The sequence below is a fragment of the Flavobacteriales bacterium genome, from assembly GCA_025210805.1.
Lineage (GTDB): Bacteria > Bacteroidota > Bacteroidia > Flavobacteriales > CAJXXR01 > JAOAQX01.
This window is the reverse complement of the sequence record JAOAQX010000006.1, coordinates 57,672-115,342: the sequence shown is the minus strand read 5'-3', so window position 1 is coordinate 115,342 and position 57,671 is coordinate 57,672. Positions and strand designations below refer to the sequence as shown.

Here is a 57,671-nt window from a genome sequence, read left to right as displayed (position 1 = left end):
AAGTTGCTTCTACAACTCCAGTTCCATCAATATTATATTTAAAGGAGCTTACTAAAGAAGTCTTGAATATTTTTTGCTTCCCTTCCTCCTCTAGTGGAATTTTCACTACCTTTTTGAGTAACCTATCCGTCGTTAATTCGAGCTCTTTATAGATGTTTTTATTCTTTATATTGAATGTGTCAATAAAGTCTTTTAAGGGTATCTTATAGGTTTTAAAATCTTCATCATCGTTAGAAATTCAAGAAACCATTATTGTAAACAATCTTATTTCTGTTATCGAGAAATCCAATCTCGCATTTACTAAATAATGACTCTTTTTTACAATGTTTTTTGTTTTTGACATTTTTTATTTTTGGTATATAAAAACTACATCCTAAAACAATTGTAGTTTTTTGAAGTAGTTTTTCAATATAATTTTCACAAAACCTTATAATTGTAGCTATTAACCCTAGAAATGTAGTTATTCAGGTATTAAAATGTAGTTATCTACCCTAAATATGTAGTTTTTGACCCTATTTTTGTAGTTTTCATTATCTTAAAACCCTTATATCAAGCTACTTTTGCTTACCTGTAAGTATTTAAGCTTTATAAGTATACACAACACTTCAATTCTAACTTAATAAAGGGTTAATAAAGTCTCTATTTTCTTGTTGTTGTGATATTTTTCCCTTTATTTCAAAGATTTTTTAATTTTTATTGGGACTCCTCCGCCCGAAAAACTACAATTTTAGGGTTGCTTTATTAAGCCTTTATTAACTAAACACGAATCACACCAAAAGAAAATAACAGAATAGCAACAGCTACTAAAATGAGAATGGCGTAGAATAATACCTGATAGGTAGAAAGAGCTACTTTTACTTTTAGAAGTTCTCCATACATCCCTACTCTCGAATTTTCTAATTCTACAACCTTTAATTCGTTAACCTTTGATTGTTGTTTATAGATTTCAACATAACCTGTAAACTCCTCTATTTTTCACTCTAAGGTTTTGTTTTGAATTTGTAACTCATAATTTTCTTTTAAGAGCATTTGATTCTCTTCAATACTTTTGGTGCTTTGTTTTGTTTTTTCATCCAATTGAGACTCCTCTTCTTCTTCATTATCATCATCAAGTTTTTTCCCCATTCTATTGGCTAATAACTCCAAATCATTTAATAGAATATAACTCCCCTTTCCATTTTTATTCATTTTAGAATGTAGCTGAATCCCTTCTTTTTTTATCCGCTTATAAAAGGTAGGTGCAGATGTTTTAAGCATAGAGATTGCTTCGGTAACACGTATCATTTTTACCCTAAAAAATAAAAACTTCCATAAAGATATCGCTCTGTTCTTTTCGATACTTTTTTAACCTTTTTAATACTTTATTTTGTTTATTAAACGGTTAATTAAAGCTTAATAAGAAAATGATGCCAACTTAATTAACTATACTTAGAATACTAAGTAATAAGTAATATTCAAGTGGTTTTTAGAGTTAATTTTTCTTTATAAAGCTATTATTAAGGGTTACTTAAATACCATTATTTCTTTATTAAAGATTAATAAATGATTTATAAACACCTAATGTATTTTGCCTATATAAGTCATAGTAGAGGAGTTTTAATCTTTATAAATATTAATTAATCTTTTTTCAAGTATTTATTAACCATTTATTAAGTAGAGGAGTGTTGTATATCTATACTTTACTCTATACTTTGGTTATATACTTAGATAAACAACAAACCCAGTAATGATAAGGGGTATGCAATGACTCGTAACCTAAATAATATAATTAAATATTATTTTTCTTTCTTTAACGAAAAGAGAGGAGTCTTTTCTTTTAAAGAATTCTTAATCAATCATCATTTTATTATAATGTTCTTGATTGAGTGTGTTAAATATGATTTCAAATGAATCAAATAAATCTTGATTGGAGGCGTTATGAATCCTTTGATAATATAAATTATCTAATGGATATACCCCATGACTTGCATCATTAATTTCAGAAATTAAAGCACTTGTAATATTAAAACTTGGAGTCGATGAGTCTATATCTGAGATTGAACTCCAACTATCAGAACCGTGACCAATAAAACTGGCATACGATTCTAGGATTCTTCTCATTGTGTTATAGATTGTAATTTTATGCAATGAGTTATTTTCATTTTTAAGATTTTTTAATGAATCCCATAACATAAAATAATCATTTTTAATAAAGCATTTTTGCCCTTTTGTCTCGATATGGGAATCGTTCCCAAGTTTTGTTATATGATAATGATTCCTTTCTAAGCAAATTGGTCTGAAATCAAGGGAAACCTCTTTGTAGAAATAAACATTATGAGAAAGAATAAATATCTGTTCTAAGTACTGATTTTCTAATTCTCTTTTTTCAGGTCTACTAGAGCCTTTTTGTCTTATTAATTTTTGTATTAAAGTAGAAACAATAAATAGAATTTGATTATCCATACTGGATACAGGGTCATCTATAATTAATATTTTTTTCTTATTGTTTTCGGTTTCAAAATTTCCTTTACAAGTTTCCGAAAAATACAAAAATGCTATAAAATTTTTTTCTCCTTCACTTAGTGATTTGAATACATTATTTGAACCTTCTCTATCTAAATAGTATGTGTTTTCTGAGCCTACTGTTTCTTTAATAGTAAAACCTGTAAACCCACTTAATTCTAGTGTATTATTTATACTTTCTACAGCATCACTTGTATTAATGGTAGTTTGTCTTAATTCGACAATATTTGAATTAAATGTACTAATTTTAGCAATGGTTCTCTCTTTAGAATTATTTATACGTTCTACTAATTTATTTATTTTCAATATTTCATTGTCAGAATCTGCTATTTCAGAAAGACATTCTTTTGCCATATACAACCAAATCTTATCAATTAATTCATTTCTATGACTTTCAATATTATCAACTTCCTGATTATGAGTTATTAAGTTATAATTGATTTTTAAGAATCTAATGTAAAAATTCTTAATTGAGGTTATACTTTTACGTTCATTAGTCTTTAGCAGTTTTTCTTCTATTTCTTTAATGTTATTATTAAAGAATGTTGTTAAATCAGCGTGTAAATTACTTACTGAATTATCTATGTTATAATCAGATGTCAACTCCTGCAACTTGCTAATTAAAGCGGTTTTTAGCTGATTATATTGTGTAAGGATATTTGAAATCTCATTCTTTTTCTCTAAATAGGTTTTGTCGAAATATTGCTCAAGTTTCGATTTAAAAGACTGATCTATAGTTTTCTTTTGACAAAATGGACAAATATCTTCTTTAATTGTTTTTCTTCCTTCATCAACCCAAGAACTTATATTTAGTTCATCTATCAAATTGGCTATATCAACATCATTATTTCCAATTATTATTTCTGAAAGTAGAGTGTTTATTTTACTTTCAATTTTTAGAATTTGAAAAAAATATTCAAAACCTATTTCTTTAGTTATTTTAGTTATTTCGTTTTCAAAGTATCTTTCATATCCTTGAGTTAATTCAGAAATAGTAATGTCATTTTCATTAACTTGAGATAATAAATTTCTTATTTCTTCAACAAATCTTTTTTTACTTCCACTATGCTTTAGTGGAATTTTATGGAAATCCTTAAAAAGAAGTCTTTTTGTAAAACAAAATTGTAATAATTCGTTCTCTTTCGATTTTATTCTTTGTTGATTTTTATCTAATAATTTTACTAAAGTTTCATTTAGGAAAATTTCTTTAGCAGTTTTTTTATCATTAATCAATTGTATTTGTTGTTCAATCTCATCATTTTGCTCGTTCAATGAGAATATTCCTTTTAATTTATCTTTTTCTATGAAATTTCTTGAAATAAATTCTTGGTTATACACTAAAATATCATGTGTGTCTTTATTAAAACCTTCTATTAAACAATTCGAAAATATATCTGATTTATTATCATCTTCTAAACTTTCGTTATAAAATAATCTCCCAATTGTAGATTTACCAGTTCCATTGTAACCAAAGAAGAAGTTTACCTTTTTAAGGTCTAGAATTTCAACTGAATTGTTATACGAAGCAACATTGTCTAGTTTTATTTTTGTTATCATTAGGATTTATGAGAATAGAATTATAAAGATATATCGACCCTAAATATACCAATAATACATAACAAAGGTTGAGCATAAAGAGAAAATTTGTTGCATTTTTCTTACACACAAATATCTTAGACGTTGCAATTTAAAATTCAACCAAAACAAAAAATGAATACATTATTTCGTGCCTACGGAAATTGGAAATTATCCAACCGTTTTAAATGATTTTTTAGAAATGATTTAGGAAAGCATATTTATGTAACTGGGAAAAGTGGAAGTGGTAAAAGTGAGTTTCTAAAGGCTTTCTTTTATCTATTGCAAAAGAGGAGTGCCAAGAAGAAAAATCTTAGTTTAGTGTTTATCGACCCACATGGAGACGTAGCCAAAGAAATAAGAAATTTTTATGCCAATGACGATAATAATAGGGTAGTGTATATAGACCCTTTTTTAGATTCTGAATATACACCTGTAATAAATCCGTTTCAGATAGAGAAAACGGATGAACATAGTATTGATATTACTACCCAGTATTTGGTAGCCGTTTTTAAGGAATTATTACCATCTGCTCAATTCTCTCATAATATGGAAGCGGTGCTTTATCCTTGTATATCAGTTTTACTCAAAAAATGAGATGCTTCTTTGTGAGATTTACAACGTTTTATGAATGATGAAGCCAATAAAGATTTGGTTCAATGGGGAGTTCAAAGTAACAATCCACAAGAATCACAATTCTTTGCAACCGAATTTCATAACAGTATTTACAATATTACCAAAGCCAGTTTACAAACCAAATTGCAAAGTATTCTTAATAAGCCAAGCTTCTATCGTTTGGTAACAGGAGAAAATACGCTTTCCATTCAGAAAGAAATGCAAAAATGAAGCATTCTTATCTTCAACCTTGCTAAAGGTTATTTGGGAACAGAAACTTCTCAAATTTTTGGTCGCTTTGTAGTTGCCATTATTCAAAGTATCGCCCAAAATAGAATTAAGCAACCTAAGAGATTTAGAAAAAAATGTTATTTGTTTATTGATGAAGCTCAAAACTACATCAGTCCTAGTATTGATATCATTTTAAAGGAAGCAAGAAAGTTTGGGGTTTATCTAGTTTTAGCTAATCAGAATGTAACAGATATAGAGCCTAGTAGATTGTTGCAAAGTTTATTGAATAATACGGATATAAAAGTTATTTGAAGGAATGGAAACAAATCGTTATCAATCCTGTCAAAAGAAATTGGAGTAAAATCTCATGAATTAGAAGCCATGAAAAGTTTTGAATTTATGTATAAAATTGGAGATGGAACACCATTAAGATTTAAGGGGACAATGGCACTTAATAAACCTTTTTTAAGGTTAACAAGAGAGGGGGTTAATAAACTTAAAAAACGCATATTGAAGCGTTTTTATAGGAAGATAGAAATTCCGCAAATAAGAAAGAAACATCAAAAAGAAAAGCCAAAATTCCCACTTAATTAAGTACTTTTAAAAATCGAAAACAAAACTTATGCAGTCTTTATCGCCTACAAAAACCAACATTCTTATTGCTCTTGCGAAGTTCAAATTCTTGACCATTTCTCAAATGGTTCAACTAAAGGTTGCTACTCAAAGAACAAACATAAATACCAACTTAACAAAACTTAAAAATGGTAGAGGAGCTTTAATCGGAGAAATTCCTTTTCCTTTTGTGCCAAATCATGGTAGAGCCGAAACCTTGTATTTCCTTAAACCAAAAGCCAAAGAATTATTGGTAGAGGAGTATATATTAGAGGAAGATAAAATAAAAGTTCCTAAAGGTTCTACTACGGTTTTTACTCGTGATTATTTTCATAGAAAATATACTATTGGTTGTATAATAAACCAATACTTACAACTTCAAAAAGAAGGTGGTTCGCTATTGTGGTTTGACTATTATTTTGACAAATTGGTAAAATCTCAAAATGGAACTAGGGCAAAAAACAAAGTCAATTTAAAGAATGGTAATTATATGATTCCCGATGCTATTTTTATGACAGAAACTGCAAAAGGAGAAAAAAGGCTTTGGCTTTTTGAAATGTTTTGCGACAAAGGAATAAAACGCCCTTATGAAACTTTACTTAAACATCGTGAAGCTCTTATTGAAGGTTCGGCAAGTATCAAATACAATTTCGATAAAGCAAACAGGGTGCTTTGTGTTTTTGAACACGAAAGTGTTTTAAAATCTGTTAAAGAAAAATTTGAACAGGATGAAGATTTTGAGGGTTTTAGAGTGTATTTTGTTTTTGAGAATTGGCAAAGTATATAAGTTATGAAACTAAAGAAAAATCAGCATTATGTTTGGAAACATTATTTAAAACCATGGACTAACAATGAACAAATTTGTTGTTTACGAAACAATAAATTTTTATTTACAACAAATAGCAAAAATGTAGCAGTTCGAAAGTTTTTTTATGAGTCTACAAAGTTAACTGATATTGATAATAAATTTATTGAAGGTCACTTAAAACAATATCATCCTTCTGCTTTCCAAAGTTTAAACCGATTAATCTCGATGTATGATAAGACTACAAATTGGGATGAATATTTGCAAAAGTGTGGATTAGAAGATTTTCATGGAATAGTTGAAACCAATTTTATCCCTTTACTAGATAAGATATATAAAGACGATTTATCATTCTTAAAAAATACGGAAGATTTGAATCAATTTAGTTTTTTCATAGGGTGTCAATATATGCGAACCAATAAAATGAAAAAAGCCATTTTAGGAAGCCTTGATTCCTTTAAAAAAACATCAAATGTATCAATGCCAGATTATTATCATAGCTTGAATTTTCAAGGGATTGCTGATGTTATTTTGTTATTTCAATCTGATATCATTGGTAATTGGATTTTTTCAAATGGTTATGTACAAATAATAAATAACTGTACTGATATAAATTTTATTACAGGAGACCAACCTGTAATAAATGTTAAAAGTGATAAAGACGAAAAAGGAATCCCTATGGGATTTGAATTATACTATCCTATATCTCCAAGCAAAGCTCTGTACATTCAAAATAAAGATATAAAAGAGCGAAAAGTGTGTATAACAGAAGAATCGAAAATAAGGTTCTTAAATGATAAAATACATAATCATCATCAAGAACAAATATTTGCGAAACATGAATCCGATTTGGAGCAGTATATGGAATAATTACAACCCAAATCTAGGCTTTTCTTTCTTTTGAGCATCATTATTTTCTTCTCCATGCTTACCATAATAAGACAATGAAGCAGTTTTGATGGTTTCAAAATTATTTGGTACATCCAACAATTCATCCGAAACTTTAAATTGTAAGAATTGATCATTGGAGTTAAACCAAAAATGATAATTAGGTGTAGCTTTTAAGTCCATCATAGGAATATCCGAAATACTACTAACTATTTGTAGGGTTTCTTTGCTGTTCGAGTTTCCAACAAAAAATGCCCCAACGTTACTAAGTGTTGTTTCTTCTATGCTACCAAGTTGTTTGCTATAAGAGCGTGAATAACTTTCTGAATTTTCCTTTATTGACACCTTTTGCTACATTCATCCTTAAAATATTTTATGATATCATTTAAGTCATTATATTTAATTTTATCAAAACCACTGTATCGATAAAAGATATCTTTATTTCCATTATAAAAAAACACAAATTGATCTCCGTTTTCCATAACAATTCTACCTTCTTTATTATAAGAGCCTAACCAGTCTTTTGCCGTTTTAGGCATTGTTGATTTTTCAAGATTGATATTACAATCGCATGGTGTTTCTTGATATGAATAATCGTTTGAATTATCTGTAGCAGGATAGAACCCTTCATCATCTTCAGGATAATATCCTTTCTTGGTAATATACCATGCTGATTTTTTAATAGCCTCTTCCCTATAATAGTATCTTCTTTTTCCTCTTTCTAAAATATTAAATTTACCTGATAAACCACCTTTGTAATAACGAGCTACAATACCATCAGAATATGTATGAGTATATTCTGTATCTAAAAAAACTTTAGACGATTTTGTTGATACAATTTTTGGATATCCATTTTGTTTCAAAAATCGTTCATTTTCTTGTTCTTCTTTCTCTAAAATAGCTTTTTGTTTATCAGAATAGGATATAAATTCACCTAAGTGGTTAATAATAATTTCTTGATTATCTTTATTGATAACAGTAGCTTGTTTATTGTTAAATGGAGAAATAACTTCTTTAAATAGATGCTCCGTGACTCTTCTACCATCCTTATCTACAAAAGCAAAAAATCCATTGTCGAATTTTATTGATTGCCTGTTTTCTGATAATTTACCAAATGAAACATTTATACCCTTAAATAATTTTGCATTATAGAAGTTATTTTTCATTTCAAATTGAGCAAATATAAAATCTCCTAAAGGAATGCCCTCATTATATGTTCCTTGTAAGAGATAGAGTTTATTGTCTATTATCTCCAAACCTTCACCTTTTCCATTAGGTTTTCCATTTACAATACTGCCTGTCCAATACATCTCTTTTAAGGCCTGCACTTTGTTATTGGGATAATAATATCTTAAAATTATTTTTGAATGTGAAATTGAGTTATAATCTTTGTGAGTTAATGCTTTAATAAGATTGTTAAAATGATTTTCTTTAATTTCCTTTTTGGTATGGTCTTGAGCTGATAACAAAAAACTATTTAAAGCTGTAAAAAGGCTCAATAAAAGTATCTTTGAAAATATATTGCTCATGGTTTTTTTCTTAAATATGGAAAAACAATAGGTTATTTTAATTTAAAGGTAATTGGAAGAGAGTAGTTTATTCGAACAGGAACATTTCTTTGTTTTCCTGGTATCATCTTTGGTAATAAGGAGACAATACGTATAGCTTCTTCTTTTAAAACACCGTGATTACCTCTTAGCACTTTTATATTCTCAACATATCCATATTTACTTATTTCAAACTGGATTATAATCCTCTCTTGAAGCTTTAAATCTATTGCCTTTTTTGGGTAAATAATATTTTCCCTAACATGTGACATAATGAATTGATTAAAACATTTATCTCTATCACTTGCATTTTTACATTGGGAAACATAAGGTTTCTCTTCAATAACGGAAAAAGGAATAACTTTCTCCTGAGCTTGAACTTTTAATGAAAATAAACAAGTTATAATACTCACTGAAATTACATAAGCTTTCCTCATCATACGAACTCTTTAAATCCATTCAAAATTAAAGGTTATATCAAAATGTTTATGCACCTATTTAGTAGGTATTCGTGAAAGGTAAGAATCGTTTATTGAAGGTAAGAAGAATTAGTGTGAAGGGAAATCATAAGTTCTAAAAAGAGATATAAATACTACCCTTCATTTGCCAAAATAGCTATTTTTTTGAGGTGTGTTTTACCTATTTTAAGCGGTTTTTCTATAGAATTAACCTCTAAAACAACTTCATTATTTCGTGGCACATATCTAAGCAAGTAATTGATATTGATAATAAATTTTCTGTGAATTTTAACAAAATTAGTGGGTAGTAATGGCTCATAAAATCCCAAGTTTTTGGAACTCAACAAACTTGTACCATCGTTTTTTATAAAATTAGAATAATTATCAGATGCTTCTATATAGGCTATTTTATCATAATCTAAGAAATGAGTATCAGGACTGGTTTTGATTTTTAATTGTTTACTAGTTTCAAGGTGCTTTTGCTCAAATCGTGATAAAGCTTTCTGTAGTTCTAAGGCATTTATTGGCTTTTGTATAAAATACAAAACATCATTATTAACGGCATCTATAGCATAGTTACTGTGTGCTGTAGTAACTATAATAGGTGGTAATTGATGGTATAGCTTTCGTAATTCAGTAACTAAATCAAAACTATTTTCTTCTGCTAATTCTATATCTAAAAAAAGAAGGTGTGGTTTCTTTTCAATGATACAAGAAATACCGTCTTCAATATTCGTAGAGTGTCCAACAAAACAATAATTATTGTGCTTCTTCAAAGCATTTTGTAGATTTTTAAATGCCCCTTTTTCATCTTCAATAATCACATAATTATATCTCATAATTGTAATTTTTAGGAATTTGTATGCTCACTTTTGTTCCTTTTTCTTTTTCACTCTTTACTTCAAATATCGCTTTTTTTGAGTTGTGTGCGTTTAATTGAGTAAACAATTTTTGATAAGCAGAGATACCTATTCCAGTATCATTATTAGATGAATTTACAAATCCTTTTCCTGTATCTTTAATTTGCACGTTTATAGTATTATTTTCTTCAAACAAGCTTATACAAATATCTCCTCCATCTTTTTTCCCTTTTATACCATGTTTTATGGCATTTTGAACCATATTTAAAAGTAACAATTTGGGTAAAGGTATTTTCCCATCTACATGATTATCTATTCTAAAAGTTAATGGCTCAAACAGATTTTGCTGTTTTAATGTTAGCAAATTCTTTGCTTGTTCCAGTTGAACTTTAATATTTTCAGTTGCTTTGTCGTTATCCAATGAACTCTGTGTAATCTGTAAAAGCTTTATTAGATTGTTGTATGTTTTCGGTTCTTTGTCTTGGATATCAGTACTTATTCCACTTAAAATATTTTTTATTTCATGTGGTTCTAGTTGTCCAATAATATTGGAAAGTTCCATTTTGGTAATACCTCTTTTAAAAGAATCTATTTCTTGTTGATGTTTTATTTTATCTATTTTCTCCTTTTGTTTTTTTCGATAGAGGAGGAATAAACTACCTAATGCCACTATGATTAAACCACCTATTGCCGAATAGGTATAATGTCGTTGTTTTTGGATGTTTAATTCTGATTTTTGGTTTTCTATTGTTAATTGTTGGATATCGTTTTCTTTTTGAGCTGTTTGGTATTTGGTTTCAGCATCGCTAATTTTCGTTAAGTATTCTGATTTGTTGATAGAATCCTGTAGGGTTTTATATTTTTCAAATAGTAGTTCGTCCTTTTCTTTGTTAGTAAGTGCTATTCTCAACAGTTTTTCTACGACATCTGCTTCTGAAAATACATCTTTAGACAATTGGAAAATGTGGTATGCTTTTTCATAATAGGTTTTTGCTTGAACGTTATTTTTAGTAGCAACATATACATCTCCTAAAATCATATAGTTTATAGCTATGCCTCTATCATTTTCGTTTTCTTTCTCCAACTCGATAGCTTTGTTTGCATACTTAATAGCTTTTGTATAGCGTCCTTTTCTTTTATTAATATTGGCTGTTTGAGAATACACAAAGGGTAAAGAATGGATGAAGATATCGGTTCTGTCTAAAAGTTTCTGATTGAATGCATCAGCCTTTTCTATTTGGTTGGATTGGATATAGAAATCAGTCACATTGGTTGCAGTTTGAAAGTAGGTTCTTTTGTCTCCAAATTGTTCTACAATATTCAGTCCTTGTAAGTAATACTGTTCTGCTTTTTCAAAGTCTTTTACTTCTTCAAAACTAATAGCCAAATTTGAATACAACACTCCTAATGTTTCATTTTCTTTATCATCTTTTAGCAATTCTATTCCTTTGAACAAGTAATCATTACAGGTTTCGTAATCTCCCAGTCGTCTCAATGGTCCAGCAATTGCAGCGTATGATTTTAATAATGTTGCTGTATTATTGATTTTTTCATTATAGGCTATTGCTTTTTTATAGTGTGCCAAACTACTATCCATAACGCCAGCCTGATAGTAATAGATTCCTAAATTATGATTAATACTACCTATGGACTTAAAATGGTTGGTATTTAGCGTATCGAGTACATTTTGTAAAAGATATACATAAATGCTTTTGAACTTATCTTTGTTTCCCTCTAAGTAGTAAGTTAAAGCAAGGTTTTGATGACTTTCAATATTTTCACCATCAAGATCAAGGCTTTTGAGGTAGTATTTTCTTGCTTCTAAAAAATCATTAGATAACAGTGTTTTCCCTATTCGGTTGTTGAGTTTGATTTTTACAGAATCGATATTGGTTTTAGATAATTCATTTTTTAGGCTATCTATCTCGGTATTTTGAGAAAAAGCAATATAGCCATATAAAAGACTAATAATTAGGAACAAGTATTTCATGTTATCGATTTCTTTAAATTGCAATTTAAAGGAAATCATACATTATCTTTCATCAATATATTAAGAGTTATTAAAAACATACTTGAATCAAGTAAACGACCATAGGAAATTATCTAAAGTCCAAACTTCGGCTTTTCTTTCTTTTGAGCATCATTGTTTTCTTCTTCATGCTTACCATAATAAGACAATGAAGCAGTTTTGATGGTTTCAAAATTATTTGGTACATCCAACAATTCATCCGAAACTTTAAATTGGAAGGATTGATTATTGGAGTTAAACCAAAAATGATAATTAGGTGTAGCTTTTAAATCCATCATAGGAATATCAGAAATACTACTGATTTTTTGTAGGGTTTCTTTACTGTTCGAGTTTCCAACAAAAAATGCCCCAACGTTACTAAGTGTTGTTTCTTCTATGCCACCAAGCTGTTTGCTCATTTGGTTAGATAAAATAAGGCTTAAACGATACTTTCTTGCTTCTGTAAGTATGGTTTCCATACTTTTAGAAATAAAATTGTGGCATTCATCTACGGCTAAGTATATTTGTTTTCTTTCTTTTTCATTTTGCTTGAGTGCAAAATTTTTGATTTGTGAAATAAGTAATTTCCCGAAAGCTTGAGCGTGTTCTTCTCCAAATAGACCTTTATTCAAATTGAAAATGATAATTTTCTTTTCTTTAATAGCTTGAGAAAGATTAATCGTATTTGTGCCTGTTACACAATTATAGAAAACTCGTGAATTTAAGAGCGATTGTATCTTTGTGAAAATGGCACTTTTGGTTTGAGTGTACAAACCATCATTGAAATTCTCAAAAAACAACCTATGATGCTTTGCATTTTTTTTGGCTTCGCTCAATAGTTTTTTATCTCCTTTTATCAATTGTTGTAAATCTGATAAGGAACAATTTCCTTGCTTCAATAAAACAGAAATACAAGGCTCTAAAACGGCTTTCATATTTGTACTTAATTCATTCGGAAGAAGTTCTTCAAATACGGCTGTTAAGTTTTGAGCCAATAAGTCTATTTCTTGTTCACTTTTTCCTTCGCTAAACAAAGGATTGATAATTGGATATTTCTCTTCTTTTGAATGTAAGAACGGATCGAAGTAGAGGAGTCTTTGCGGTTGTTCGTCTTGTACAACTTGTGCAAATTGCTTTGCTAAATCTCCATGAGGGTCAACCAAGATTAAACAGTCTTCTGATTTTCTTGTGATATTGGTAAACAAAAGCTTCAATAGTTCCGATTTTCCACTACCAGTTTTCCCTACAATATAACTATGCCTATTAAGGTTTTCTTTCTTTAATGTTGCATCAATATCGCTTAGTAGAATATCTAACCCATTTAGATTATTGTTTTTAATTTCTTTAGAAAATGTTTGTAAGAAACTTTCAAAGGTTGGTTGCTTATTGGATGTGAAAATAGAAAGTTCAGTTTTGTCTTTTATATTAAAACATCTATATGGAGGAAAATAAGCATAATCCTCAACGTCTATTGAAGAAAATAACTGTGTATATTCTTCAAAAGTTATAAACCGTTGTTGTAATAGCTCATAATATAATTCAGGGATTTTTTCGGATTTAGATAAAAAGACTTCTATCTGTTTTACCCAAGATTGTAAAACCCAATTAAATTTTTCGTTACTTAATTTAACAATTTTCCCTAATTTTATAGGGCTATTTCCCACAATTTCAGATAAGTCTTTTTGGGAGATTACTTTGTATGGATTGAATTCAACTAACATATTACCAAATATAGCATGATTTATTTTAACATTATCGTTTATCTACTACTCATTATTTTAGTCATAAAGCAATTTTTATTGAAAGAGAAGAACAATAATTTGGCACTTGAAAATGAAGATTTGATTAATGAGATTAATTCGTACAGTATAGATAATAAAAAGTTGAAAAGACGTATAAAAATCATGGAAAAGAAACATGAACAAAATATATCTGAGAAAACTGAGGAGTTAAGGAATAGCTTACAAGACAAGGAACAGGAATATCGGAAATTGAAAGATATAAGTACCCAAAATGAACAAGCTGTACGAAATTTGGATTTAAAGCTTCTTACATCAAACACAGAAAATGAAGAATACCAAAAAACTATTCAGAATTTAGAAAAAAGCATAAAGGAAAAAAATACTCTTTTAGAAAGTAAAGCACTAGAAGATTTAGAAAAGAAGTATCAACGTAGTTTATCGACCATAAGAAATTTAAAAACTAAATTTTTAACTGAAAAAGATGAACTAATACTTGGTAACAATATGGAAGTAGGATTATTGATAGATAAAAACTCTAAAGAAATTGCCAAACTAAATCGAATCCACAAAAAGGAACTTAATAGGTTAGAAAAAGAGCATTTAGAAGAAGTTGAAGCAATTAAAAGTAAAGTAATATCTAAAACACGTTCTTTAGATTATCGAGCTAAGAAGGAACGAAAAGACCAAGAGGATATAGTAAAAAGAGAATTGGATCTTTTAGTGAAAAATACTAAAAGTGAATTGACTCGAAAAAAGAATTTAGCGGATAGACAGATTAAAAGGAGAAAAAATGAGTTAGAGCAAGAAAATGCAGAACGAATTGCTGAAGAATTAGAGCGATTAGGGGCAAATTATGTACTCAATGAATTACCGTTTGATATATCTGTAAATAGTAAAGAAGCAACCAAGGATAAATTTCTTTTAAGAAGGGAAAGAGATAAAATTAACAAAGAAAAAGAGGAGCTAAAATCTAATCAAGAAAAACTTGAGAAAGAAAAGCAGTCTATCCTACTCAAACAACAAGCTCAAGAAATTGAGAATAAAAAATCTGAAATCTATTTAGAGGTTCAAAATAAGCTTCATCAAAATAAAGAAATATTGCATAAAACAGAAAAGAAAGAGCTGGAAATGCAGTATAAAATAGACAAAAATGAATTAGAACTTCAAAATAAAATGGATAAGGATAAACTTGAACAAGAATTACATCAAGTAAAATTCTTACATCAAATAGATTCTAAACAATTCAAAGGTATTATTGATATACTTAACCAAGAGAACAAAAACAAAACTGTTTTACATTCTATAGATAAAGAACGTCTTCAAATACAGATTGACCATGAAAAAATGAATCAAAAAGCACTTAAACAGGGTATTGAAAATAAAGAAACGCTACATTTAGTTGAAAAAGAGCGTTTGAGATTAGCGTTTGATGAACAACAAGGACAAATTACCAGTATCCGTGAAAAATATGATGCTACCATTGAATTTATGGAAAACAAGATGCAATTATTAAAATTAATTGAAACCAATAGAGGAACATTGCATAAGCAACAAATAGAAAATCTTCAACATATAAACAAGCAAGAACGGTTGGTTGCTCAAGAAGTATTGGCAAAAGAACAAACCCAACAACTTGTTTATAATGCTCAAAAAGAAAAAGAAATTGCAGGTATGGTACACAAGCAAACCGACAATTTAAGACGAATTACCAAACAAGTGACAGATTTACAAAATGATAAGGTTCTCCTTAATCAGGAAGTTCAGTTCCATAAGGAAAATGAAAGTAAATTGAAATATTTGGAGCAAATGATAAAAGTTTATGGAGAGGTTAAGAAGGAAAGATTAAATATTGTTGAAGCCAATGTAAAACAGTTAGAATCATTCCTTAGTAAAGAATATTTCGAACAAAAAAAATGGATTTTAGACGATATTTCTCGTGAAAGAAAATTAGGGCATCATGATGAACTTGGTTATTAAGCTCTATGTTTACTGGATTTTCCAAATATTTGTTGATTTACAGCGATCACAACATTTTTTATATCTGATAAAATAAATAATTGTCATTATTATAGCTAGTAAAAGAATTAAAGGCTGTCGAAATCCAAGTCATAGAATCCAAACTTTTGCAGACCCTCATGCTTTATTTTTGGTTTTTCATTCATGCTTACAATCATCACATTTGTAATATCATTGTTGGGCATAAGTATTTTTAACTTTCTGGACAATAGAGTTATCTCATTTTCTTAAACAATTTTGGCATGTTCATTCAATAACAAGAATTTCTCACTTACATTCTTTGCAAATTAGCATAATGACATTTTCCAAATAAACTTTTGTAGACCTTAAATAGGTGATTGATAAATTCAAGAAAAAAAGCACTACTCAATTGGGTAGTGCTTATTGGAGATTAATCAAATTTCAATTTTGGAAGATTATCGACGATTTCAACGGTTTGAACACTTAGATTAATTATACTAAGTAATAAGTTGAGGATGTATTTAGGATTTCCAACTTCATCAGCCCAATCATTTGGATTGTTTGTAATACCTGATTTTTTGTCTGTTTTCACTTGATAACGTTCCATTATCCATTCTATAGCAGACTTACCGTTTACTTTATATTCATAGGCTTTTTCAGGAATATTAGTAATGGTTATTTTACTATTGAAATTAATGATTGATTTATCGTTAACACTTTTCTTTTTACCATCAATATCTATTTTTTTCTTCCCAAATCGCATTTTTTCAACTTTAAAGAACTTGAATTCCATTCCTACAATTTTCACATCTTCAAAAGCTTTAATTTCTTCGTAATTTAGATGTAAATCTGCTAAGGATCTACCTGCTTTACTAAATGCCCAAAAATCTTTGGGCTTATCGACTAATGGTATTCTTGGTAACATTTTCTTTAAATCATTGGCAAATGTTGCTCTGTACTCAGAACTGTGTAAAATACCATATACATAATAAAATATATCTTCTTTGCTTACTGATTTACCATACTGCTTTATAGCTCTTTTTAAAATAAAATCACTAACACCATCTTTTCTTATGAATTCATCTTCTGTATTAGCATCAAACAAAGTGTTTTGCTTGTTTTCATTTTTTTCATAGTAATACAATGGAAATGTTTGATTACCACCATTTCCCATTTTAGATAAGCAAACATCTGGTATTACATTTGTTATTATAAATGAAAATCCTAAACTACCCTTTCCCGTTATACTAATTACTACATTTTTTGTATCATGATTACTAGGAAAAAATGAATTGTTTAAACCTGGACTTTCTATTAAATTTCTATCATTGTATAGTGTAATTTTATTAAATGGTCTGTATAAAGAAGTTGTTAATACATTTTCTTTAAATTGATGAGGTTTATTTTTCTTTACATCATTTCTTAAAGCTCTAGACCAGCTAATTTTATTAGGATTATTATCTAAAAAAACTCTTACATCAGAAACTTCATTGTCTTTTTGATTGTGGAATAAAAATCTCTGATTGTTGTAAAACTCAATCAAAGATTTCATATTGTGAAGAACCCTTTTTCTTGAAAAGTTGTAAATCCAATAATCTCTTGATGTAGATATTCCTACAGCATAAGTATTAAAGAAAGATTGAGTTTTAGTATCGAATTTCTTTTCAGGTTCAATAGGAATAAAAGTGTCAAAGATGGTATTTCTTTGGTTTATCCAATCTCCCTCTATATTAGGTTTTAAAGTTTTTATAGGTAAATTATCAACACTCTTAAAATCTGCTATAATTTGCAGTTTTTCTTTTTGGCTTAAATAATCTCCAATATCATGATAATAAATAGTTGCTTTTTCTGAATGGTTTGGTTGTTTAATTAATAAGGTAATAGATATAGGTGTTCTACTACCACTACCAAATATTTTACCACCTTCTTTTCTACTTAATTCACCAGAAGTTCTTTGGTTTCCTCTTAGATTAAATACATATATAGAGCTAAATTCTTCTTCTATAGTTTTTCTAAAACCATCAGTGCTATTTCCATCTAACCAAGCACCATTACTCACAAAAGCAATAACCCCACCATGCTCTTTGCTTAATCTATCTGTACTCCATCTAAAGGCTTTTATATAAGCATCATATAAAGATTTACTTAACCCAGCATCACTAGCTTTTGCATAGGTGTTTTCTATTCTACTATTTAATTTGGTGTACTCCTGATTTTGAGCATTATCATTAGCGGATTTTTGCCCAATTGAGTAAGGTGGATTCCCCATTATTACCTGTATAGGTGCATCTTTTTGTTTTTGTACTCTTTCTGAATTCTGAGGAAACATTTCCGAAAAAAGCTTTTCACTTTTTTGAGTTTCTGCTAATTGAAAAGTGTCTGTAAGTACGATACCATCAAAAGGAGTAAATTTTTCTTTACCTATTCCATCATTTGGGTCTTCTGTTGCATCATGATAGGCATTTTCTATATTAACAGCAGCTATATAGTAAGCCAATAATACTATTTCATTAGCATGTAATTCTTTAGTATATTTTCTAAATAAGTCTTTTTGCTTGATTAATCCGCTTTGTAAAAGCCTTGTTATAAAAGTCCCTGTTCCTGTAAATGGGTCTAAAATATGTACATTTTCATCAGATACAGTTCTGTTAAATTCTTTTTTTAATACATCATTTACAGAATGAATAATAAAATCAACAACCTCTACTGGTGTATAAACAATTCCTAATTGTTCCACCATTTTAGGAAAAGCAGTTTTAAAGAATTTATCATATAGCTCAATTATAATTTTTTGTTTTCCTTCCGCATTATCAATCCCTGAAGCTCTCTTTTTTACTGACTTATAAAATTTATCTAATGCTTGAGTATCTTTTTCTATTCTTGAGTTTTCTAAAATATTCATCATAGACTGCATAGCTTTCGAAACGGCGTTGTTTTCTACGAAGGAATAACCCTCAAATAAAGCTTCAAAAACAGGTTTGGTGATTATATGTTGAGAGAGCATTTCTATTGCTTGATCTTTCGAAATACTAGGGTTTATATTTTTTTGCAGACCTAATAAAAAATTATTAAACGCTTTTTGGTGCTGAGAATCTTCTTCTACTAAATGAGTAATTCTCGCAATTTGATTTTCTGCAATAATGGCTACATCTTTAGCCCATTTTTCCCAATAAACCCTATCACCAACTTTTTTAACCATTTTAGCGTACATTACTCCTTGTAGTTCCTCAAACTGTAATGCTAATTGCTTGCTCATTTGCCCGTATTCCTCAGCAGGTTCATTAACGCCATCTCCCGAAAAGTCTTCCTTTCCATGAGAAGCACCACCAACCAATATTTGATTAGGTTTCTTTTTGTTTAAATCAATTTTATTAATTGTTGCATTGAATCTATCATCGTGGGCTCTAAGTGCGTTTAAAACACTCCAAACGACTTTAAATCTATCATTATTATCTAAAGCTTTCGAAGCTTCTACATTTGTAGGAACAACAACTGGGATTATGATATATCCATATTTTTTACCTTTTGCTTTACGCATTACTCTTCCTACAGACTGAACAACGTCTACTTGAGAATTTCTTGCAGATAAAAACAATACAGCATCTAAGGAAGGAACATCAACTCCTTCACTTAAACATCTTACGTTAGTCAGTACTCTACATTCGTTTGCATCAGCAGAAGTAGATTTCAACCAGTTTAATAATTCATCTCTTTCTGGGGCAGACATACTTCCATCTATATGATTTGATGAAACAGAAACCATTTTTTCTTTTGCTTTTTGTTCTAAATCATCTAAGTAAATATCCGTAGTATCATTAAAGTTATTAGTTATTTTTTTTGAAACACTAATATTTTGACAAAAAGCAACGGCTCTTTTCATTGGTTCAGGGTCGCTATTTTTAATAAGTCCTTCATCTCCTAAAACCTGTTTTGAAAGAGCGTTAACACAACCGATTAATTTCGAAGCATCATCAGCCGTAATTTCTTCTTCTGAATTAGCTATCATTCTTTGGATTGATGCAGGAACATCAGTATCATTTAATGTTAAAATAAGAACTTTATAATCTGTCAACATTCCTTTTTCAACTGCTTCACCAAAGCCTATTCTAAACATTTCTTGTCCATATAGACTTTCATCATCCATAGAGCAAAGAATAGCATCATTTTGAGTTGCTTTAGATTTCGAATCATCGCTAAATAGTCTAGGTGTAGCCGTCATATAAAGTCTTTTCTTAGACTTTATAAAATCATTATCATGAACTTTTACAAAAGCCGAAGAATCTTCTTTGCTTATTGAAACTCCTGTTGTTCTGTGGGCTTCATCACAAATAATTAAATCAAATTCAGATTTATTAGGGTTTATTTTACTTAATTCATTTTGAGCTTTTGCAATTACTTCAATAGATTGATAAGTTGAAAAAACAACTGTCATACCGCTCTTTTTTCTTAAATCTATGGCTTGAAATTGTCTCACAATATTTTTGACATCTGTAGAGGCTGGAAGAGCTAAGTCAATAGCACTTGAATCTCCAAAATCTGCATTGGCTTGTTGTCTTGTAATTTTACTATCAGAGCAAATACATATAGGATTTATTGGTTCTTTTGAATTTGCAGACCATTCTCTTAAAGTTTGCCCTAACAACGCAATAGATGGGACTAAGAATAATACTAAACCCTTGTCTTTAGTTTCATTTTCTGCAATACGTAAGGAAGTAAACGTTTTACCAGTTCCACAAGCCATTATAAGCTTCCCTCTATTGTGCTTGCTAAAATGCTTTTCAGTATTGTTTAAAGCTTCTTTTTGATGTTCGTATAATTCTTTTTTGCTTGTTCTTGCCAGTTCTCCTGTAATTCCAGATTCTAATTTCTCCCAATCTACAGGTGCATTTTGTAAATCTGTTAAATTAATTCTTGTTACAGGAGGATTTTGATTTCTGATTGCTTCCTGTGCATTTGCTCCCCATTTATTAGTTGTAGATATCCATAACCTTTGAGAAAAACCAATTGTATTAGAATGAGAATCTTTAAATTCTCTACTTGAAGTAGATAAGAATGAATCTACGGATTTTTTATCAATAGTTGAATTTTCTTGATAACACTTACATTGTATAGCCCAGTAATCACCTTCATAGGTAAGAGCTACTAAATCTATACCCGTATCTTTCCCTCCAAATTCATCTTTATTAGGGAACTCATTCCATAACCAAACGTATTGAAAAAGACTTGTGTATGTTGGGTCTGTTTGCAAATATGCTTGCATTAATCTTTCAAACCTGTCTCCTTTATCTCTTTCTGAAAATGAAATTTCACGATACTCCTCCAGTGTTTGGTCAAATGTTTTTTTCATTGTGTGATATAGATTATAGAGCTACAAATATAGTTTTTTAACTACTGATTTATATGATATGTAAATTACAAATCAAGAAAACATTAAATGCCATTTACATAGTTGTAGTAATTAATAAAACTTAACTCTAATCAAAATACCTTTACCTATGAGCAATTGGGTTTTAAAACAACAAGAAACCGAAGGGACGTACCAGTTTTCGGGTACGTTTTTGGTTACCAGTAGGGTAAACCGAACTATTCCTGTAGATACCATAGCATCTATGTATCTCAAAATTCAAGAATTGGTAAAAGAAAAAGGCGGTTTAGATTATTTGCAAGTCTTTGTAAATACCGAAACCGAACAAAAGCTTTTCTTTATCGACCAACTAAACAAAGAAATGATTGAAAGCGGTAATTACAGAACCGAAGACAATCATTGTACACTCATGTATTCAAGTGAGTATTAATCGTACTGCAAAGGGTTTCCTTTGCGGTTTTCAGTTTGAATCTAAAAATAGAATGAATATAGTAATTCTGATTTTTTATTTCGAGTGACAAAATGGATAACAATAACGAAGAAGAATACATTAAAGATTTTGATAATTGGAGTATTTTAAAACAAGAAATTCATCATTCAGAACGTGAAAGAATTTATTTTAAACCAAGGGAAATATATAATGCCCATTTAGGGGTAAACATTGGTTCAGAAGCCGATGGAAAAGATGAAGTTTTCCTAAGACCCGTTTTGGTTATCAAAAAAATTGGAAATTTGTTTTTTGTTGTGCCAATGACTACGAAAGGGAAAGAAGATAGCCCTTTTTATTATTCACTCCCGTATTCCTATTTTGATAAAGACTCTAGCTTAATGCTTTCTCAAGCAAGAATAGTAGATAGAAAAAGACTTATTAGAAAAATATGAGTAGTCGAAGAGGAAGAGTTTTTAAAAATCAAAAAAAGGCTTAAAACATTATTGTTCTAAACCTTTTGCTTATTCTCTCCAACAAAGTTGGAGGAGTTCCCGAAGGACATTTGTACTCTTAGTATATGGATAGAAATTTTAAATGCAAATGTTTTTGTGTAAACAAATTTTCATTCTCAATTTTAAGTTAACTTCAATATTTCCATAGCTTTTAATACTTTAGAATCATCTGCCCTACCTGCGTAGTTGTCAATGGTACTAAAGTTTTCATGGTCTAATAAGTGACTAACCGTGTTTCTATCTGCTCCTTCATTTAGTGCCAATGTAGCACTAGAATATCTTGCGGAATAATAAGAGAAATGCCCATCAAACCCCATTCTTGTTGCTACTCTTTTACAAGCATTTCGGATAAAATTTGCGTAATAATTTACTCTTTTGTTTATGCTTTCTTCATTTTCATCATATCCCACCAAGATATCAAAAACATAATCATCTTTTTTACCTTTTAGACCACTTGTTCCAAACTTTTGAATAATATTTAAAGCTTCATCAATAAGAGGTTTTCCATTTTTTAATCCAGTTCCTGTTTTATTCCTGTCGTAGTACCAACGGTCATTTTTAATATGCTTGTATTTCATTCTAGCAATATCAATGAGATTTACACCAAAACAGTAGAATGAAAAGAACCAAATAGCCATATACTTTCTTTCTTTTTCGGTCATATTATCAAAGTTTTTAAGCTTTATCAATTGCTCTCTATCCAAGTCTTTTATTCTTTTCGTCTTCTTGAGTTTGAGCTTCTTCAAATGTGAAAAATCATAACCGTATGGATTGGTATATGGATTCTTAAAAGGGTTTCTATTAAAGTCTGCCAATTTCTTTTGTACGGCTTTGTTAAATACAGACCTAAGATGAACCATATAATTGTGACACTTTGTTCCTTTACTGATATGATATTCTTCAAACTTTCTTAACCAATCTTCTGTAAAATCTTCGAAGGGCAAATCTTTAGGTGCAACTTTGAGAACTGCACTTGCCGTATGTTTATAATAGTTTGCTGAATGTATTTGTCCTGTTTTGATAAATCCTTTACTTACTTCCATACAAAAAGCCGAAACACCTCTTTTTTCAATAGGCTTCTCTTCAAATAATTCTAAAAACACTTTATAGTCAAAAGGCTTATCCTCAAAATGCTTTTCATATATTTTGATAGCTTTCTTTTGGATATCTTCTAATTTCTTATTGAGTTCTCGTCTTCCATGAACTCCTTTTTTGAACTCATGGTTGGTAAAATCCCATTGTTCTATTAGAGCATTTAAGCCTGTACGCTTTCTTCTTACTTTTCTGTTAAATGTTACTTGCAAAACAATTGGATATCTTCCGTCTTTTTGTTTTACAGAATCAATTTTTTGCAACCTAGTGACAAACATTGTAGCCATTTGATGATAATTTACGAATTAATAAAAATGTTAATTCGTTGATTATCATAATTTTAAAATATTAAAAATCAAGGTCAAAGGGATTCAAAATCCAGTTCTTTCGGGAGTGCGGGTTCGATTCCCGCCCAAGGTACTAAACGGGAATTGATTCCAAAATCAGTTTCCGTTTTTTTTATTTCCGTATGTAACTCCTTGTTTTTCCCACATATAAGTAAAATGAAATCATTAAACTTTGGGGTTCGGAATTTTCCATTTCCAAAATATAAATGTTCTTTAAAGTACGAACCCAATAGCTTTTCTTTAATAGCTCTTGGTGCAGAATCATATGATTTATAGAGGTTTCCTAGAAAAGATAATCCAAAATCAATTAATGAAGTTAAACCATCAGTATTAGAGTCAAGGTTCTTTAAACTTGATTTAAACTCTTGTAATTCTCTAGTTATTTTGCTTGATGATAAATCATATGCATCTTTAGTGATGTCGTCATCAATGTACTTATCTGTTAATTTAGTAAGTTTTTCTTCTAATTTCTTGATTTCCTTTTTGACTTCTTTTTTCGACTTTTTAGCCTGATCAAGAGCATTTTCATACTCGGTCTTTAGAACTTCTTTGTAAAGCTCTATAACGCCCTTAGAGGGTCTAATCAACCTTAATAAGTCTTTGAATCTATCATGAACATATTCGGCTCTATAACTTTGGTGTAAGCAATTATTTTTACACGAATAATAATCATAATACTTTTTGTTCTTTTTCTTTCCATTTGAGCTAGTAGAGCCATAAAATGGACTATCACACTTTGTGCAATAAACAAATCCACTTAAAGGAAATTTCTCGTTTTTTGGTCTTGTCGTTTTAACCTTATTATTTCTACCATTTTTTATATCTTGAACTTTATAAAAAACATCTGTAGGAACTATTGGTTGATGTACTGCATCAATAATATCATTTTCAGAAACATCATAATTACTTAAATCTAATTTTCCTATATAAAGAATATTTGACAAAAGTTTACTTAAGGTTGATTTTGATAGTTTCAATCCCTTGGATTTGTATTTTGCAATAATTTCTTTTTGCAGGTATTCTCCAGTTGAGAAATCAATAAATAATTGTTTGATTAGTTTGGCATCCTCATTAGGAACTAAACCTATTTTCCCGTTTGCATACGGATTATCACTAACTAATTTTTGTTTAGAATAACCTTTTGGTGGTGTATAAGTATAACGTCCTTGTCTTAAAGCAGTCTCTATACCTAATTTTGTTCTTTCTCCAATCTTGTTTCTTTCATATTCAGCGAAGCCCATTTTAAAATTAGTCATTAATTTACTGCTTGGGGAATTGATAGAATCATTCCACTCTTCTGTGAAATTTACTTCTACTCCAATCTTCTCAAGCTGTTCAATTTCTGTTAACCCTTTTGCTACATGCCTACTGAATCGGTCAATATTTGTAGCGATTAATAAATTTATTTCAGGCTTATTTTCTTTAATGTATTTGAGAGCTTTTTGATATCCATTTCTATTAAAATCTTTAGCTGATTCTTGATCAGAAAATATTTCTTTTAATAGAATGTTATTATTAGCACAATAGGATTCTATTCTTTCCTTTTGTGATGCTAGTGAAGTACCTTCTTCTCTCTGTCTATTTGTACTAACCCTTATGTATGCTACTGCTATTCTTTCCTTCTTCATATTTCTGAGATTTTAACTCCTCAAATCCTTTTATAGTATTTTTAGCTTCATTGGTAAGAAATTGAAGAATTTGTTCAGTTTCATCATCAGTGTAGTTGTTCCCATCAAATTCAACAAGTATTTCTTTAGCCTTGGTTTTTGATATTTTTCTTACCCCCATATTAGCAACCTTTTATAAAAGTATCTGTATTATCATCAATACCGATTTGAATTTTAGAGAACTCCCAATTTCGTATAATCTTTAGTAGAGGTTTGTTCTTAACAAGAGAACTCGGTTCTTCGATGTATCGAACATCTGAATCATTGACAAATATTTTCATATAAATAAATGATCCTGTTCTTAAAAAGAAAAGCAGTTTTAGCTTTTCAATATCAGAGTATACATCCTTAATTTTATAATCAAAATACAAGGTGTTTTTAGGAAAACAATACGCTAATATCTGTGTGAATGGTATATGAATATGTGAACCGTTTGGCAGTTGTTTTTGATAGGTTACTTTAGATTCAAACTTAGTATAACCATCCTTTTGTACCATTAGTATTTTTTCGTCACCAATTATGGAATGTATTATACAATACTTAAACAAATAGAAATCGTTGATAACAATGTTAAATAAGACTTCTCTAACTCTTTTAATTATTTTTAATGGTAAACCATATTCTCTAAGTTCAATGAGTACTTCCATCCAAATACTTTCAACCTTATTAAATCTGTTGTTTTTGGCTGAGTCATTTTTATCAATTTGAACTACACCTTTTTCTATCCAATTATTAATTACTCTAGAAGAAACGTTATCGCTTCCCTTAGATTTTAAATTAAGACTCTTATTGATTATTTTATTCTTAGATAAATTTAGAATATTGATATTCGTACTATCCAATACATCTACAATTGCATTGTTTTGAATGGATGGAGTTAATTCTTTGAGCTTGTTTATATCCAACATGGTTTTCTATATTTACTTTGATAAAGCAAATATAGAAATAAAATACATTGAAGAATAGTTTTTAGTATATTGTTTTACATTAAAGTAAAGTATTTAGTCGTAAAATAGTCGAATATTTTACCATTCATCCTAAAAATATCTACTGTTAAAACAGGAAAAAGGTTAGAATGAAAATTTCATCGAAAAGTATATTTTAAACTTTTTAATAACATGAAATTTGGCTGAAGGAAACTAAACATTGAAATCACCTTTTTCATAATTAAAGGATAAATATTCATCAAATGTCATACTCTCATTAGAGGAAAGATCCATAACCTTTATTGTCGTTTTATACCCTTGTGAAGGTTTATCAGTTGGAATATCATGAATAAACAAAGGATAAAGTTCTAATGTTGGTGACATACCCCTGGATTTTTCAAAATCAAATGATTTCGAAAGTGGTAGAAATATTTGAATATTTAAATTTCCAAAACCTACAATTAGAGTTAATTCAGGGTAGAAATGATTGTTTTCAAAGTTATTTTTTGTTTCATAAAGCAATACATTTGGCTTTTCCCAACGCTTATTTATCATAGCTACTGTAAATAATGAAGAAAAATATACCGCTTCATCTGTTTTTCCCATTAGCCAGTCAAAAAGTAAATCATATTTTTCCAACTTTTCGACAGGCAAAAATGATAAAGCAATTTTAACTAGAGCCTTGTACACATATAATGGTTTTAAGGGAGGATTTCTAAAATTAAAAGTAACAGACTTTTCATCTTTATTAATTTTATAATCATCATGCGATTTATTTCCTAATTGAATAAATACTTTTCCTTTACTATCTAGATTTAATTTGGTTCTAGTTTCTTCATCTCTATCAGTTGTCCTAGACTGAAACTTAGGTACTCTTTTTTTTCCTTTGACACTAAATAATGACAAATATGGCAAGAAAAACTTAGACAAATGGCTTTCATATCTACTTGCTATTTCGTTGCACCTATCACACTCATCATAAATAATGTAATTATTTCTGCCTAAAAGCTCTGGACATGCATGAGCAGTTTTTTTGAACTCCGTATTATTCTCATCCTTTTTACAAAATCTACACATCCTAACTTTAGGTTTAATAGAATTTAGAGAATTTGAACTTCCTATTAAGTGATATTTTTCAAAAAATGAATTTATATTTTGGTCTTCTTTGCTCATTCGATATTACTTTTTCTATGTTTAATTATTCGTAAAATCATGATTAAAAGCATTTATCGATAAATAGGTCATAAAATTTTGTAGCAAATCTGTAGAATAAGGAGATTTATAATTTTTTACCCTCTGAATTTTAAAGTCAAAAATTTTACTTTGGTTATCCTAAACACCTTTTTGACCTATACAAAAATCTCTAACGCAATATAGTTTCTTTATATATAGTTCTAACTTTTTTAACTTACTACTATACAGAAAGTAATAAATACACACAACCACTTATTCATCAAGTTATTATATTAATAGTGAAACATTAAAGATACAAATAGGAGACAAACTTTAGTTAATTAAAGATAGAATAACAGAAAAATGTCTTTCAAATCAAAAGTTCCAAAAGACAAGATTAATAAATATTTATTAAACAATATCCAATATTACTCATTGTTTAACATTGTGTTCTATTCCTCCTCCCAACCATTCTCCAGTAAATAACCAAATTTCATAAAAAAATAACCATTCGCTTGCCCAAGGAATTATGGTATCAACTAATAATGTTCTTTTAGACCATTCTTTATTATTTGGATAAAAAAGACATAACTTCTGCTTAGTTGTTGAATATGTATGTGGTAATTGCTTTTCATCTTTATATAGTCTTAATTTTTTAGGTTCTTTAACAAAAATTTCTACAGTATTGTTATCATTCAATATTACTTCAACTGTATATTCTCGGCTAAGCGCCGTAGGTTTTAAATTACCTTTCCACGATAATTTGAACCTACTGCGTTTAGTTTTACTTTCTGGAAAAGCCTTTAACAAAGTCTTTTCTTGGACAATTAAAGAGATTTTTTTTATTTCCCTATTGTCTCTCATTACCATAAAAGTTATGATTTTTAATCTCCTTTGTATTTTCAGCAGATACTGTAGAATTAATTATACCAGATCCTAAAGCCATTTTCAACTTTCCACCCTCTCGTTTTTCTCTTGTATTATTTCCAATAGAAACCAAAGATCGACTAACAATATCTTTACCAAATCCTTTGCTTAAATGCTCATTTATCCATTGAATATCATCGTTTGCACTAACTAATTCTTTAAAGTATTTTTTTGCATTACGTAGCCATTCAAAAAACACTTTTTGTCTAATTGGAAATTTCTCCCATTTATCAGCAAAATTCTCTCTAGAATCAACTGGGTTCTCAATTACAGCAATAGTTTTACCTTGTTTATTTTCATATTTTATATGGTTTTCCATGCCATTTAATATATTTATTAATGCATCTAATAGGTTGTCTTCATTTCCATATGCTTTTGCTGAAAGCGTTGTAATGATTATGGAAATAGGCTTATCATCATTATCATCACAAGTTGTATCTCTATGCCGCTTTAAAAGCTGTACAGCTCTTTGTAGAGGTGTCTTCACTTCATAATCAGGAACATCATCTATATTTGCATTCATACTCTTAGCGAAAAGTTTTTTACTTTCATTAAGCATTAGCAACATCTGATCTTTGAACCATTTTTGATATCCTCGTGGATTAGATTTTACCCAATCATCATTAACTCTATAAAAACCATGATGCTCTTTATCTGTAATACTAATGGCGGTATCTCCATAATTATTAACACTTTCGAATATCAATCTACTGTAACTATCAGGAATTGCAGGTAAAATATCTAGATGTAGTTGAGTAGCTTCAGCATATTCAATAGTCCAACATCTTTTCCCTCCATTTTTATCTTTAAGTTTATCTTTATATATGCCAGACTTAAGTCGATCACCTATTAACTCTTTATAATAGTATTGAGAATGCAATAGAGCATTTCCTTTTTTCAGTTCACAAACCAAATCAATATCATATTCTTCTTTATCTGACAATGGTTTAATTACCGTACCTAAACTAAATGATCCTTGTGGATACATATCTGGCTCTAATAAAGCTATCGTATCATCGTTTTTAAGATACTTTGCAATTGCTTCATATTTTGCAACAGCATCTTTATACTGCGTAGTTGTTAAATCTAATACTTCTGTAAGTTGCTTAAGTCTTTCATTTAATTCTTGAGCATTTAAAAAATTTGAGTAATTGTTTATCATTCTATTCTCTGTTTATAGTTATTGCTTTCTTAAAGCCATTTCGTTCATCATAAATTTCCAATGTTAAATCAGCCTTTGGCATCCAAACTCTACCAAATTCTACACATGCAGAATTAGGCATACATGGAAAAACCTTTAACGTAGAATCGTGTCCATGTTCAAGTTTTATTTTATTAAGAATAAACCTTATCTTTAATCTAAACTCCAATAGGATATCTGGATGTATTAAAAAATTATTACTAGGACTATCGATTGTAAGTGTCCAAATAGATACGTTTTCTTTAAATAAGGTTGTTATTCTGTCGTTGCTTATATCAGCACTTAAGGATATATTTAATACAGGAATTCCTCCTTTATTGATAGGCTCTTTAATTGTATATTGAGAAAAATCACCTTTGTTATTCTGCCATCCCCATGTATCTGGTTCACGATGTTTCTGGTATACATCAACTGTATATATATCTGGTATTAACGTTCCAAATTTTATAAGTAAAGGTTGAGGTGCAAAAGCAAAAAGTGAAAAATGATTTCTCTCTGAAGACGTGAGTTTTTTAAGTACTTTTTGCTCAAAATCTTTAATAAGATTCTTTTCCTCTACAATCCAATGAATTTCTTCATTATCTTCTAATGTTGAATTCTTCATTCCTATCTCAATAGGTTCTGAAAGAAGATATAAATCCTTTTTTGATAATTCTTCTTTAATTTCTTCTAAGGAAATTTTTGGTAAAAATCTCCCTACCTTAGACATGAAACAAATTACTTCGGTTTTTACATTTCCTTTTATCGAAGTTAAATTAAGTATTCTATTTTCATGCTCCCGTTTATATCGTTGAAGAATTTCTACGGTATATTTTTTTTCCTCTTCATTATCTATTAAACGATGGTGAGTAGGACATAATAACATTAAATTCCATAACTCATTTTTCTGCTCTTCTGTATAGTTATCAGTATACCTATGTGTTTTTTTGTTGACATCTATAATATGTGCAATATTAGATTTATTTAATTCAGCATAGGTTAATTCATCTTTTAATAAATTATCGTTGCATCCCTTAAATTGACATCTTCCCGCCGACTTTGTCCATAAATGTAATTTGGTTATACTTGATATTGCTTTTCTTCTTGCCCTCATTATAATCGTATTTGTATCGTTAATTTCATTTCACAAATAATCATTCTACTATAATTTAATTGCATTCACTTAATTACCTTTGAAATCCAACTCAAACCTTTAATCAATAAATTCAGTTATTAACTCGAATAAGGAATAAAACGTACTAATTCTTCTTGAATTCTTTCTGTATGCATTTTCACAAATCCGTCAATAAGATTATCTAAACTAAAGTTTCCTGCACTTCCTTTACGAATAACTTCATTGTTATAAAACACAGCAAGTTCAAGTTGATCAGTAGATGTTTTTTTAAACTCATAATAAAAATCTCCATTTTCTTCCCGTACTTTTAAACCTGTTAATTCTATAATAGGTACTGACTCTAAGATTTTGAGTATTTCTTCAGTACATCCATTTGATGCAATTATTAATATTAGTTGCCATTGCCAAATAAGAAGTCTATTAAATCTTCTTATCGCTATTTGATTAAGCTCAAACCCCTTATCATCAGTACTCCAAATAGTCTCAATTAGTATCTTTATGGATTTTGTAAAAAAATCCTTTTTATTTTCAATCCCAGAATTATCCATATTTTGAAAACCATATTCATTTAAAATAGAATATACATCAGCTTGATAATCGGCGACTTCCAACACTTTTGAAAATCGCTCAATACCTTCATGCTTACCATCTCCCATATTATGTTTTTTTGCATGCAGTATTCCACTAAAGAAAAGTTGTCTAAAGGCTTGTTTAATTTTTATATCCACTTCTTCTACAACTGTATTCTTTTTTAACCTTTTTAATAGAGCCGTTAGAAAATAATCTCCTATATGCCACTCCCGATTCAATCGTTGGAATCCCCCATTTACATTCTTTACATCCTTTTTACATACATCTTCTTCTATACCTGTTTTACTAATAGCAGGAAGTTCACTCCAAAAACTAGACTTCATAAGTCCATTTTCATAATAAATAACATCATTTGGCCAATTTCTTCCATTTGAATCTCTTTTATTTTTATTTGAAAATCTAATGATATCTCCTCTTAAAGTATCATGAGCAAGTTCTCTAAGCCTAGTTGAATTTGTTCTTTCTTTACTTGTCAAGATTTGCACATGTTCAATTTTCTTTTTTATTAAAAGAGCTTTTTTATGACGAGGCTTTTTATTTTTATCGAATTGATATGTTTGAATATGAAGATGATTATTCTTTGAAATTTTAGTACCAATCAAAAAAGCTAAACCACATGGCACAGCGGCGAATAAATTAATTTCATTTAAATCACTTTTATTCTCAGATAGTTTTGTGAATATATCTTCTATTAATTCTCCTATTTCCTCCATCTTTTTGATGGATTCAATAGCGTGTAGACCTGTTTTTTCTAATCGTATATCAACTTCAGTAGAATTGGGTAAAATATCGTTTGTATCTGCTGTATCAATTTCATAAGAAACACTTAGTCTTATCAAAGCTGTCCTTATTCCTTTTTGATCTATGCTAGGAATATTAGAGCAATTTATTTTATTGTCTTCAATATTTTCCTCACTTTCTAAATTTTGAAACCATATTCCTTTATGTCTATTGTAGTTATAAACTTCTATGGATCTGTCTTCATCAAACAAGCTTCCAAAATCAATAGCTAATGGAATATGTGCTAGACCAAAATATACAATTTGATATGAGCTATATTGATTCAAAATTGGTTTAATTTTTTCTCTATATTGATTTCTATGATCAAATGCTAATTGAGAAAAGTTTAAATCATAACCTTCTCCTAAATCAATTATTTCTGAATATTTTAATCGAATTTTTTCTTGTGGAATCCTTACCCATTCATTAGGTAAAGCATCTAAACATTTCTGTTCATCAATTTTAGCAAAACCCTCATGAAAAATTAATATTAGTCCATTTGGTATTTCTTTCATAGCCATACGTGTTAATATTTTCTCTTAATATATTTCTCTTTTTTTTACTAGTCTCCAAATATATCTACCATAGGTATTTAATTGACAAAACCCTCTAGAATATAAAGCCGTTTCAAGTAATGATTTACTTGTATCACCTTCTAACATACTAGCATTTTCAAAAGATTGTAACTTCATAAAAGTTTCAAAATCTATATCAAATTCAGTCTTCTTTCTATCTAGAATGTCTCGGTTAATTCGTATTCTATGGTTTTCCTTAGGAAAGATGGTATTTAATTCTTCTACTAAGTCTCTTCCTATAATAGGTGTACATTTTCGGATTGGAGTAATTCTATCAATAAAGGATTTGTATACTGGTCGTTGCTGTATTGGAGATAGCATTTTATCAGCGCATCCGTATAATCCTGCAATAGATACATAACCAAAAATATCCTTTGCAGCTCCCTTTAAACCTTCTTCAATAATTGATGTAAATATTCCTCGACCTAGAAATTCTTCGGCTAAATCTTCCTTTTTTGTTGCTGCTAAAAATGATACACCTTGTCTTAATGTTGCAAAATTTCCTTTTCCTGATTCTATATTAAACATCTGACCTGCATGACAACAATCTAAGATTACCGTGACCTCTCTAATATCAGATTCATTTATCAGTATACTTAACCACTCCATTGATACACCATAATCATCTCTCGATGTATCTACTCCACATATATACCCTCCTTCATTATCAATGTATCCATGTCCTGAAAAATAAAATACAAGGTGTGCATATTCTTTATTTAAATGTTCAGCTAAGAGCCTTTTCATACTTTGGTTGGTAACATTGATATGTTTATCTAGAGTAAAATTATGACTCCCGTCATCATTCTTCCTCAGTAATTTTTTTATTGCATTACAATCGTTTTCACATCCTCTAAGCTTACTTACATTAGAGTAATTATCGTTACCTATAATTAAAGCTACTCTATCATTCATCATTGTGTTTCTCTTCTAATATTCACAGCAAGAATACAGCATATATACACGATATAAAAACCTGACAATCAATCATAGGGTAAATACATTTTTTACTACCTATATAATTAGGGAAAACCCTATTTTATAATTTTATGCAAAAAAAAGAGATGTCTTTCACTTGACACCTCTTTATCATTATAATTGTATTTTTTAATCTTTATCCATAGTAAATCCATTTTCCACTGCAAAACGAACTAAGCCTAAACCACCTTTAACATTTAGTTTTTTTGCTAGATTCTTTTTATAAGTTTCAATTGTCTTTGATGATACACACATTCTATCTGCCAATTCTTTGGCTGTGAATTCTAACGTTAGTAATTGTAATAATTTTACTTCATCATTTCGCAGTGATTTTTTAATATACTCTATATCAACATATTTTTCATCATGATTTTTCATTAGACTTCTTGCTCCAACTTGAGCAACTTCTTCCTGTAAATAGTCTCTTCCATCTCTCAAATTTCGAAGAGCCTCAATCACATTTTTACCAATTGTATTTTTAAGTATATACCCTTTAGCTCCAGCACTAAGCATCTCTCGAATATGTTTTAAATCATCATACATTGTAAGTACTAGTACCTTTATTTCAGGGAAATTAATTGATATATATTTTAGCACTTCTAAACCATTCATTTTTGGCATTCCAATATCAAGAATAAGAATGTCAATTGTTTTGTTTTCCATTTTTTTAATAGCATCTTCACCATTCAAAGCATAGCCAATACATTCAAATTCATCTGAGTATATTTTTAATTTAGACATTAATGCTTCAATAAACAATGGATAATCTTCTGCTATAAAAATTTTTGTCTTACTATCTTTCATTGTATATAGGTATTGAAATAGAAACTGTTGTCCCATGTTTAATTCGAGAATATATTTCGATTTCTCCGTTAATTTGTTTTATTCGTTCTTGTGCGTTTATTAAACCAACACCTTTGTTAGAGCTATCTTTTTCCATATCAAATCCAACTCCATCATCATTCAAGGCAATATTTATACTATCATCGTGATAAAATAATTCTATACTAACATCTTTAGCCTTAGCATGTCTCACTATGTTATCTATGAGTAAAATTATAGTTGATAATAAATTCTTTTTCACCTCTAGATTAACATCGTAAGGCTCTCCAATTCTATGAAAATCAATATGTATCTTTCCGCTATTATTAATAAATTGACAATGTTTTTCAATAGAATCTGCTAAACTTTCTCTCAATCGGTCATGTCCTATTAAATTGTGTGCAATGGTTCTAACATCACCACATGATTCTTCAACCAAGTCTATAAGCTTATTCATTTCACTTTGTTTCTCTTCATTTTTTTCCTGTTCTGTCAAAGAATCAAGATTAATTTGAATAACAGCTAGTTTACTAGCAAGTTGATCATGAAGATCTTTTCCTATACTTTTCCTAATTTCATCATCTATCTTTAACCTATCCTCAAAAAACTTCATATCCGCTTCATAGGTCATTTGACTTATCTGATTTTTAAACAATTGCTCTTGTTGTATTTTCTCAAGTTCAATTTGACTTGCTTTGGTCTTATTCCTATAATTCTTTATTAATAGCCAAATCCCCAGAATTAATATAATTACAAGAGCTATAAGACCTCTAATTAACATTTGATCCATTTTATCTTCAAGCATATAACTATTATTTTCAGCCTCTTTACGTTTATATTTTTCTAAAGCAGCTTTTTTTTCTTGTCTTGATACTTCTAAAAGTGCTGATAACTCCCTGACATTATTAATACTTTCATATAAACTATCTTTTGTTGACAATGAAATTTTATTGAATTTATAAGCCTTTTTATAATCTCCTAATTGATGATAATAACTTGATTTTAATTGATGAAAATCTATCAATAAGCTTAAATTACTCTCATTATTAAGGTCTATTTCTAATTTTTGTATTAACTCAAACACAGCTTCCAATTGATTTAATTTAAGCATAGAATGAGCTAATTCAATCCCGCTTTCTATTCCAAGAATTGATTTACCAAAAGTATAAGCATTATCATAAGCCTTTTTATAATATATTATAGCTTTTCTTTTATCTGTATCTGAATAAAGCTCTGCTAAGTCAAAATATATAGTTGATAAATTGTTATCTAACCCAACTTCAGAACTTTTATTACTCGCATCCTTTAACATCTTTTCAGCTTTACTATAATTTCCCTCCAAAATATATAATGAAGCCATATTAATCTGAAGATCTATTAACCCATTCACATCATCTATTTGTTCATAATAAAATTGAGCTTTATTATATAGATTCAATGCTAGAGCATTTTGCCCTAAGTCTTGATGAATATTTCCTTTATTTTGTAATATTATAGCTGTGAGTAATGAATCTTGAATTTTCTCTGATAAAGCAAATGCTGTATCAATGTATGCTAAGGCTTTTTTATAATTTCCACTTCGATATAAAGACATTGAGTATCCACTCAATAACTTTAAACGTTCATTATTTGAGTTTTTACTTGTATCTAAATAATGTATGCCATTTTCAAAATTAAAAATAGCAGAATCATATTTCTCTTGCTGATGATATAATAATCCTATTTGATTATAAGCACCTCCTACAAGTTGTTTGTTATTTATCTTTTTACGAATTTCTAAGCTCTTGATATAATGATGTAATGCCTTAGAGTATTCCTCCTTTCTTTTATAATAATTACCAATATCTGAAAGACTATATGCTTCAATTTTTTGATCAGAGCAATCCCTCGCATAATTAAGAGCTTCTGTAGCAAAATATAATGATGAGTCTGGATTTACATTTCTTAAACTCCATGCCTTTTCGGATGCTCTTGTGGCTTTTTCCTTAATAGTAAGGTTAGAAAGCTTTGACACCTTCTTCTGCGCAGCAAGAGGATATACTGTAGAAATCAAAATTATTAACAAAAAAAACCTCATAAAATATATTATAATACTAGAATAGTTTACTTCATTCTATCAAGCTCGAAATTAATAAAATTAAATATTTTACCTAGAAACGTATACTGCTTCCTCCTTAAATATAAAGTTAGTATTTTCAACTTACAAAAGTTGAAAGCAGTATACAGTTAATTAACTATTGAATTTAACAGGTCGAGATTCTGCTTGAGCATCTTTAACTTTAACTTTTTTTCTTCTCTTTTCATCATCTCCATCCATTAATATCATTTCTATTTCACCTTGAATTGGATCAATTTCAATTTCCTTTAAATCTATTTTTATAATAGTTGGGTTATCTTTAAATTCATTAATGTTTACAATTGAAGTATACACTAAATTTTGCACTGTAACCTCCCCGTTATTTTCCAAATAAACCTGAGGGTGTTTATTTTCATCTGCATTATTCAACAAAATAGTCATACCATAATGCTTTGGATTTGTTTTTTCTTGATATGTTAAGAAAAAATCTGTAGTAGTCTGTGACATAAAACTTTATTTTAAATTAATAATACCACAAAATTAGATTAGAATTAAACTTAATTCAAGTCCTATTTATCCTAAATATTTAATCTATTATTAAAGGGTTTTCCCTATAAAAAATTGGTTAATATCACCCTGTAAAGGCTATATAGTTAATTCAACAAGAATAATCAATACCCATTATAACACCCAATATCACTCATCTTATTATTAATGAAATCCATTAAATCAACCTCTTTTGATGCACTCATACCGCTTTTATGTTTTCTTTCCTGCATATCAGCAGCTGTATTAAATTCTACTTGGAGTTTTTTACAATCTTTTTCTATAATGAGTTTATAAACTCTAGTTTTTACCATTGGATCATATAGATTCCAAAAATCACCGTCTCCCATGATTTCATTCATCTTTTTACGCTCTGCTATTTCTTGTAATTCCTGTTTACGTTTAACTCTTTGATTTTCTACAATTTTTAAATCCATTATCTGTGAGATATCAGGTACAACATCATCACCATATAAAGTTCGTACCGTATTGTTGTACTTAATTATTGATTGAATGTTAAATATAGTTCCTAAGCTATCTATTTCAAACATGATTAGATAATCATCCATATAACCTTTCTCTTTATCATAGATTAAAAATTCTTGAGCTTTTGTAAAATCAATTTTGGGATTGAAATAATAGCGTTTAAAACTTACTCCTTCCATTTTTTGATCTTTAAACTCTCCATCCTGTTGTGGATAAACTAAAGACTGGTTATTACCTCCAAACAGGTTACTTACCTCAACCAAGTCAATCACATTTTTCATGTGTTTATCTTGAGGATTTGATTTGATGTACTGTGTTATTATAGATTTAGGTGTTTTACTCTTTCTCTGCTCGTGTATACCTGTAGAAATACCGATAAGCATTAACATCATAAAGTAAGTAATGTAACGAACACCATTCTTGTTCCAAAGCGGAACTTTGTCTTTAATAATTTCAACTAGTGGAGGTAAAATCATTGCTCCTAGTAACCCTGATATCAAACCTTGTAATACTTGTCCTTGCATAAACATACCAAGACAACTTAAAATTAGAGCAATGCTAATAAAATACTTTAAACCTTTTTTCATGTGACTTATTTTCTTTTGCTTTTCAGTCCCAAAAAAGCTTGTGTATTTTGATATGAAATAAAATAGCGTGGGTACTGTAGCTTACCGTAACTGAGGTATCGCCAAACACCCACACCACAAATAAACCAAGCCCACGCCATAGCGTGAGCGGTAGTCCATTTAGTCTTGTGGTGTTTTAAAATTTGGCGAATTTTCAGTTACAAGATTAAATAGCTAACGCTATCTTATATTTTTACTATGTTTTTAGTTTTTTTCTTCCGTATAATTTTTCTGTTTAGTGCAAATCTAATTAATTAGGTGTGATATTCTAAATTTTGGCTTTGATATCTGTCAAACAATCTTTTTACAGCCATTGCAGTGAATTGTTTACCTCTACGAGTAAGAAAACTATTCTCATTTAGGGTATTGGCAATAGCCTGAAATGTTTTCCCTTCTTTACGTAAAGATTGAATGAATATAGAGGCTCTTTTATTAGCTTTATTATCTACTGCGTTTTGTCTCCTTGTAATAATACTTTTTTGACGGGACAAATCGGTCAAGTTTTGAGGATTACCCAATTTAGCACCTTTACGTTTTAATTCTCCTAAAGCTACTTTTGTTCTTTGTGATATTCTTTCTCTTTCTTCTTGAGCAAGTACAGCCATGATACCTATAGTGACTTTAGAAGCATCAGGCATATCTGCACATACAAAATCGACGTTGCTGTCCCGTAAAGTGTATATAAAGCCCACATTCCTCGATAACCTATCTAATTTAGCAATTAACAGAATAGCGTTATGCTCTTTACAGTAATCAATTGCCTTATGTAGTTGAGGTCTATTGTTCTTTTTACCACTTTCTATTTCTTGAAATTCTTCTATCAGCTCATCATCATCTTTTAGGTAATTTTTTACTGCTGATTTTTGAGCCTTTAAACCCAATCCTGAATTTCCTTGTTTCTGTGTAGAAACTCTATAATACCCTACGTATTTCTTCATATATCGTTTATTAAACGTTGGTTTAACAAAAGTTATTCTGTTTTATGTGTAATTAATAGCTTCTTTTAATAAGCTATAGAATGTATTAATTCTAAAACTTTATACCGCAAAAAATACATTTGATCTATTTTTCCCCTTATACATTTCTACAATTTCTCTAATAACAAAATATGATAACTAAAATGATTATATAAACAGGCATTTATTATAAGTTAATGCTCCATTGAAAACTAAAAGAATACCTTTTCGTTACCCTAATTGGCTTTTTTTTGCATGTTTTAGTCACTTTTTGTTTAAAAATGGTACTAATCACTAGCTATTAAAGACCAAAACGGTATGTTTTATCTAAATTAGTATGTTCACTAGACTGTGTAATTGCATCATTATTTACTTTTTTCTGATTTACTAGTCTAGTACTTTTTTGCATTGTAAATGTGCATAGCAGATTTATCTAGCTGTTTTAGTTACCTACTTCTATAATGTAGTTTGTATTATCAGTACATGTATTTATTGTTCCTTTTTTCAGTTTCTTTCCCTTTCCTCCCTTTCCCTTTATAATCCCATATTTACTATTCATATTTTTTCCTAGTTTTTTAAGCGTTTACGTTTGATGAATAAATCAGATTTAATAAGATCAGCAGAAATGTATACATACTCATTCCTCCCTCTTTTTCTGATATATGGTTTATTATCAGGATATGATTTTAAATAATTTAACAAATCGGATTTAGATTTAATAAACTCCAATTTTTCAGCTTGATATTTAACTGAAATATAATTATGCTCTCTAGCACTTTTTTTCATGTTAAATGCAGTTGTTGTACTAATGTTTAAGTATGCAGCTAAATATGATATTGGCATAGGATAAAACCCACGAGGAAAAGAAATATTATGATTCATACTGGTACCTCCCATGGATGATACCGACCTTTTATTCTTTTTATCTGAGTATTTCTTTACACGTATTACATAATCGATTAAAGCTGCATTACAAAACACTTTGAAATTAGAGAAGTCATCTTCTTCGAAAACTACCCCTGACATAGTGGTCAATCTTAGTTTTCTATGAAGTTGATTATAGCTGATTATTCTATATGATTTTCTTTTTGAGTTAACTGTAATCCATCCTTTAGATATCATCCAATCAAGAGCCGATTTAATCCACTTTGAAGATTTATTTAAATCTGTTGCCCATACTTTAATATTGTCATTAGAATACTGCACATGACCACTGGCTATATATTTAAAATATACAAACAGTGACAGGTGGTTAATCTTTCGATTTTTACGACAGTATTCTATTAAACCAATTGGTATGTTAGCGTAGATCGGCTTCATTGTTTATATCTCTTTAATTTTTTACTGGATATAAACCTGCTCGTTCTAGAATAGGTTTTAAGTCATATAGTTTCTTTAAATCTACATAGACTTGGTTCGTAATTAGTTTGCGGAAGGGTACCAAAATTAAAACCTCATTTAGATTTTCTAGATGAGGTTTTTTTGTTTTATAAAGAAACTAGAAATATAGATTTTTAGATATAGAAAACCACTTACCGTTGCGCCTATTCCTAGAAGAACAAAGAGTACTGTGAAAAAAATGATATGCATCTTTTTAAGACCAATAACCCCCAATGCCCCCACAAGTAGTCCCAGGATTAGGTATAGTGCCGCTCTTTTTATCAGCGTAGAGCGGAGTTCAATCTTCGCCTGGTCATAAATTTTTTGCGCCTCCGATTTAGTGATGCCAAAATGTTTACAATGTTTTTTTAGGACCGCCCATTTTATTTTAAGTTCTAAAATATCGTGTTTTAAAGACTCTTTCAGATAATCTGAGATATTGTTTAGGTACATTTCATGTGGCTTCAAAACCATAGAATCAATATCTTTTCCCCTAATAAATAGATTTTCAGCTTGATGATGGTTTATATTAGGATTCTCGGGATATAGTATAAGAAATGTAAGAGCATTTTTTACAAGGGTTATTGTCTCATCTTTTGTGAATTTTTCTTCTTGAATATTTAGTTTTTTTATAAAAGAATGGATCGAATAAGTGCCCATAAATTCCCAATTTATATTTTCATCTGTTTTAGAGTTGTAAAAAATATTTATTGAGTTTTCGTTATCTAAAGTTAACTCAATCTGATAGTTAAGGAATTTGGTTTCTGAGATAATACTTTTGAAGTACAGAATTAAATCTTCTTGCAAATGATTCTTTAATATATGCCTTTTCAACTGTTTAATACATTGCTCATATTCTGGCTTATGAAAAACGAAAGACTTATTTGGGACTAACCAGTTTGTTGTTTTTTTATGATTATTATTGAATGTAGTATCTTCTTTTTCTGGTGTCCCAAATCTTTTCCATAGAACTAAAGTCTCTGTTTTTTCTACTTCAATATTCAGCCACACCTGTGGGAGATTGTCGTCAAGAGGGGAGATTAGTAGTGGGAAATGTTCGTTTTTTTCGGAATCAATTTGAGTACACAATATTTGTGCTGTTTGGAGGTCTTTATAATAATAGTTGAAACTGAATAATTCATACTCAAACTCATATATTTCAGGGTATAAAGAATATAATAAATCTTCTAAGTTTTGACCATCAATGCTTATAGTTGCTGAGTGGAGACTCTCGTTTTTAATTATTTTTATCTTATTCAAAATGCTCGTTGTTTTAAAAGTGCAGTCATATAGGTTTAGTTTTCAGTTAAAAAGGAATATCATTTTTAATTCTATAGATGGCTTCATTTATTAAATTACTAAAGGTACCTGTAAATGATTTTTTTAATAAAGGATCGCTATCCTCTGAATCCCATGAAGCATTAAAAATATACACATCTGGGTCTTCATTTTGCTCATCTAAGAAGAAGATACTGTACTGACTATCTAATCGATCGAATACAAAAAAAGGTCGCTCTAATTTATTTCCCCAAGTTTCCATATCCTCCTCGCAATCTTCAAAAAGGTCGTCAAAATCTTCATCTACAACGCCTGTATTCCCCATTATTCCTGCTAAAAATAAATACTCTCTAAAGGCTTTAGGAAATTTATTTCCATTATTGTACTTGGTTTCTAGTTCTTGTATTTGAGATAAATTAATTCCTTTTCTTCTTCCAATACTAGGTGCCAAATTAGGATTATCTCTCAACTGTTGCATATACTTTATTTCCATAACTTATTTCTTTTTATTTTGTTTGTATCTTTTTTTCGCTAATTTCTATGCTTCAAGGTAGAACTTGCCTCAAAAACAAAAACCACCTCTTCGGAGGTGGTTAATTACTTATTCGCCCAAGAAATCTTTCCAAGCATAGAGTATTTCTATGAGTTCTTTCAGTGGTATTTCTGTGCTTTCTAGGCTTTTTACATCGGATGTAAAATATGCCGTTTCTGCATCGCAAGAAAATGTACCGCTTCCTTCACCTATATCCCAACCTCCATATTCGTATATGTCTAAAGCTTCATCGAAAGTCTTCTTTTTACTATAAACTAGCTCTAATAACTCTATAATTTCTGCTGTGCTGTATTTGGTGTCGTCTATGAAGTAGCCCAACAATATATGTTCATCTTTTTCTGGTATTGCCCAGCCAACTTTAGAGTCAAAATTTATTTTTATCATGATTTTTTAGTTTATTGGTTCAAAATTTAAGTAGGCGTTATTAATTTTCCCATCTGGATTCGAGAAGAACTCTACTTGGTATCCTTCTTTAGACTTACCTACATATTTACGACCATTGTTTTTATGTTTAATTACATTCTCACTGGCTTCTTGAGTAATTTGTTTTATTTTTTCTAGGCTCCATTCTTTTGGCCAAAGGGTAGAAGATTTTGGTTTTTTTGTGACAATTACCGTTTTACTGAGCGGTTTAGATTAATTTTTAAAGAGTTATTCTTGTGCTTGTATTTCTAGATACTTTTCTAAGGTTAAACCGTCTACTAACATACCTGGAAAAGCTTCCATTATGGCCTTTGTAAATGGTATCAGTAAAGAGCTTATTGAAGCATGAGATAATTTATAATCCATTTGACTTATAGCTCCAAGATTATCATCACCTAAAGTTTCCCGAAAATCTTCACGATTAGGTAAATCTATACTGATATATTCATATTTCCCTTTTTCTCTAATAAGATATTCATAATCACTTTCTTTTTTTGCTTCTAAGTTTAAATCATCACATACTTGTAATAATTTTTTTTCGAATACTTTTTTGGTTATATATTCTTTATTCAAAAATATATCTGTTAAGTCTGCCATGTTAATGTAATTTTTATCGGCTAAATCGTCTAGTTTTTTATGGAGGGCTTTAAGGTTTTCTGGTTTGGCTACAATCTCCTCGGCACTTTTCTTTAAGGCACTCCTTAAAGCTACGGTAATTTCTATATTTCAAGGTAGAACTTGCTTCAAAAACAAAAACCACCTCCGAAGAGGTGGTTAATTACTTATTCGTCCAAAAAATCCTTCCAAGCATAGAGGATTTCTATGAGTTCTTTCAGTGGTATTTCTGTGCTTTCTAGGCTTTTTACATCGGATGTAAAATATGCCGTTTCTGCATCGCAAGAAAATGTACCGCTGCCAGAACCTATATCCCAACCTCCATATTCGTATATGTCTAAAGCTTCATCGAAAGTCTTCTTTTTACTATAAACTAGCTCTAATAACTCTATAATTTCTGCTGTGCTGTATTTGGTGTCGGAGACAAAGTATCCTAAAAGCGCATCTTTATCTTCTATTCCCATAGCCCATCCTACTTGAGCATCAAATTTTAATCTATTTTTCATTGTAATTTTAATTTAAAAGTTTTCAAAATTTAAGTAGGCGTTATTAATTTTCCCATCTGGGCTCGAGAAGAACTCTACTTGGTATCCTTCTTTAGATTTACCTACATATTTACTCCTATCGTGTTTAATTACATTCTCACTGGCTTCTTAGTAATTCGTTTTACTTTTTCTAGGCTCCATTCTTTTGGCCAAAGGGTAGATTTTTTCTTTTTACAATATTCACCATATTCCTTTATATAGAATTGAAATTCTACGATATCAACCTTTTCGCGTGTATGAAGGGTTTTGGTTGTCTTTTTCAGTACTTTCACATTATCAGTTTTAAAAATTTCATGCATATGTACACCTTTAGCTTCCGCCTTTACCTGCCAAGGTGGTAATATTTCATCTTTGTTTTTACCTCCTTTGCTTAATACATATTCATATACTTCTTTTACCTTGGTTTTATCTTGATTGTGTATAATCTTTATTTTTATGTCTCCATACAATAAATGGTCATGAAATTTTACGCTAAAGCCTTTAAATTTAAATATATTTTTTAATTCCGTCAACTCCTCCAAATTCTTCTTCACCAACACCTCTTCACTAAAGTCATCCACCACTTTGGCTAGTTCATCGGGGCCTTTTTGCAGTTTTTTTGTAGCGGCTTCTAGATAGCTTATATATATTTATACTAAATTTTTTATCTAACTAATAATTAGTCAAGTATATATCTATTGAATGTGTAAGCCATTAAGGAATTTCAATTCCCATGATCTGATCCTATATTATCCCCATGTACCATCTACCTCTATATAGCCGTGGTGGTATGAATAGTATAAAATTTCATATGTATCTGCATCTATATAACAGCTACCAATATGTCCTTCTACACATTCTATAATATTTCCTTGTTGGTCTCGTTCTACATAATCAGGGAATTCAAATATTACTCTATATAAGTTTCGTATCACCCCTGTTCTGTCCTCTTTCCTATCTTTATCCCAGCAATCAAAACCATAATCTTTATCGAAATCTAAGTTAATGGTTTTCATGTGTTTTTTTACCATTTTTATTATTTCTTCTTTTGTCATCATTCTGTTATTTTTATGTTTGTTAAATCTATTCCGTCTTTTTTTGCTTGATTAATAAGGGGAAGAATATTTTTTTATAAGCGTGTTCTAATTGCTTAGCATTAAATTTATGCTTTTGTTTTAGAATTTCTTTATATACATACATTTCTCGTTTGTAAGTGCGTATTAATTGTTCTTCTGGACTTCCTCCTAATAATTTATGCCCTTTTTTGTATTCTTTTTCACCTATTTTCATAAACTCCTCTAAGTGTTTGTATTCGTGTAGTATTTCATATTCTGTTAAACCTTTTTGTAAATATATTTTTCGACTAAAAGGACTGAATCCTGCCTGTTTTCCGCCTAGAATTTTATTGCCTTTAGGTAAAATTATCAACTCTGCGGTATTATTACTAATCTTAGCAATTTTATCTTTCCAAAGCTTAACTTCTTTTCTCCTCAAGGTTTTACCACCTAACATACCTTTTTTTCTTACGGGTAGATCATCCCATGTAGCTAGAGCATCCAAATTCTTCTTCACCAGAACCTCCTCACTAAAGTCATCCACCACTTTGGCTAGTTCATCGGGGCCTTTCTGAAGTTTTTTTGTAGCGGTATCTAGATAGCTTATAAGATCCTCTACTTTTTGGGCAGAAAACTGAGCGGCTTTTTTAGCTCCTTTACCTACCGCTGTAGCCACAGAAGTCATTTCTGCAAGGATGTTGGCGGCGGTGAGTGATCCGCCTGTAAACACAATACTTATAATGGCCTCCAGGACAAGTCCAGCCATTTGTCCTCCTAAATAGGCTATTTGAGCATGGTTTACATTTGCTAAAATTTGTTCTATTTTCTTCCAGCACTTTTGGAAAAAGGTGGAAAAATCGAAATGGATGAAAGCCCAAATAAATCTATCCATTTTTTCGGATAATGGGGGCATTCTCCTCGGCACTTTTCTTTATGGCACTCCTTAAAGCTAGGGTAATTTCTATATTTCAAGGTAGAGATTTGTCTCAAAAACAAAAACCTCCTCCGAAGAGGTGGTTTGTACTAAGTTGTAATTATCTCGGTTTATAGTATCTTCTTTGATATAATACACTGTTTTCTCCTACATAAGTTTTAATTTCTTGGATGTCATCTTTTGTAAGTGAAGAATTAAATTCTATATGTTTTTCTTTCAACTGAAATAACTCTTTAAATACTGGAATATGGTCAAGTAGAGATTTAAATTCAGCATATACTTCCATAAAAATTTCAGGCTCCATAAAATCTTCATAAATAAGATATTTTTCTACATCATCTGTTAATATTTTGGGGTTTAGCCACGATAATAGGTTTCTTATCCTAGTAAAAGTAATTTCATAACCCAAATTATCATAAGCGTTTTTTATATACTTATCTGTTTCTGAACATTCTCTTTTATCATCAAAGTAAATCATGTCTGATAATAATTGCTTAATTACTGGTTTCATTTTATAACTTTCTTACTCGTTCATACTTGCCATTTTTATTTAACTTTATTTCCCAACGCCCTGTATAATATGCGAATTGTATGGCTTCTCCTTTCTTATCATCTATGGTAATAATCCATTCTGTGTACATACCATAATATTCATCGCCTACCGCTTCGGGGTCATTGTATTTATAACCTCCTAGCCAATTATCATATTTATATTCGTCGTCTTTTTTAAAAAAAATTGCAGTGATAGGATATTTATCGCTATGATCTAGCTTTAAGTCATCGTGTACTTGTGCAATAATCTGCTTTGCCTGTGTTCTGTTAAGTTCATATTTTTTTAAAAAAGAATAGCATTTTTAATTCTTTGGTTTAATCCATTTTCTCCACATCGCTGAGTTTATGATGATCCAAAACGACAAAACCATCGAGATTGTATTCAAAAGCAGGAGAGAACTTGACCTCCAATTCTATTGCCGAAAAATGGTAAGTTCCTATTTGATAGACAATCTGTCCGTAGGATTCTTCATGATATTGAGCAAGGATATATAATTCGGCATTGAGATTGGCAATTTCTTGATTAGAAAGTGTATATAGTGGGCTTTTTTCATCTATCTCATGAACAACAGTCCATACGGTGGGTAGATACATGATTTTTTCTCTTTCGAGCTGTAGTCTATAAAAATTCCTTTGAAACAGTCCTTTATCGTCTTTTTTATTAATAGAAATCGTGACATTTACTTCGGGTTCTATCATTACTGTTTTTCTGCTATTCATGAGTCTAAACATCAGAGCTCTACCTTCTTTATGAGGGCGTAGAATCATATTTTTACTAAAGTTGATAGCCGCTTTAGGTTTAGAAAAACGAGCATAGAGTAATCCTGTGATAAAAGCAAAACTGAGAAGCCCGAAGAAAGCTTCGAAACTCGCAATTATATTTGCTAATTTTCCAGAGGGAAAGCTGGCACCATAACCCAGAGTGGTAAGTGTTTGGGTGCTAAAGAAAAAAGCATTGAGAAAATCTGTCCATTCATTTCCAGATACTTGTGTGATGTGTTCTATGCCCACGAACCAATAAAGACCACCAAAAATGATATTTAGAATTAAATATCCAAGAATCATTAAAAGAAAAAACTTTCCCCAAGACATTTCTATAAAAAAAGTGTATAAATCATCTAGTCCAAAAGAGCGGTTTATATGCTGAACATTTGAACGTCCGTTTTTACCAATAATACTTTTAACTTTTTCGTGGGACTGAAACCCAAAACCAGGATCTTTTGTGTTTTTTGCACTCATTTTTGTGGATGTTTAAAGCAATCAATAATATGATCATTCACCATGCCTGTGGCTTGTATAAATGCATAAACAATAGTAGAACCCACAAATTTAAATCCACGTTTTTTCAAATCCTTAGATAAGGAATCGGATAATGGAGTAGTTGCAGGAACAGATTCTTGATTCTCATGAGAGTTATAGAGCGTTTCCCCTTTTGAAAATGCCCAATAATAGGAAGAAAAGCTACCGAATTCCTTTTGAATACTCATAAAAGCATCTGCATTGCTTATTGCCGATTTAATTTTCAATCTATTTCTAATAATTCCTTTGTTTTGCATTAACTCTTCAATTTTTTGATTGGAGTATTTTGAGATCTTTTTATAATCAAAATCATCAAAAGCTCGTCTAAAGTTTTCTCTTTTTCTAAGAATAGTTATCCAACTAAGACCTGCCTGAAAAGACTCCAACAGAAGAAATTCAAAAAGCTTTTGGTCTTCTTTTACAGGAACACCCCATTCTTCATCATGATACTGAATATATAGCGGATCATTTCCAGCCCATTTGCATCGTTTTTCCATTTTTTTGTTCAATTGAATATAAAACAATTATACCATTTTTTGTTGAATTGACAGAGGAGATTTACATTTTACCCCAATAGGGAATGAGATACAAGATTCCTTGATTTTTTTTTAGGAAAACCTTAACTTGCAATTTCAAATTTTATCCCATTTATGGAACGTTTTTCAACTCATTTTCGGGTGATGTATGCAGATACAGATCAAATGCAAGTGATGCATCATTCTGCCTATGTTAAATACCTAGAAGTAGCTCGTACAGAACTGATGCGAGATGCAGGTTTGCCTTATGTAGAGATGGAATCTATGGGGATTATGTCGCCTATTTTGGATCTCTATATCAAATACCTCCGTCCTGCTTTATATGATCGTGTTTTGGAAGTAAAAACGTGGATTTCACAAGTAAAAGGAAGTAGGATTACTTTTTCTTATGAAATATATGAGGATCAGCAATTGCTCACTACTGCTTATACTACTTTAGTATTTTTAGATGCAAAAACAAAAAGACCCTCAGCCATTCAAGAATCCTTTTTAGAAAAAATAAAAAACTATATAACATGAAGAAAAATTCTTTAAAACAACTGCTGGTACTGGCTATGCTTACCTGTGGTTTTTCTCTACCTTCTTTTGCCGATGAAGGAATGTGGATACCACTTTTGCTAGAAAAGCTCAATGAGGCCGAAATGCAAGATATGGGGATGGAATTGTCTGCCGAAGATATTTATTCTATCAATAAATCGAGCCTAAAAGATGCCATTGTGCACTTTAATGGTGGTTGTACTTCCGAGATCATTTCTAAAGAAGGATTACTACTCACCAATCATCACTGTGGTTATGGACAAATCCAAAATCATAGCTCTGTAGAACACGATTATCTTAAGGATGGTTTCTGGGCAAAAACTCGTGCCGATGAATTGCCAAACGATCATCTATCGGCTACTTTTATTAAAAAAATTGAAGATGTTTCTCAAGCTGCTCTAGAAGGAGTTACCGATGGAATGGATGAAGCAAAACGAAACCAAATTATCCGTGAAAACATCAAAAAAATAAAGGCAAAAGCTACTGAAGGAACTTCTTTTGGAGCGACCATAAAACCTTTTTATAAAGGAAATCAATATTATTTATTTCTCACAGAAACATTTACTGATATAAGATTAGTAGGAGCTCCACCAAGTTCTATAGGAAAATATGGTGCAGATACAGACAACTGGATGTGGCCACGCCATACAGGTGATTTTTCTATTTTTAGAATATACGCCAATAAAGACAATAAACCTGCTGATTTCAGTAAAGACAATGTTCCTTATAAACCTGCCCATAGTCTTCCAGTTTCTATAAAAGGATTGAAAGAAGGTGATTTTACGATGGTTTTTGGTTTCCCAGGACGTACAGATGAGTATTTGCCCTCTTATGAGATTGAGCAAGTTTTGAATATTTTGAATCCTGCAAAAATAGAAATTAGAAAAACGGCATTAGAAATTATTGATAATAAAATGCGTTCTTCTCAAAAAATAAAAATTCAATACGCCGCTAAACAATCGAGTATTTCAAACGGGTATAAAAAATGGATTGGAGAAAGTAAAGGAATGAAAGCCGTGGGAGCCTTGGATAAAAAAATGGCTTATGAAAAAGACTTTTTGATCCAAGTGAAAGGAGGGAAAGAGTTTAATAAATACCGAAATGTTCTATCGGATCTAAAGAAATTGTATGATCAAAAAGCACCGCTCATTTTGTCAAGACGATATTTTATAGAGACGAATATTGTAACCGTTTCTTCTCAAAATAAATTATGGAGCAAATACCGCCAAATAGAAGGATATAATAAGCTAGAGGATAAAGACAAAAAGAAAGAAAAGGCTCAAAAACTTGCTGATTCTTGGCTCTCTGATAAAAAATACTGGAAAGATCTTGATAACGGTACCGATAGAGAAGTTCTTGCTGCTGTACTTTCATTAAATGTAAAGAATCTGAAAGAAGGACAGTACCCTGCTTATTTTAAGGAATTGTATGATAAACATGATGGAAACCTTAAAGAAGGTCTTAGAAAAGCGTATGCAAAATCTTATTTTATGAATGAGGAAAAGTTTAGAAAAGCCTTGGAGAAGAATCCTGTAAAAGCGATTAAAAAATTCCAAAAAGACCCACTTTATCTTATTGCAAAAGCGGGTGGCGATTTTTACCTCAATGAAATAGGACCAAAATATAATGCAGTTCAAAGAGAAATAGACAAGTTGATGCGTACGTATATGAAAGCTCAAATGGAGGTGTTCTCAGGAAAAAGATTTTATCCAGATGCCAATGGAACGATGCGTGTTTCTTACGGAAAAGTAGAAGGAGTTTCCCCAAAAGATGCCGTAACCTATGCTCCATATACCTATATGGAAGGTTTGATGGCAAAATATGTTCCTGGAGACTATGAGTTTGATCTTCCAACAAGACTGATTGAGCTATATGAGAACAAAGACTATGGAGTATATGCCGATAAAAATGGTAAAATGCCTGTGTGTTTTATCGCCAGTAATCATACCACTGGAGGAAACTCAGGTTCTCCTGCCATCAATGGAAAGGGAGAATTGGTAGGTCTGAATTTCGATAGAATTTGGGAAGGAACTATGAGCGACCTCAATTATGATGTTACCCGTTGTAGAAACATCATGGTTGATACCCGTTATATCCTTTTTATCATCGATAAATTTGCTGGTGCATCTCATCTAATAGATGAAATGGAAATCATTCGTTGATTTTTGCCCAAAAGGTATTTTCTTTTTAAAAAACCAAGAATGGAAATTTTCTGTTCTTGGTTTTTTTATATTGATTATTCATATCGTAAATGGTATCATACGTTATTCTTGATGCAATTTTACTTCTCTGTCAGTTCGAGTGAATTTTCTGGAGAGAAACGGAAGAAAATTTTTATCGAGAATTTTTTGACAATCATACGTTATTCTTGATGCAATTTTTGATTCCATTGCATTGCATCAAAAACCACTCGAACTGACATAAGTCGTATAATTTTTATCACTCTTTAGCTCGAGTGAATTTTCTGAAGTGTAAAGAAAGAAAATTCTTATTGCGAAGCGAATATTGGTTTTAGTACAAATTAAAATGGATAAAATCCCCCTTTGAATAGCTTGTCCCGGTTTTTCGGGAGGGAAAGGGGGATGTTCTGCAACAAATTTCTCTGATAAAGAGACTAAATTCTATGGGTAGATTAACACCGTAATCGGTATAATGCCATAAACAGTATTAGATATAGTTTTCTTAAATGTGTTCTATACTTAAATCAAAAAACACTCATTCAGGCTTTATTTTTTTCTACAAATAAGACTTTGTGAAGAAAGCTGAAATGAAGCCTCTAAAAACTTAGCTCAAAACTCTTTGATAATGATTATCTTTGCCACAAACTAAGACTGTTGCATCACTTTTTTAATTATGAAATGATTGTAGAATAGAGATTTACCTCAATGCTTTTTAGCGGTAGGGAATATTTTTTTTGGAAAGGTTATTGTATCATTCTAGAAACAAAAAAAACATTCATTTTTCAGTTTTATGAAAAGTCTTGTAGCAATTTTAAACTATTAGTTCGGTAATGAAGAAAATTATTGCGTTATTAAGCGTTCTCTTTTTGTTTTTCTATACAGCTCACGCTCAATTTGCACTACCAGAAGAAAAATATATCTGTGAAGGGCAGAATAGTACACAAGTTTCTATGGGTTTTAATACCTCTGAGCTTGCTTTTTTGAACTTGGTGGGTAACGCCACTTTTGATAGCTTGAGTTTAGGAGATGATGATTTCAGTTCTTTGATCAACCTAGGATTTAATTTTAAATTTTATGGAGTAAACTATTCAAGTGTGGTCATCAGTTCAAATAATTTTATCACGTTTAATGCTTCAAAAGCCAATACTTACAGTGCTTATACTACGAATAACACTCTCGGCCCAAGCTCAAACTCAGATCTCAAAAATGCGATTCATGCGCCTTTTCAGGATATTAATCCGCTCAATGGAGGGAAACTCGAGTATGCTACCATAGGAACTGCTCCAAACCGAGCCTTTGTTGTGAGATGGTTAGAGGTGCCGATGTTTAACTGTTCGAACTTAACATTTTGTTCTGCCATTGTATTAAAAGAAGGTTCAAATGTTATAGAAACCCATTTGATCAACAAACCCGTTTGTAGTACTTGGTATAATGGATTAGCTATTCATGGAGTGGTTAACAGTTCGGGTAGTAAAACGACCATTGTTTATGATAACGATGAAAATGTAAGCCGTGATCATGGTAGTGTTTGGACCGCTTCTATTGAGGGAACTCGTTTTATCCCTAATAACACAAACTCAGACTATATTTATACTTCTACGAAGTTTATGCCCATCGTTTCTGCAAACAATATTGAATGGAAAGATAACCTTGGGAATATTTATACAGGAAATTTTAGTACAACGGTTAATCTCAACCCAAATACCACTTATATAACGGCAACTTCAGATTTATGTTCTGAAGCACTTAGCGATACAACATTCTTTATTCAAACCTCGTTAAATCAGTTTGTAGATGGAATCTCTACGAGTGTAGGTTCTTTTTGCCCAGGAGATTCTGTGGCATTGTCTTTAGCATTAAGTTCAGATGTAGGTCTGTCATCAGTAACTTGGAGTACAGGGTCAAATGATAGTTTGATTTATGCAAAAACGCCTGGTCTTTACTCGGTAACGGCTCAGTCTAATGATGGGTGTAGCTTTAGTAAAACTTTTTCTGTAACAGAAAGACCAAAACCTGTTGTTTCTATAGCGGATACGTTGTTTTTATGTCCAGGGGAAACACTTTCTGTAGATATTAGTTTTAATAATTCTCAAACGGCTTATTCTTGGGAAAATGGGACAACAAATGCCGTGAGAACCATAAATTCACCTGGGAATTATTCCTTTATCAATACTTTGAATGGTTGTGAATTTAGAGATACGTTTACTGTTGCTCCTTCTGTTGCTCCTTCTTTTTCTTTAGGAAGTGATACCAGTATTTGTCTTGGAAATAATTTAATACTCAATCCCGATTTTCAAACTACAGAAGGCTATCTGTGGAATACAGGAGATACCACCGAAACACTTTCTATCTCAAGTCCTGGGAATTACTGGGTGCAAATTACTAAGCAAGGATGTTCTAGCAGAGACAGTATCGCAATTACGCCCAAAGTTCCTCCAATGGTCAATTTGCCAGATACGGTATATTTCTGTACAGGATCTTCAGTTGATTTGGATGCCACATCGGCATCGGGAGCTAGTTATTTATGGAATAATTCTAGTACCGATTCCATTATCAATGTAAACCAATCTGGAACTTATATTGTACAAGTAAATTTAGATGCTTGTCCTGTTTTTGATACTGCCGTAGTCATTGAGCAAGCTTTTCCGATAACTAATTTAGGTCCCGATCAAGATTTGTGTCAAGGAATGAACACCACTTTGATGGTGCAAGAAGGAAATGCAAACTATCTGTGGAATAATAACCAAACCACACAAGCCATTCAAGTGAATACTACGGGGATTTATTCTGTAGCGGTTACAAAAAACGGTTGTACCTCCTATGATACTATTTCAGTAGATTTTGGAAATTATGCAACCGTTAATCTGCCCGATACCGTTAATCTTTGTACAGGAGATACCACCATTTTAAATGCTTTTTATCCAAATGCGACTTATTTATGGAATACTTCCAATACAGATTCTGCCATTAGCATTTCTCAATCAGGAACCTATACAGTGGCTGTAAATTTAGATGGTTGTATAAAATATGATACTACCGTGGTCAATGTTCATGGATATCCTGTTACAAATTTAGGTCCAGACCTTTCAGTTTGTCAAGGAACAGCGGTGAATTTAACAGTACAAGAGAATAATGCCACCTATCTTTGGAACAATAACCAAACTACACAGTCTATTAATATTACAAGTTCTGGAATCTATTCTGTAGCGGTAACCAAAAACGGTTGTATTTCCAGAGATACTGTTCAAGTGGTAATCAAGCCTTATCCTATCGTAAATCTACCAGATACTGTAAATTTATGTGCAGGTGATAGCACGGTTCTTAATGCGACATATTCAAACTCAACCTATTCTTGGAATAACTCAAGTATTTCACCTACTCTCACAGTGAATCAAGCAGGTATTTATATTGTAGAGGTTAATTTAAATGGTTGTATTATTTCAGATACTACAGTGGTACAGGTTTTTACGCCGCCTGTGACAAATCTTGGACCCGATATTACGATCTGTCAAGGAAACACCGTGACATTAACCGTACAAGATCCTAATGCAACCTATCTTTGGAATACCAATCAAACCACCCAAAGTATTGCCGTAACAAGTTCTGGAACATATAGTGTAGAAGCAGATATTATGGGTTGTAAGACTTATGATACGGTAGTGGTAAACTTTACACCAGCACCAATAGTGAACTTACCCGACACCGTTCATCTCTGTTCAGGTGATAGCACAATATTGAATGTATTTAATCCAAATGCAACGTATTCTTGGAACAATTCTAGTACCGATTCTGCCATTATGGTCAATCAATCTGGAACGTATATCGTTACAGTAAGTTCAAACTCTTGTGATGTTTCAGATACTACTGTTGTGGAGGTTCATCAATATCCAATAATTAATTTTGGACCAGATATCGAAGCTTGCCAAGGAGACCTCGTGAACTTAACAGTACAAGACTCAAATATTAGTTATTTGTGGAACACCAATCAGAATACCCAAAGTATTTCTGTGACTACCTCAGGTAATTACTCGGTAATAGCCAATAGATTTGGATGTTTGTCTTATGATACCATCAATGTGCTTTTTAAACCAAATCCAACTCTTTTATTGCCAGATACGGTTCACTTGTGTACAGGAGATAGTACAATTTTGAATGTATTTAATACAAATGCAAGTTATTCTTGGAATACTTCAAGTACCGATTCTGCAATTATGGTGAATCAGTCTGGAACTTATATTGTACAAGTAGATTTAGGTGGATGTGTACGCTCAGATACTTCGGTTGTTTTGGTACACAATTATCCTATTATTAATTTAGGACCCGACCAAAGTGCCTGTCAGGGAACACCGATCACGCTTTCTGTTCAAGAAAACAATGCAAATTATCTTTGGAATAATAACCAAACTACCCAAAATATTCAGGTAAATACCGCAGGAACTTACACAGTAGAAGTGACCAAATTTGGTTGTACATCTTATGACACTATTGCCGTGAATTATCTTCCGTATCCAAGTATTAATTTACCAGATTCAATCAATTTATGTATTGGAAATGATACCATTTTAGATGCATATTTCCCTGGAGCTACTTATCTGTGGAATAATAATAGTACCGATTCTGCCATTACGGTGAACCAAACAGGAACCTATATTGTGCAAGCCAATTTAAATGGTTGTATCGTTTCGGACACGACCAAAGTAGTGGTACATCCTTATCCAGAAATTGACCTTCAAAAGAATTATAATATTTGTGAAGGAGACACCATAGAGCTAGATGTATTTGTTCACCCAGAAGCTACCTATCTCTGGAGCGATAATGATACTTCATCCGTTAAGAAAGTATGGGATTCTCAGCAACTGAGTTTAACCATTAATCTTTTTGGGTGCGAAAGCACAGGAATTACCGCAACAACCCTTAGAGAAAAACCAAAAGAAGCTTTATTTGATCAAGGAATTTGTAAAGGAGAATCTGTTTTCTTAAATGCCTCTCAAAGTATTGTAGAAACCTATCTATGGAGTACAGGAGACACCAGTTCTAATATTACTATTACTGAGCAAGGATGGTATTGGGTAGAAATGAAAACGGCTTATTGTAGCATGAGAGACAGTATGTACCTTACTGTTGCCGATGCACCAACATTTTATCTCCCAACAGATACGATGATGTGCTTAAACAGTCAAATCTTCCTTGATATTACCTTGGAAGGAGCTACTTATGAGTGGAGTACAGGGTCTGATTTGTCTACTCAGTTACTTACAAAACCAGGAGAGTACACCGTAAAAGTGACCAATGCTTGTGGCGAAAAGAATCATAGAATTATTGTTTTTGAACAAGATTGTGCTTGTCCAGTTTATCTTCCAAACACGGTAGTTTTAGGAGAAAATATCGAAAATGCTGAATTTAGAGCAAAGACCGAATGCGATTTAAGTTCTTTTGAATTACTCATTTTTGATCGTTGGGGAGGAATTGTTTTTAAATCCAATGATATTAATAAAGTATTTAATCCTTATGATGCTGGAATTACGGAAACAACAACTTTTGTTTATACGCTGAGGTACAAAACAGAAAATGATAAGGAAGAATTCAAGAAAGGAACTTTTGTTGTTTTTTAAACAAAAAAAAATATTTGTAATAAAAATTTCATTTCTATACGGAGGAATAAGATTAAATTCGCATAGGAAGGTTTATCAAAAATAGGGAAGCTTCGGCTTCCTTTTTTTGATGGTAGAGATCCTATTTATGGTGTTATACCGATTACTTGCTAAAATTACCCACTTATTTCACTGCGTTCATAACTGGCTTTTAGCAATGTATCGACATTATACCTATGAGTAAATTAACACCATAAATGGTATTATTTACTCACTGTTTAAGCCCCCTTTGAAGGGGGGAAGGGGGATGTTACACAAAGTAAACACCTCCTAAAAAAGAAACTAAAGAAATGTTATTCGATTACGAAACAAGATGCAACATCTCTCTTACCTCCTTCAAAGGGGGATCTGAATTACAGAGTTCGTCCCGACTTTTCGGGAGGGCTTAAACAGTGAGTAAATGAACAACGTAATCGGTATTAATTTATGCATAGGTATAATCAGTATGATCTTTTTAAAATAAGAACAATATGCGAACAATAGTTCAGTTTGGAGCAGGAAAAAGTGCGATATATATTTTTAAATATCTATTATCTAAAGCGGAGGAATTAGATATTCAGCTTAAAGTATTCGATCGTGTGATCGATCATTTAGCAGAATATGATAAGCATGATCGTTTTGAAGCCATAGCGGGTGATATTTTTGATGATGAAACAAGAAGGCAACTTATTGAGGAATCAACAGCGGTAATTTCTATGCTTCCTGCACGTTTTCACATGATTGTAGCAAAAGATTGTATCACACATAGTAAAAGCCTTTTTACCGCTTCCTATCTTTCTGACGAAATCTTACAATACGATGAAATTGCTAAGAAAAAAGATATTCTATTTTTAAATGAAATAGGTTTAGATCCAGGAATTGATCACATGTCGGCCAAATTAGTCATCGATGATATTCAGGAAAAAGGAGGGAAATTCAGTTCTTTTAAATCCTATTGTGGTGGTCTTGTAGCTGACGAATGTGATAATGATTGGCAATATAAATTTAGCTGGAACCCAAGAAATGTAATTCTTGCTGGGCAAGGAACGGCTAAGTTTTTAATGAAAGGTCAATACAAATATATTCCTTATAGTCATTTATTTACGAGAAAGGATGATTTACAAATTCCGGGCTTTGGGTCTTTTGAGGCTTATGCAAATAGAG

Annotated in this window: 51 protein-coding genes (2 of these 51 cut by a window edge); 13 read left to right on the top strand and 38 right to left on the bottom strand. The window is 30.6% G+C overall.

Features of this window, described 5'->3' with window-relative positions; all coding sequences use genetic code 11:
* The 4 genes from N4A45_03340 to N4A45_03325 all read right to left on the bottom strand — a co-directional run.
* On the bottom strand, positions 1–238 hold the 5' portion of the coding sequence (locus N4A45_03340; GenBank protein ID MCT4664253.1) for a replication initiation protein. It extends 299 nt beyond the left edge of the window; the window shows 238 of its 537 coding nt (coding positions 1–238); its start codon is at positions 236–238; the stop codon falls past the left edge of the window.
* A 518-nt stretch (positions 239–756) separates the two neighbouring features.
* The gene (locus tag N4A45_03335; protein ID MCT4664252.1) at positions 757–879 is read right to left on the bottom strand and encodes a hypothetical protein; all 123 of its coding nucleotides are present in this window, start codon (positions 877–879) and stop codon (positions 757–759) included.
* A gap of 96 nt (positions 880–975) precedes the next feature.
* Positions 976–1,284 (bottom strand): hypothetical protein, encoded by a 309-nt coding sequence (locus N4A45_03330; GenBank protein MCT4664251.1) that lies wholly within the window; start codon positions 1,282–1,284, stop codon positions 976–978.
* Positions 1,285–1,827: 543 nt separating this feature from the next.
* A complete protein-coding gene (locus N4A45_03325; GenBank protein ID MCT4664250.1) occupies positions 1,828–4,059 on the bottom strand; it encodes an AAA family ATPase in 2,232 nt (743 codons plus the stop codon).
* A gap of 237 nt (positions 4,060–4,296) precedes the next feature.
* Between N4A45_03325 and N4A45_03320 the strand changes: the two genes are divergently transcribed.
* The 6 genes from N4A45_03320 to N4A45_03295 all read left to right on the top strand — a co-directional run bounded on the left by N4A45_03320 (position 4,297) and on the right by N4A45_03295 (position 7,210).
* Positions 4,297–4,674, top strand: coding sequence for an ATP-binding protein (locus N4A45_03320; protein ID MCT4664249.1), 378 nt, complete (start codon positions 4,297–4,299; stop codon positions 4,672–4,674).
* Between the two features lie 30 nt (positions 4,675–4,704).
* Positions 4,705–4,923, top strand: coding sequence for a hypothetical protein (locus N4A45_03315; GenBank protein ID MCT4664248.1), 219 nt, complete (start codon positions 4,705–4,707; stop codon positions 4,921–4,923).
* A gap of 33 nt (positions 4,924–4,956) precedes the next feature.
* Complete coding sequence (locus N4A45_03310) at positions 4,957–5,235, top strand: type IV secretory system conjugative DNA transfer family protein (protein ID MCT4664247.1); 279 nt, start codon at positions 4,957–4,959, stop codon at positions 5,233–5,235.
* A 69-nt stretch (positions 5,236–5,304) separates the two neighbouring features.
* The gene (locus tag N4A45_03305) at positions 5,305–5,517 is read left to right on the top strand and encodes a hypothetical protein (protein MCT4664246.1); all 213 of its coding nucleotides are present in this window, start codon (positions 5,305–5,307) and stop codon (positions 5,515–5,517) included.
* 28 nt (positions 5,518–5,545) lie between these two features.
* Positions 5,546–6,322: a hypothetical protein gene (locus N4A45_03300; GenBank protein ID MCT4664245.1), complete on the top strand. Its 777-nt coding sequence runs from the start codon at positions 5,546–5,548 to the stop codon at positions 6,320–6,322.
* 3 nt (positions 6,323–6,325) lie between these two features.
* The gene (locus N4A45_03295; GenBank protein ID MCT4664244.1) at positions 6,326–7,210 is read left to right on the top strand and encodes a DUF4238 domain-containing protein; all 885 of its coding nucleotides are present in this window, start codon (positions 6,326–6,328) and stop codon (positions 7,208–7,210) included.
* On the opposite strand, the gene N4A45_03290 is transcribed toward N4A45_03295, so the two are convergent.
* From N4A45_03290 to N4A45_03265, 6 genes are all read right to left on the bottom strand, one after another.
* On the bottom strand, positions 7,211–7,573 hold the full coding sequence (locus N4A45_03290; protein MCT4664243.1) for a hypothetical protein: 363 nt from the start codon (positions 7,571–7,573) through the stop codon (positions 7,211–7,213).
* On the bottom strand, positions 7,564–8,757 hold the full coding sequence (locus N4A45_03285) for a hypothetical protein (protein ID MCT4664242.1): 1,194 nt from the start codon (positions 8,755–8,757) through the stop codon (positions 7,564–7,566). Before N4A45_03285 ends, N4A45_03290 begins: the two co-directional genes overlap by 10 nt.
* Before the next feature lie 32 nt (positions 8,758–8,789).
* Positions 8,790–9,215 carry an energy transducer TonB gene (locus N4A45_03280; GenBank protein MCT4664241.1) on the bottom strand — a complete coding sequence of 142 codons (426 nt, stop codon included), beginning with the start codon at positions 9,213–9,215 and terminating at the stop codon, positions 8,790–8,792.
* A gap of 152 nt (positions 9,216–9,367) precedes the next feature.
* Positions 9,368–10,072 (bottom strand): LytTR family DNA-binding domain-containing protein, encoded by a 705-nt coding sequence (locus N4A45_03275; protein MCT4664240.1) that lies wholly within the window; start codon positions 10,070–10,072, stop codon positions 9,368–9,370.
* Entirely contained in the window at positions 10,062–12,083 is a 2,022-nt protein-coding gene (locus N4A45_03270) for a tetratricopeptide repeat protein (GenBank protein ID MCT4664239.1), read from the bottom strand. Before N4A45_03270 ends, N4A45_03275 begins: the two co-directional genes overlap by 11 nt.
* Before the next feature lie 113 nt (positions 12,084–12,196).
* On the bottom strand, positions 12,197–13,822 hold the full coding sequence (locus N4A45_03265) for an ATP-binding protein (GenBank protein ID MCT4664238.1): 1,626 nt from the start codon (positions 13,820–13,822) through the stop codon (positions 12,197–12,199).
* A 15-nt stretch (positions 13,823–13,837) separates the two neighbouring features.
* Between N4A45_03265 and N4A45_03260 the strand changes: the two genes are divergently transcribed.
* The gene (locus tag N4A45_03260) at positions 13,838–15,820 is read left to right on the top strand and encodes a hypothetical protein (protein ID MCT4664237.1); all 1,983 of its coding nucleotides are present in this window, start codon (positions 13,838–13,840) and stop codon (positions 15,818–15,820) included.
* Between the two features lie 430 nt (positions 15,821–16,250).
* Here the strand turns inward: N4A45_03260 and N4A45_03255 are convergent, their stop codons facing one another.
* Positions 16,251–21,167 (bottom strand): DEAD/DEAH box helicase family protein, encoded by a 4,917-nt coding sequence (locus tag N4A45_03255; protein ID MCT4664236.1) that lies wholly within the window; start codon positions 21,165–21,167, stop codon positions 16,251–16,253.
* A 148-nt stretch (positions 21,168–21,315) separates the two neighbouring features.
* On the opposite strand from N4A45_03255, the gene N4A45_03250 reads away from it, so the two are divergent.
* Entirely contained in the window at positions 21,316–21,615 is a 300-nt protein-coding gene (locus tag N4A45_03250) for a DUF960 domain-containing protein (GenBank protein ID MCT4664235.1), read from the top strand.
* A gap of 92 nt (positions 21,616–21,707) precedes the next feature.
* On the top strand, positions 21,708–22,067 hold the full coding sequence (locus tag N4A45_03245; GenBank protein ID MCT4664234.1) for a type II toxin-antitoxin system PemK/MazF family toxin: 360 nt from the start codon (positions 21,708–21,710) through the stop codon (positions 22,065–22,067).
* Positions 22,068–22,249: 182 nt separating this feature from the next.
* Here N4A45_03245 and N4A45_03240 read toward each other — a convergent pair whose 3' ends face one another.
* The 27 genes from N4A45_03240 to N4A45_03110 all read right to left on the bottom strand — a co-directional run bounded on the left by N4A45_03240 (position 22,250) and on the right by N4A45_03110 (position 48,121).
* Positions 22,250–23,506, bottom strand: a complete 1,257-nt coding sequence (locus N4A45_03240) for a site-specific integrase (protein MCT4664233.1) — start codon at positions 23,504–23,506, stop codon at positions 22,250–22,252.
* A 74-nt stretch (positions 23,507–23,580) separates the two neighbouring features.
* The gene (locus tag N4A45_03235; protein ID MCT4664232.1) at positions 23,581–25,194 is read right to left on the bottom strand and encodes a recombinase family protein; all 1,614 of its coding nucleotides are present in this window, start codon (positions 25,192–25,194) and stop codon (positions 23,581–23,583) included.
* The gene (locus tag N4A45_03230) at positions 25,154–25,354 is read right to left on the bottom strand and encodes a hypothetical protein (protein MCT4664231.1); all 201 of its coding nucleotides are present in this window, start codon (positions 25,352–25,354) and stop codon (positions 25,154–25,156) included. The genes N4A45_03235 and N4A45_03230 overlap by 41 nt, the downstream gene beginning before the upstream one ends.
* Position 25,355: 1 nt before the next feature.
* A complete protein-coding gene (locus N4A45_03225) occupies positions 25,356–26,141 on the bottom strand; it encodes a hypothetical protein (GenBank protein MCT4664230.1) in 786 nt (261 codons plus the stop codon).
* A gap of 231 nt (positions 26,142–26,372) precedes the next feature.
* Positions 26,373–27,332 carry an HNH endonuclease gene (locus N4A45_03220; protein MCT4664229.1) on the bottom strand — a complete coding sequence of 320 codons (960 nt, stop codon included), beginning with the start codon at positions 27,330–27,332 and terminating at the stop codon, positions 26,373–26,375.
* A gap of 432 nt (positions 27,333–27,764) precedes the next feature.
* Positions 27,765–28,202 carry a hypothetical protein gene (locus tag N4A45_03215; protein MCT4664228.1) on the bottom strand — a complete coding sequence of 146 codons (438 nt, stop codon included), beginning with the start codon at positions 28,200–28,202 and terminating at the stop codon, positions 27,765–27,767.
* A complete protein-coding gene (locus N4A45_03210; protein ID MCT4664227.1) occupies positions 28,183–29,421 on the bottom strand; it encodes a nucleotidyltransferase in 1,239 nt (412 codons plus the stop codon). The genes N4A45_03215 and N4A45_03210 overlap by 20 nt, the downstream gene beginning before the upstream one ends.
* A 1-nt stretch (position 29,422) precedes the next feature.
* Entirely contained in the window at positions 29,423–30,553 is a 1,131-nt protein-coding gene (locus N4A45_03205; GenBank protein ID MCT4664226.1) for an SAVED domain-containing protein, read from the bottom strand.
* Positions 30,554–30,672: 119 nt separating this feature from the next.
* Entirely contained in the window at positions 30,673–32,460 is a 1,788-nt protein-coding gene (locus N4A45_03200) for an SAVED domain-containing protein (GenBank protein MCT4664225.1), read from the bottom strand.
* Positions 32,461–32,484: 24 nt separating this feature from the next.
* Complete coding sequence (locus N4A45_03195) at positions 32,485–33,438, bottom strand: caspase family protein (protein ID MCT4664224.1); 954 nt, start codon at positions 33,436–33,438, stop codon at positions 32,485–32,487.
* Positions 33,439–33,627: 189 nt separating this feature from the next.
* Positions 33,628–34,302 carry a response regulator transcription factor gene (locus tag N4A45_03190; GenBank protein MCT4664223.1) on the bottom strand — a complete coding sequence of 225 codons (675 nt, stop codon included), beginning with the start codon at positions 34,300–34,302 and terminating at the stop codon, positions 33,628–33,630.
* The gene (locus N4A45_03185; GenBank protein MCT4664222.1) at positions 34,292–36,373 is read right to left on the bottom strand and encodes a tetratricopeptide repeat protein; all 2,082 of its coding nucleotides are present in this window, start codon (positions 36,371–36,373) and stop codon (positions 34,292–34,294) included. Before N4A45_03185 ends, N4A45_03190 begins: the two co-directional genes overlap by 11 nt.
* A 177-nt stretch (positions 36,374–36,550) precedes the next feature.
* On the bottom strand, positions 36,551–36,904 hold the full coding sequence (locus N4A45_03180; protein MCT4664221.1) for a hypothetical protein: 354 nt from the start codon (positions 36,902–36,904) through the stop codon (positions 36,551–36,553).
* Positions 36,905–37,068: 164 nt separating this feature from the next.
* Positions 37,069–38,016, bottom strand: coding sequence for a hypothetical protein (locus N4A45_03175; GenBank protein ID MCT4664220.1), 948 nt, complete (start codon positions 38,014–38,016; stop codon positions 37,069–37,071).
* Between the two features lie 293 nt (positions 38,017–38,309).
* The gene (locus tag N4A45_03170) at positions 38,310–38,993 is read right to left on the bottom strand and encodes a recombinase family protein (protein ID MCT4664219.1); all 684 of its coding nucleotides are present in this window, start codon (positions 38,991–38,993) and stop codon (positions 38,310–38,312) included.
* Between the two features lie 585 nt (positions 38,994–39,578).
* On the bottom strand, positions 39,579–40,331 hold the full coding sequence (locus N4A45_03165) for a hypothetical protein (protein ID MCT4664218.1): 753 nt from the start codon (positions 40,329–40,331) through the stop codon (positions 39,579–39,581).
* A 147-nt stretch (positions 40,332–40,478) separates the two neighbouring features.
* On the bottom strand, positions 40,479–41,651 hold the full coding sequence (locus N4A45_03160; GenBank protein ID MCT4664217.1) for a hypothetical protein: 1,173 nt from the start codon (positions 41,649–41,651) through the stop codon (positions 40,479–40,481).
* Positions 41,652–41,697: 46 nt separating this feature from the next.
* Positions 41,698–42,162 carry a hypothetical protein gene (locus N4A45_03155; GenBank protein ID MCT4664216.1) on the bottom strand — a complete coding sequence of 155 codons (465 nt, stop codon included), beginning with the start codon at positions 42,160–42,162 and terminating at the stop codon, positions 41,698–41,700.
* Positions 42,163–42,270: 108 nt separating this feature from the next.
* Positions 42,271–42,606 carry a hypothetical protein gene (locus N4A45_03150; GenBank protein ID MCT4664215.1) on the bottom strand — a complete coding sequence of 112 codons (336 nt, stop codon included), beginning with the start codon at positions 42,604–42,606 and terminating at the stop codon, positions 42,271–42,273.
* A gap of 267 nt (positions 42,607–42,873) precedes the next feature.
* Positions 42,874–43,242: a hypothetical protein gene (locus N4A45_03145; protein ID MCT4664214.1), complete on the bottom strand. Its 369-nt coding sequence runs from the start codon at positions 43,240–43,242 to the stop codon at positions 42,874–42,876.
* Positions 43,243–43,427: 185 nt separating this feature from the next.
* A complete protein-coding gene (locus N4A45_03140; protein MCT4664213.1) occupies positions 43,428–43,766 on the bottom strand; it encodes a hypothetical protein in 339 nt (112 codons plus the stop codon).
* A 128-nt stretch (positions 43,767–43,894) separates the two neighbouring features.
* Positions 43,895–44,365, bottom strand: a complete 471-nt coding sequence (locus N4A45_03135) for a hypothetical protein (GenBank protein ID MCT4664212.1) — start codon at positions 44,363–44,365, stop codon at positions 43,895–43,897.
* Positions 44,366–44,533: 168 nt separating this feature from the next.
* Positions 44,534–44,842 (bottom strand): hypothetical protein, encoded by a 309-nt coding sequence (locus N4A45_03130; GenBank protein MCT4664211.1) that lies wholly within the window; start codon positions 44,840–44,842, stop codon positions 44,534–44,536.
* Positions 44,843–44,867: 25 nt separating this feature from the next.
* Positions 44,868–45,731 (bottom strand): hypothetical protein, encoded by an 864-nt coding sequence (locus N4A45_03125; protein MCT4664210.1) that lies wholly within the window; start codon positions 45,729–45,731, stop codon positions 44,868–44,870.
* Between the two features lie 142 nt (positions 45,732–45,873).
* Positions 45,874–46,284 (bottom strand): hypothetical protein, encoded by a 411-nt coding sequence (locus N4A45_03120; protein MCT4664209.1) that lies wholly within the window; start codon positions 46,282–46,284, stop codon positions 45,874–45,876.
* 356 nt (positions 46,285–46,640) lie between these two features.
* Positions 46,641–47,564 (bottom strand): ion channel, encoded by a 924-nt coding sequence (locus N4A45_03115; GenBank protein MCT4664208.1) that lies wholly within the window; start codon positions 47,562–47,564, stop codon positions 46,641–46,643.
* Positions 47,561–48,121 (bottom strand): DNA-3-methyladenine glycosylase I, encoded by a 561-nt coding sequence (locus N4A45_03110; GenBank protein ID MCT4664207.1) that lies wholly within the window; start codon positions 48,119–48,121, stop codon positions 47,561–47,563. The genes N4A45_03115 and N4A45_03110 overlap by 4 nt, the downstream gene beginning before the upstream one ends.
* Before the next feature lie 153 nt (positions 48,122–48,274).
* Here N4A45_03110 and N4A45_03105 point away from each other — a divergent pair, with 153 nt between their 5' ends.
* From N4A45_03105 to N4A45_03090, 4 genes are all read left to right on the top strand, one after another.
* Positions 48,275–48,679, top strand: coding sequence for an acyl-CoA thioesterase (locus tag N4A45_03105; protein MCT4664206.1), 405 nt, complete (start codon positions 48,275–48,277; stop codon positions 48,677–48,679).
* On the top strand, positions 48,676–50,859 hold the full coding sequence (locus N4A45_03100; protein MCT4664205.1) for a S46 family peptidase: 2,184 nt from the start codon (positions 48,676–48,678) through the stop codon (positions 50,857–50,859). The genes N4A45_03105 and N4A45_03100 overlap by 4 nt, the downstream gene beginning before the upstream one ends.
* A gap of 848 nt (positions 50,860–51,707) precedes the next feature.
* Entirely contained in the window at positions 51,708–56,489 is a 4,782-nt protein-coding gene (locus N4A45_03095; protein ID MCT4664204.1) for a gliding motility-associated C-terminal domain-containing protein, read from the top strand.
* Positions 56,490–56,998: 509 nt separating this feature from the next.
* Positions 56,999–57,671: the 5' portion of a saccharopine dehydrogenase NADP-binding domain-containing protein gene (locus N4A45_03090; protein MCT4664203.1), read on the top strand. The gene runs 656 nt beyond the window's last position; the window shows 673 of its 1,329 coding nt (coding positions 1–673); its start codon is at positions 56,999–57,001; the stop codon falls past the right edge of the window.

What these genes read in the sequence shown, in the direction of transcription:
- N4A45_03115 (MCT4664208.1), bottom strand. Translation starts at nt 47,564, where the DNA reads ATGAGTGCAAAAAACACAAAAGATCCTGGTTTTGGGTTTCAGTCCCAC.
- N4A45_03190 (MCT4664223.1), bottom strand. Translation starts at nt 34,302, where the DNA reads ATGAAAGATAGTAAGACAAAAATTTTTATAGCAGAAGATTATCCATTG.
- N4A45_03170 (MCT4664219.1), bottom strand. Translation starts at nt 38,993, where the DNA reads ATGAAGAAATACGTAGGGTATTATAGAGTTTCTACACAGAAACAAGGA.
- N4A45_03330 (MCT4664251.1), bottom strand. Translation starts at nt 1,284, where the DNA reads ATGATACGTGTTACCGAAGCAATCTCTATGCTTAAAACATCTGCACCT.
- N4A45_03095 (MCT4664204.1), top strand. Translation starts at nt 51,708, where the DNA reads ATGAAGAAAATTATTGCGTTATTAAGCGTTCTCTTTTTGTTTTTCTAT.
- N4A45_03165 (MCT4664218.1), bottom strand. Translation starts at nt 40,331, where the DNA reads ATGAAGCCGATCTACGCTAACATACCAATTGGTTTAATAGAATACTGT.
- N4A45_03150 (MCT4664215.1), bottom strand. Translation starts at nt 42,606, where the DNA reads ATGATAAAAATAAATTTTGACTCTAAAGTTGGCTGGGCAATACCAGAA.
- N4A45_03250 (MCT4664235.1), top strand. Translation starts at nt 21,316, where the DNA reads ATGAGCAATTGGGTTTTAAAACAACAAGAAACCGAAGGGACGTACCAG.
- N4A45_03120 (MCT4664209.1), bottom strand. Translation starts at nt 46,284, where the DNA reads ATGAAACCAGTAATTAAGCAATTATTATCAGACATGATTTACTTTGAT.
- N4A45_03280 (MCT4664241.1), bottom strand. Translation starts at nt 9,215, where the DNA reads ATGATGAGGAAAGCTTATGTAATTTCAGTGAGTATTATAACTTGTTTA.
- N4A45_03125 (MCT4664210.1), bottom strand. Translation starts at nt 45,731, where the DNA reads ATGGATAGATTTATTTGGGCTTTCATCCATTTCGATTTTTCCACCTTT.
- N4A45_03105 (MCT4664206.1), top strand. Translation starts at nt 48,275, where the DNA reads ATGGAACGTTTTTCAACTCATTTTCGGGTGATGTATGCAGATACAGAT.
- N4A45_03110 (MCT4664207.1), bottom strand. Translation starts at nt 48,121, where the DNA reads ATGGAAAAACGATGCAAATGGGCTGGAAATGATCCGCTATATATTCAG.
- N4A45_03130 (MCT4664211.1), bottom strand. Translation starts at nt 44,842, where the DNA reads ATGATGACAAAAGAAGAAATAATAAAAATGGTAAAAAAACACATGAAA.
- N4A45_03215 (MCT4664228.1), bottom strand. Translation starts at nt 28,202, where the DNA reads ATGGTAATGAGAGACAATAGGGAAATAAAAAAAATCTCTTTAATTGTC.
- N4A45_03305 (MCT4664246.1), top strand. Translation starts at nt 5,305, where the DNA reads ATGAAAAGTTTTGAATTTATGTATAAAATTGGAGATGGAACACCATTA.
- N4A45_03155 (MCT4664216.1), bottom strand. Translation starts at nt 42,162, where the DNA reads ATGGAAATAAAGTATATGCAACAGTTGAGAGATAATCCTAATTTGGCA.
- N4A45_03245 (MCT4664234.1), top strand. Translation starts at nt 21,708, where the DNA reads ATGGATAACAATAACGAAGAAGAATACATTAAAGATTTTGATAATTGG.
- N4A45_03300 (MCT4664245.1), top strand. Translation starts at nt 5,546, where the DNA reads ATGCAGTCTTTATCGCCTACAAAAACCAACATTCTTATTGCTCTTGCG.
- N4A45_03195 (MCT4664224.1), bottom strand. Translation starts at nt 33,438, where the DNA reads ATGATGAATGATAGAGTAGCTTTAATTATAGGTAACGATAATTACTCT.
- N4A45_03235 (MCT4664232.1), bottom strand. Translation starts at nt 25,194, where the DNA reads ATGAAGAAGGAAAGAATAGCAGTAGCATACATAAGGGTTAGTACAAAT.
- N4A45_03315 (MCT4664248.1), top strand. Translation starts at nt 4,705, where the DNA reads ATGAATGATGAAGCCAATAAAGATTTGGTTCAATGGGGAGTTCAAAGT.
- N4A45_03210 (MCT4664227.1), bottom strand. Translation starts at nt 29,421, where the DNA reads ATGATAAACAATTACTCAAATTTTTTAAATGCTCAAGAATTAAATGAA.
- N4A45_03335 (MCT4664252.1), bottom strand. Translation starts at nt 879, where the DNA reads ATGTATGGAGAACTTCTAAAAGTAAAAGTAGCTCTTTCTACCTATCAG.
- N4A45_03325 (MCT4664250.1), bottom strand. Translation starts at nt 4,059, where the DNA reads ATGATAACAAAAATAAAACTAGACAATGTTGCTTCGTATAACAATTCA.
- N4A45_03255 (MCT4664236.1), bottom strand. Translation starts at nt 21,167, where the DNA reads ATGAAAAAAACATTTGACCAAACACTGGAGGAGTATCGTGAAATTTCA.
- N4A45_03270 (MCT4664239.1), bottom strand. Translation starts at nt 12,083, where the DNA reads ATGAAATACTTGTTCCTAATTATTAGTCTTTTATATGGCTATATTGCT.
- N4A45_03285 (MCT4664242.1), bottom strand. Translation starts at nt 8,757, where the DNA reads ATGAGCAATATATTTTCAAAGATACTTTTATTGAGCCTTTTTACAGCT.
- N4A45_03240 (MCT4664233.1), bottom strand. Translation starts at nt 23,506, where the DNA reads ATGGCTACAATGTTTGTCACTAGGTTGCAAAAAATTGATTCTGTAAAA.
- N4A45_03205 (MCT4664226.1), bottom strand. Translation starts at nt 30,553, where the DNA reads ATGAGGGCAAGAAGAAAAGCAATATCAAGTATAACCAAATTACATTTA.
- N4A45_03100 (MCT4664205.1), top strand. Translation starts at nt 48,676, where the DNA reads ATGAAGAAAAATTCTTTAAAACAACTGCTGGTACTGGCTATGCTTACC.
- N4A45_03230 (MCT4664231.1), bottom strand. Translation starts at nt 25,354, where the DNA reads ATGGGGGTAAGAAAAATATCAAAAACCAAGGCTAAAGAAATACTTGTT.
- N4A45_03175 (MCT4664220.1), bottom strand. Translation starts at nt 38,016, where the DNA reads ATGAAAAAAGGTTTAAAGTATTTTATTAGCATTGCTCTAATTTTAAGT.
- N4A45_03180 (MCT4664221.1), bottom strand. Translation starts at nt 36,904, where the DNA reads ATGTCACAGACTACTACAGATTTTTTCTTAACATATCAAGAAAAAACA.
- N4A45_03145 (MCT4664214.1), bottom strand. Translation starts at nt 43,242, where the DNA reads ATGGCAGACTTAACAGATATATTTTTGAATAAAGAATATATAACCAAA.
- N4A45_03275 (MCT4664240.1), bottom strand. Translation starts at nt 10,072, where the DNA reads ATGAGATATAATTATGTGATTATTGAAGATGAAAAAGGGGCATTTAAA.
- N4A45_03200 (MCT4664225.1), bottom strand. Translation starts at nt 32,460, where the DNA reads ATGAAAGAAATACCAAATGGACTAATATTAATTTTTCATGAGGGTTTT.
- N4A45_03225 (MCT4664230.1), bottom strand. Translation starts at nt 26,141, where the DNA reads ATGTTGGATATAAACAAGCTCAAAGAATTAACTCCATCCATTCAAAAC.
- N4A45_03265 (MCT4664238.1), bottom strand. Translation starts at nt 13,822, where the DNA reads ATGTTAGTTGAATTCAATCCATACAAAGTAATCTCCCAAAAAGACTTA.
- N4A45_03295 (MCT4664244.1), top strand. Translation starts at nt 6,326, where the DNA reads ATGAAACTAAAGAAAAATCAGCATTATGTTTGGAAACATTATTTAAAA.
- N4A45_03260 (MCT4664237.1), top strand. Translation starts at nt 13,838, where the DNA reads ATGATTTATTTTAACATTATCGTTTATCTACTACTCATTATTTTAGTC.
- N4A45_03220 (MCT4664229.1), bottom strand. Translation starts at nt 27,332, where the DNA reads ATGAGCAAAGAAGACCAAAATATAAATTCATTTTTTGAAAAATATCAC.
- N4A45_03140 (MCT4664213.1), bottom strand. Translation starts at nt 43,766, where the DNA reads ATGAAAAATAGATTAAAATTTGATGCTCAAGTAGGATGGGCTATGGGA.